Annotated in this window: 53 protein-coding genes; 24 read left to right on the plus strand and 29 right to left on the minus strand. The window is 68.5% G+C overall.

What is annotated here, in order from left to right:
• Nucleotides 1-49 precede the first annotated feature (49 nt).
• Entirely contained in the window at nt 50-1,525 is a 1,476-nt protein-coding gene (locus tag VHC63_03470; GenBank protein HVV35636.1) for a hypothetical protein, read from the minus strand.
• Between the two features lie 2 nt (nt 1,526-1,527).
• On the minus strand, nt 1,528-2,340 hold the full coding sequence (locus tag VHC63_03475) for an enoyl-CoA hydratase-related protein (protein ID HVV35637.1): 813 nt from the start codon (nt 2,338-2,340) through the stop codon (nt 1,528-1,530).
• Between the two features lie 123 nt (nt 2,341-2,463).
• On the opposite strand from VHC63_03475, the gene VHC63_03480 reads away from it, so the two are divergent.
• Together VHC63_03480 and VHC63_03485 are read left to right on the plus strand one after the other, a co-directional pair.
• Nucleotides 2,464-4,551, plus strand: coding sequence for an acyl-CoA dehydrogenase (locus VHC63_03480; GenBank protein ID HVV35638.1), 2,088 nt, complete (start codon nt 2,464-2,466; stop codon nt 4,549-4,551).
• Nucleotides 4,552-4,553: 2 nt separating this feature from the next.
• On the plus strand, nt 4,554-5,972 hold the full coding sequence (locus VHC63_03485; protein ID HVV35639.1) for an AMP-binding protein: 1,419 nt from the start codon (nt 4,554-4,556) through the stop codon (nt 5,970-5,972).
• A gap of 522 nt (nt 5,973-6,494) precedes the next feature.
• Here the strand turns inward: VHC63_03485 and VHC63_03490 are convergent.
• The 3 genes from VHC63_03490 to VHC63_03500 are packed head-to-tail and all read right to left on the minus strand — an operon-like array spanning nt 6,495 to nt 9,018.
• Nucleotides 6,495-7,229 carry a DinB family protein gene (locus tag VHC63_03490; GenBank protein HVV35640.1) on the minus strand — a complete coding sequence of 245 codons (735 nt, stop codon included), beginning with the start codon at nt 7,227-7,229 and terminating at the stop codon, nt 6,495-6,497.
• A 2-nt stretch (nt 7,230-7,231) separates the two neighbouring features.
• Nucleotides 7,232-8,350, minus strand: coding sequence for an acyl-CoA dehydrogenase family protein (locus tag VHC63_03495; GenBank protein HVV35641.1), 1,119 nt, complete (start codon nt 8,348-8,350; stop codon nt 7,232-7,234).
• Between the two features lie 11 nt (nt 8,351-8,361).
• Complete coding sequence (locus tag VHC63_03500; GenBank protein HVV35642.1) at nt 8,362-9,018, minus strand: hypothetical protein; 657 nt, start codon at nt 9,016-9,018, stop codon at nt 8,362-8,364.
• A 92-nt stretch (nt 9,019-9,110) separates the two neighbouring features.
• Between VHC63_03500 and VHC63_03505 the strand changes: the two genes are divergently transcribed.
• Genes VHC63_03505 through VHC63_03515 form a run of 3 tightly spaced genes read left to right on the plus strand, consistent with a single transcriptional unit; the run spans nt 9,111 to nt 12,213 of the window.
• Nucleotides 9,111-10,196 carry a hypothetical protein gene (locus tag VHC63_03505; GenBank protein ID HVV35643.1) on the plus strand — a complete coding sequence of 362 codons (1,086 nt, stop codon included), beginning with the start codon at nt 9,111-9,113 and terminating at the stop codon, nt 10,194-10,196.
• Nucleotides 10,197-10,216: 20 nt separating this feature from the next.
• Nucleotides 10,217-11,419, plus strand: coding sequence for an acyl-CoA dehydrogenase family protein (locus VHC63_03510; GenBank protein ID HVV35644.1), 1,203 nt, complete (start codon nt 10,217-10,219; stop codon nt 11,417-11,419).
• Nucleotides 11,419-12,213, plus strand: coding sequence for an SDR family oxidoreductase (locus VHC63_03515; protein ID HVV35645.1), 795 nt, complete (start codon nt 11,419-11,421; stop codon nt 12,211-12,213). Before VHC63_03510 ends, VHC63_03515 begins: the two co-directional genes overlap by 1 nt.
• Here VHC63_03515 and VHC63_03520 read toward each other — a convergent pair whose 3' ends face one another.
• Nucleotides 12,214-13,602, minus strand: a complete 1,389-nt coding sequence (locus tag VHC63_03520) for a wax ester/triacylglycerol synthase family O-acyltransferase (protein ID HVV35646.1) — start codon at nt 13,600-13,602, stop codon at nt 12,214-12,216.
• The gene (locus VHC63_03525; protein ID HVV35647.1) at nt 13,599-14,894 is read right to left on the minus strand and encodes a wax ester/triacylglycerol synthase domain-containing protein; all 1,296 of its coding nucleotides are present in this window, start codon (nt 14,892-14,894) and stop codon (nt 13,599-13,601) included. Before VHC63_03525 ends, VHC63_03520 begins: the two co-directional genes overlap by 4 nt.
• A gap of 107 nt (nt 14,895-15,001) precedes the next feature.
• Here VHC63_03525 and VHC63_03530 point away from each other — a divergent pair, with 107 nt between their 5' ends.
• Nucleotides 15,002-16,159 carry a porin PorA family protein gene (locus VHC63_03530; GenBank protein HVV35648.1) on the plus strand — a complete coding sequence of 386 codons (1,158 nt, stop codon included), beginning with the start codon at nt 15,002-15,004 and terminating at the stop codon, nt 16,157-16,159.
• A 4-nt stretch (nt 16,160-16,163) separates the two neighbouring features.
• Here the strand turns inward: VHC63_03530 and VHC63_03535 are convergent, their stop codons facing one another.
• The gene (locus VHC63_03535) at nt 16,164-16,598 is read right to left on the minus strand and encodes a VOC family protein (GenBank protein ID HVV35649.1); all 435 of its coding nucleotides are present in this window, start codon (nt 16,596-16,598) and stop codon (nt 16,164-16,166) included.
• 12 nt (nt 16,599-16,610) lie between these two features.
• On the opposite strand from VHC63_03535, the gene VHC63_03540 reads away from it, so the two are divergent.
• Nucleotides 16,611-17,336, plus strand: a complete 726-nt coding sequence (locus VHC63_03540) for a class II aldolase/adducin family protein (protein ID HVV35650.1) — start codon at nt 16,611-16,613, stop codon at nt 17,334-17,336.
• Complete coding sequence (locus tag VHC63_03545) at nt 17,314-18,516, plus strand: amidohydrolase family protein (protein ID HVV35651.1); 1,203 nt, start codon at nt 17,314-17,316, stop codon at nt 18,514-18,516. The genes VHC63_03540 and VHC63_03545 overlap by 23 nt, the downstream gene beginning before the upstream one ends.
• Here VHC63_03545 and VHC63_03550 read toward each other — a convergent pair.
• Both VHC63_03550 and VHC63_03555 read right to left on the minus strand, forming a co-directional pair.
• Entirely contained in the window at nt 18,483-18,887 is a 405-nt protein-coding gene (locus VHC63_03550) for a hypothetical protein (GenBank protein ID HVV35652.1), read from the minus strand. The genes VHC63_03545 and VHC63_03550 overlap by 34 nt on opposite strands.
• The gene (locus VHC63_03555) at nt 18,875-19,852 is read right to left on the minus strand and encodes an NAD-dependent epimerase/dehydratase family protein (protein HVV35653.1); all 978 of its coding nucleotides are present in this window, start codon (nt 19,850-19,852) and stop codon (nt 18,875-18,877) included. The genes VHC63_03550 and VHC63_03555 overlap by 13 nt, the downstream gene beginning before the upstream one ends.
• Nucleotides 19,853-19,876: 24 nt before the next feature.
• Here VHC63_03555 and VHC63_03560 point away from each other — a divergent pair, with 24 nt between their 5' ends.
• The gene (locus VHC63_03560; GenBank protein ID HVV35654.1) at nt 19,877-21,808 is read left to right on the plus strand and encodes a dehydrogenase E1 component subunit alpha/beta; all 1,932 of its coding nucleotides are present in this window, start codon (nt 19,877-19,879) and stop codon (nt 21,806-21,808) included.
• A gap of 63 nt (nt 21,809-21,871) precedes the next feature.
• Here VHC63_03560 and menC read toward each other — a convergent pair whose 3' ends face one another.
• From menC to VHC63_03610, 10 genes are read right to left on the minus strand one after another with little or no spacing between them, the layout of a single operon-like run.
• Nucleotides 21,872-22,978 (minus strand): o-succinylbenzoate synthase, encoded by a 1,107-nt coding sequence (gene menC, locus VHC63_03565; GenBank protein HVV35655.1) that lies wholly within the window; start codon nt 22,976-22,978, stop codon nt 21,872-21,874.
• 12 nt (nt 22,979-22,990) lie between these two features.
• Complete coding sequence (locus VHC63_03570) at nt 22,991-24,442, minus strand: aldehyde dehydrogenase family protein (protein HVV35656.1); 1,452 nt, start codon at nt 24,440-24,442, stop codon at nt 22,991-22,993.
• Entirely contained in the window at nt 24,426-26,666 is a 2,241-nt protein-coding gene (locus VHC63_03575) for an arylsulfatase (protein HVV35657.1), read from the minus strand. Before VHC63_03575 ends, VHC63_03570 begins: the two co-directional genes overlap by 17 nt.
• 23 nt (nt 26,667-26,689) lie before the next feature.
• Nucleotides 26,690-27,925, minus strand: coding sequence for an MFS transporter (locus tag VHC63_03580; GenBank protein HVV35658.1), 1,236 nt, complete (start codon nt 27,923-27,925; stop codon nt 26,690-26,692).
• Nucleotides 27,926-27,932: 7 nt separating this feature from the next.
• Complete coding sequence (locus tag VHC63_03585; protein HVV35659.1) at nt 27,933-28,742, minus strand: SDR family oxidoreductase; 810 nt, start codon at nt 28,740-28,742, stop codon at nt 27,933-27,935.
• The gene (locus VHC63_03590) at nt 28,739-29,653 is read right to left on the minus strand and encodes an LLM class F420-dependent oxidoreductase (protein ID HVV35660.1); all 915 of its coding nucleotides are present in this window, start codon (nt 29,651-29,653) and stop codon (nt 28,739-28,741) included. Before VHC63_03590 ends, VHC63_03585 begins: the two co-directional genes overlap by 4 nt.
• Nucleotides 29,650-31,188: an AMP-binding protein gene (locus tag VHC63_03595; protein ID HVV35661.1), complete on the minus strand. Its 1,539-nt coding sequence runs from the start codon at nt 31,186-31,188 to the stop codon at nt 29,650-29,652. The genes VHC63_03590 and VHC63_03595 overlap by 4 nt, the downstream gene beginning before the upstream one ends.
• On the minus strand, nt 31,181-32,392 hold the full coding sequence (locus tag VHC63_03600; protein HVV35662.1) for an acyl-CoA dehydrogenase family protein: 1,212 nt from the start codon (nt 32,390-32,392) through the stop codon (nt 31,181-31,183). Before VHC63_03600 ends, VHC63_03595 begins: the two co-directional genes overlap by 8 nt.
• Entirely contained in the window at nt 32,389-33,453 is a 1,065-nt protein-coding gene (locus VHC63_03605; GenBank protein ID HVV35663.1) for an acyl-CoA dehydrogenase family protein, read from the minus strand. The genes VHC63_03600 and VHC63_03605 overlap by 4 nt, the downstream gene beginning before the upstream one ends.
• The gene (locus VHC63_03610) at nt 33,454-34,710 is read right to left on the minus strand and encodes a TetR/AcrR family transcriptional regulator (GenBank protein HVV35664.1); all 1,257 of its coding nucleotides are present in this window, start codon (nt 34,708-34,710) and stop codon (nt 33,454-33,456) included.
• A 53-nt stretch (nt 34,711-34,763) separates the two neighbouring features.
• Between VHC63_03610 and VHC63_03615 the strand changes: the two genes are divergently transcribed.
• From VHC63_03615 to VHC63_03625, 3 genes are read left to right on the plus strand one after another with little or no spacing between them, the layout of a single operon-like run.
• A complete protein-coding gene (locus VHC63_03615; GenBank protein ID HVV35665.1) occupies nt 34,764-36,062 on the plus strand; it encodes an amidohydrolase family protein in 1,299 nt (432 codons plus the stop codon).
• Nucleotides 36,059-36,469: an OB-fold domain-containing protein gene (locus VHC63_03620; protein ID HVV35666.1), complete on the plus strand. Its 411-nt coding sequence runs from the start codon at nt 36,059-36,061 to the stop codon at nt 36,467-36,469. Before VHC63_03615 ends, VHC63_03620 begins: the two co-directional genes overlap by 4 nt.
• A gap of 3 nt (nt 36,470-36,472) precedes the next feature.
• Nucleotides 36,473-37,675 carry a thiolase family protein gene (locus tag VHC63_03625; GenBank protein ID HVV35667.1) on the plus strand — a complete coding sequence of 401 codons (1,203 nt, stop codon included), beginning with the start codon at nt 36,473-36,475 and terminating at the stop codon, nt 37,673-37,675.
• A gap of 54 nt (nt 37,676-37,729) precedes the next feature.
• Here VHC63_03625 and VHC63_03630 read toward each other — a convergent pair whose 3' ends face one another.
• Nucleotides 37,730-39,205 (minus strand): DEAD/DEAH box helicase, encoded by a 1,476-nt coding sequence (locus VHC63_03630; protein HVV35668.1) that lies wholly within the window; start codon nt 39,203-39,205, stop codon nt 37,730-37,732.
• A 109-nt stretch (nt 39,206-39,314) separates the two neighbouring features.
• Nucleotides 39,315-39,959, minus strand: a complete 645-nt coding sequence (locus tag VHC63_03635) for a helix-turn-helix domain-containing protein (protein HVV35669.1) — start codon at nt 39,957-39,959, stop codon at nt 39,315-39,317.
• Nucleotides 39,960-40,021: 62 nt separating this feature from the next.
• Here VHC63_03635 and VHC63_03640 point away from each other — a divergent pair, with 62 nt between their 5' ends.
• Both VHC63_03640 and VHC63_03645 read left to right on the plus strand, forming a co-directional pair.
• Entirely contained in the window at nt 40,022-40,609 is a 588-nt protein-coding gene (locus VHC63_03640; protein HVV35670.1) for a hypothetical protein, read from the plus strand.
• Nucleotides 40,610-40,661: 52 nt separating this feature from the next.
• Nucleotides 40,662-41,300: a DUF998 domain-containing protein gene (locus tag VHC63_03645; GenBank protein HVV35671.1), complete on the plus strand. Its 639-nt coding sequence runs from the start codon at nt 40,662-40,664 to the stop codon at nt 41,298-41,300.
• On the opposite strand, the gene VHC63_03650 is transcribed toward VHC63_03645, so the two are convergent.
• Nucleotides 41,274-42,659: an acyl-CoA dehydrogenase family protein gene (locus tag VHC63_03650; GenBank protein HVV35672.1), complete on the minus strand. Its 1,386-nt coding sequence runs from the start codon at nt 42,657-42,659 to the stop codon at nt 41,274-41,276. The two genes, VHC63_03645 and VHC63_03650, sit on opposite strands and share 27 nt — an antisense overlap.
• 10 nt (nt 42,660-42,669) lie before the next feature.
• On the minus strand, nt 42,670-43,830 hold the full coding sequence (locus tag VHC63_03655; protein ID HVV35673.1) for an adenylate/guanylate cyclase domain-containing protein: 1,161 nt from the start codon (nt 43,828-43,830) through the stop codon (nt 42,670-42,672).
• Nucleotides 43,831-43,853: 23 nt separating this feature from the next.
• Between VHC63_03655 and VHC63_03660 the strand changes: the two genes are divergently transcribed.
• Nucleotides 43,854-44,648, plus strand: coding sequence for an acyl-CoA thioesterase domain-containing protein (locus VHC63_03660; GenBank protein ID HVV35674.1), 795 nt, complete (start codon nt 43,854-43,856; stop codon nt 44,646-44,648).
• On the opposite strand, the gene VHC63_03665 is transcribed toward VHC63_03660, so the two are convergent.
• Nucleotides 44,578-45,852, minus strand: a complete 1,275-nt coding sequence (locus VHC63_03665; GenBank protein HVV35675.1) for an acyltransferase family protein — start codon at nt 45,850-45,852, stop codon at nt 44,578-44,580. The genes VHC63_03660 and VHC63_03665 overlap by 71 nt on opposite strands.
• A gap of 69 nt (nt 45,853-45,921) precedes the next feature.
• Here VHC63_03665 and VHC63_03670 point away from each other — a divergent pair, with 69 nt between their 5' ends.
• The 5 genes from VHC63_03670 to VHC63_03690 are packed head-to-tail and all read left to right on the plus strand — an operon-like array spanning nt 45,922 to nt 51,340.
• The gene (locus tag VHC63_03670) at nt 45,922-46,500 is read left to right on the plus strand and encodes an RNA polymerase sigma factor (GenBank protein HVV35676.1); all 579 of its coding nucleotides are present in this window, start codon (nt 45,922-45,924) and stop codon (nt 46,498-46,500) included.
• The gene (locus tag VHC63_03675) at nt 46,497-46,763 is read left to right on the plus strand and encodes a zf-HC2 domain-containing protein (GenBank protein ID HVV35677.1); all 267 of its coding nucleotides are present in this window, start codon (nt 46,497-46,499) and stop codon (nt 46,761-46,763) included. Before VHC63_03670 ends, VHC63_03675 begins: the two co-directional genes overlap by 4 nt.
• 43 nt (nt 46,764-46,806) lie before the next feature.
• On the plus strand, nt 46,807-47,553 hold the full coding sequence (locus VHC63_03680) for a flavodoxin family protein (protein HVV35678.1): 747 nt from the start codon (nt 46,807-46,809) through the stop codon (nt 47,551-47,553).
• Between the two features lie 16 nt (nt 47,554-47,569).
• Entirely contained in the window at nt 47,570-48,163 is a 594-nt protein-coding gene (locus tag VHC63_03685) for a hypothetical protein (GenBank protein HVV35679.1), read from the plus strand.
• 51 nt (nt 48,164-48,214) lie between these two features.
• Nucleotides 48,215-51,340: an AAA family ATPase gene (locus tag VHC63_03690; protein ID HVV35680.1), complete on the plus strand. Its 3,126-nt coding sequence runs from the start codon at nt 48,215-48,217 to the stop codon at nt 51,338-51,340.
• On the opposite strand, the gene VHC63_03695 is transcribed toward VHC63_03690, so the two are convergent.
• The 3 genes from VHC63_03695 to VHC63_03705 all read right to left on the minus strand — a co-directional run bounded on the left by VHC63_03695 (nt 51,327) and on the right by VHC63_03705 (nt 55,857).
• Complete coding sequence (locus tag VHC63_03695) at nt 51,327-52,973, minus strand: class I adenylate-forming enzyme family protein (GenBank protein ID HVV35681.1); 1,647 nt, start codon at nt 52,971-52,973, stop codon at nt 51,327-51,329. The two genes, VHC63_03690 and VHC63_03695, sit on opposite strands and share 14 nt — an antisense overlap.
• Nucleotides 52,974-53,113: 140 nt before the next feature.
• Nucleotides 53,114-54,643, minus strand: coding sequence for an acyl-CoA synthetase (locus tag VHC63_03700; GenBank protein HVV35682.1), 1,530 nt, complete (start codon nt 54,641-54,643; stop codon nt 53,114-53,116).
• A 23-nt stretch (nt 54,644-54,666) separates the two neighbouring features.
• The gene (locus tag VHC63_03705) at nt 54,667-55,857 is read right to left on the minus strand and encodes an amidohydrolase family protein (GenBank protein ID HVV35683.1); all 1,191 of its coding nucleotides are present in this window, start codon (nt 55,855-55,857) and stop codon (nt 54,667-54,669) included.
• Between the two features lie 97 nt (nt 55,858-55,954).
• Here VHC63_03705 and VHC63_03710 point away from each other — a divergent pair, with 97 nt between their 5' ends.
• The 3 genes from VHC63_03710 to VHC63_03720 are packed head-to-tail and all read left to right on the plus strand — an operon-like array spanning nt 55,955 to nt 57,001.
• Nucleotides 55,955-56,524 carry a hypothetical protein gene (locus VHC63_03710; protein HVV35684.1) on the plus strand — a complete coding sequence of 190 codons (570 nt, stop codon included), beginning with the start codon at nt 55,955-55,957 and terminating at the stop codon, nt 56,522-56,524.
• Nucleotides 56,521-56,646 carry a hypothetical protein gene (locus VHC63_03715; GenBank protein ID HVV35685.1) on the plus strand — a complete coding sequence of 42 codons (126 nt, stop codon included), beginning with the start codon at nt 56,521-56,523 and terminating at the stop codon, nt 56,644-56,646. Before VHC63_03710 ends, VHC63_03715 begins: the two co-directional genes overlap by 4 nt.
• A 43-nt stretch (nt 56,647-56,689) precedes the next feature.
• Nucleotides 56,690-57,001 carry a transcriptional regulator gene (locus VHC63_03720; GenBank protein ID HVV35686.1) on the plus strand — a complete coding sequence of 104 codons (312 nt, stop codon included), beginning with the start codon at nt 56,690-56,692 and terminating at the stop codon, nt 56,999-57,001.
• Here VHC63_03720 and VHC63_03725 read toward each other — a convergent pair.
• A complete protein-coding gene (locus VHC63_03725) occupies nt 56,994-57,272 on the minus strand; it encodes a hypothetical protein (protein HVV35687.1) in 279 nt (92 codons plus the stop codon). The two genes, VHC63_03720 and VHC63_03725, sit on opposite strands and share 8 nt — an antisense overlap.
• 22 nt (nt 57,273-57,294) lie before the next feature.
• Here VHC63_03725 and VHC63_03730 point away from each other — a divergent pair, with 22 nt between their 5' ends.
• Nucleotides 57,295-57,663, plus strand: coding sequence for a limonene-1,2-epoxide hydrolase family protein (locus VHC63_03730; GenBank protein HVV35688.1), 369 nt, complete (start codon nt 57,295-57,297; stop codon nt 57,661-57,663).
• Nucleotides 57,664-57,671 lie beyond the last annotated feature (8 nt).

Genomic DNA, 57,671 nt, shown 5'->3' on the forward strand with positions numbered 1-57,671 from the left:
CGCACGACGTCGACGATGACTGCTTCACGAACTTCCATGGCGGTGTCCTTTACTGGGCCTTCACGAGGTTGACGCCACCGTCGGCGGGAACCAGTGCGACTGTTTCGCCCACGAACTCGCGGGCTTCCATCTCGGCGAGCAACGCCGCATCTTCGACCTTGCCGTAGGCGCGCGAGCCGTCGCCGACGTCACCGATGACGAGGCCCCACTCCGGCGCGCCGTCGCGGCCGTGGGCGACGGTGTAGCTCGCCACGGTGACCGGCCCGGCGTGCACGTCGGTGATGGGAACGGTGGCGGGCGCGGGCGGTGCCGTCGGCGACACGACGTCGCCGGGATCCGTCGAATACACCGCGTAGCAGTGCTTCGTCATGTGCATCCCGACGCCGGTCACCAGACCGTTCGAACCCGGATCGGCGCGCAGGACGTCGACCATCGCCGCGATCGAGTGGAGCATGTAGTTGCTGCCGGCGCCGCCGGCGAAGGGCAGGCCACCGGTGACGGTCAGGCCCCGCGGGTCGTCGGGGGCGATGCCGAGGGCATCGCAGGCGAGGTGCACCGACGACGCGAAGCACGAGTACAGGTCGAGGTGGGCGACGTCGTCGACACCGATGCCGGCACCGCGCAGCGCTTCGGCGGCCGCCGCTCGCATCGCCGGCGACGCCGAAAGATCCTCATGCTCGGCGACGTAGACCGGGTCGGTGGCGTAACACCAGCCGCGCAGGTAGACGCGCCGATCCACCGGCACGCCGAGTTCGTCGGCCTTCGCGTGCGAGGCCACGATGACGGTCGACGCCATGTCGACGTCCATCACCGAGATCTCGTACTTGGTGTAGGGGTAGCCGACGAAGCGGTTCTCCGGCGTGGCGTCGCGCAACTCGTCGACGGTGCGCGCCTTGGGGAACCAGGCATACGGGTTGGTCGCCGCCACCTCGGACATCGGCGCCAGCAACTCGGCGATCTGCTGGCGGTAGGCGTCGGGTGCCGTGCCGAGCCGGGCGCGGCGGGCCACGTCGAAGACCGGGAACGTCAGCCACGCCTGGAACACGTTGTGCGCGGTCTCGGCGGGATGGAACGGCGCTTCGAACGGAAAGGGTGGCGGCTTCTCCGCCTTGAACGACCACGGCAGGCGCTCGCCCGCCTTCTTGGCCTGGCGCTTGGTCTCGAGCGCTTCGGCGCCGGTGATGACGGCGAGGTCCATGTCGCCTCGGATGATCGCTTCGGCGGCGTCGTCGACGAGCACCTGCGGCGTGGTGCCGCCGATGCCCGAATAGAAGCGGTGCTTGGGCGCGATCCCGAGCGAGTCGGCCAGCCGGTCGACGGGCGCGTCGTAGGACCACGCCATGCAGTAGACGATCTGCAACGAGTCGGCCGCCGCGAGCACGTCGCCTTTGGCCTGCGCGTCGGCCGCGGCGCGCCGGCACACGTCGTCCCACAGCGCCAGCGGTTCGGGCGACGGGCCCTCTCCGGGGTGCACCGTGCGCTGGGCGACGCCGATGATGCAGGGACTCCGCGGGTCAACGGCCATCGTCACGTACCGCTCCAGTTCGGTTCGCGCTTCTCGGCGAACGCCTTGGGGCCTTCCTTGGCGTCGTTGCTCGAGAAGATCTTGCCGGCAAGTTCGGACTCGATGGCGAAGGCTTCCTTCTGCGTCCCCGCGGCCATGCCGCGCAGCACCGACTCCTTCGTCGCCTGCACGGCGAGCGGCGCGTTGGCGTTGATGCGCGTGGCCCAGTCGACGGCGCGCTCGGCGAGTTCGTCGACCTCGACGATCTCGTTGAGGAGGCCGAGTTCGAGGCAGCGCCGCGCCGGGAACGCCTCGGCAGTCAGCAGGAACTCCATCGCGGCGGGAAACGGGATCTGCGCCGGGAGGCGGACCGTCGTGCCGCCGCCGGCGAACAGCCCGCGCTTGGGTTCCATCACGCCGAAGACGGCGCGTTCGGTGGCGATGCGGATGTCCACGCCGCCGAGCATCTCCATGCCGCCGGCCACGCACGGCCCGTCGACCGCCGCAATGATCGGCTTGTAGATCTTGAGGCTGCGCAGCACGGCGTCGGTGCCGTCGCGCAGCTTGCAGCCGTCGATCTCGTCGACGCCGCCCTTCTGGATCTCGGCCTGGAGTTCCGTGATCTGGGGTATATAGGTCTTGAGGTCGGCACCGGACATGAAGTGGCCCTCGACGCCGGTCACGATCGCCACCCAGTCGTCGGGGTCGTCGCGGAAGCGGCGCCACGCGTTGGCGAGGTCGCGGAAGTGGTACAGGTCCATCGAGTTGCGCGCCTCGGGACGGTCGATGGTGATGCGAGCGACGTGCCCCCCGAGCTGTTCGTAGTGAATCGGCATCGCCTCGGATCGTAATGTGACGCCCGTGTTAGATGATCTTCGGTTCCCCGGGCGGGGCCCCACCCCCGCCCTCCTCCGTCAGCGTGGGGGCCCCTCGCTCCGCTCGCCCCACGCACGGCCGTGATGTCGATCGCCATTGGCGAGGACCACGTGGCCCTGGCCGAAACGGTCCGCCGGTTCGCCGACGCCAATATCGGCTCGACGGTCGTGCGCACGTACGTGACGGCGCCGCCGGGCACCCTGCCGCCGTACTGGAACGACATCGGCGAGCTGGGTTGGCTGGGGCTGCACCTGCCCGAGAGCGTGGGCGGCTCGGGCTTCGGGTTTCTGGAAGCGGCGATCGTGCTCGAAGAATTCGGGCGCGCCTGTGCGCCCGGTCCGATGCTGGCCACGATTTGGGCGAGCGCCGTGCTCCACGCCGCGGGCGGTCACGACGACGTCGTGCGCGAACTCGCCACCGGCCAAGAGTGGGCGACGGTTTCGCTCGACGGCCAGTTCGCGCTGTGCGGCCACGGCGCCCGCTACATCGTCGTGCCGTGGCAAGACGGGTTCGGGTTCGCCCGCATCCACGGCACCAAAGACGTCGAGTCGCTCGACTTCACCCAGCCCCTCGCCACGATCACCTTCGACGACGTCGTGCCGCTCGCGGTCCACCGCGGCTGGGTGAAGGCGCTCACGGCCACTCTGTTTGCCGCCGACCTCGCCGGCGTCGCCGGCTGGTGCGTCAACACCGCCGCCGAATACGCCGCGGTGCGCAAGCAGTTCGGCCGCCCGATCGGCCAGTTCCAGGGCGTCAAGCATCGATGCGCCAACATGCTGGCGGCGACCGAACAGATCCGCGCCGGGGCGTGGGACGCGGCGATCGCGCTCGACACCGCCAGCGACGACGAGCAGCGCTTGTCGACCGCGGCCGCTGCCGCCGTCGGGCTCGACAACGCCGTGCAGGTCACGAAGGACTGCATCCAGGTTCTCGGCGGTATCGGCTTCACGTGGGAGCACGACGCCCACTTCTATCTCCGCCGCGCCGTCGCCACCCGCCAGTTGCTCGGTGGCGCCGAACCGTGGCAACGCGTCGTTGCCGACGCCGCGCTCAAGGGCGCGCGCCGGCACCTCAGCGTCGACCTGCCGGACGAAGCCGAGCGCGTCCGCCCCGCGATCGCCGCATTCGCCGACGAGGTCGCGGCGCTGCCCCGCGACGAGCAACGGGCCAAGGTCGTCGACGGCGGCTACTTCGTGCCGCACTGGGACGAGCCGTGGGGGCGCAACGCGCAGGCCGTCGAGCAACTCGTGATCGACGAAGAGTTCGCGGCCCGCAAGATCCGCCGGCCCAACCTCCAGATCGGCGCGTGGGCGGCGCCGACGATCGCGGCGCACGGCACGCCGGCGCAGCAGGAACGCTGGGTGCGCCCGACACTGCTCGGCGAGATCAACTGGTGTCAGCTGTTCAGCGAACCCGAAGCCGGCAGCGACCTCGCCGCGCTCAAGACGACCGCCACCAAGACCGACGGCGGCTGGTTGCTCAACGGCCAGAAGGTGTGGACGTCGTTCGCCCGCGAGGCCGACTGGGGTATGTGCCTGGCGCGCACGAACCCCAACGCGGCGAAGCATCTCGGCATCACGTACTTCATCGTCGACATGAAGTCGCCCGGTCTCGATATCCGCCCGCTCAAGGAGATGACGGGCCTCGAGATGTTCAACGAGGTGTTCATGAACGACGTGTTCGTGCCCGACGACGCAGTCATCGGCGAGGTCGACGGCGGCTGGCCGCTGGCGCGCACCACCCTCGCCAACGAGCGCGTCGCCATGGGCAGCGGTTCGTCGTTCGGCGGCGGCATCGAAGCGCTGCTGATGCTGTGCGCGGACATCAACATGAGCGGCCACGAGGCCGACCTCGGCGCCCTCGTCGCCGAGTCACACACCGTCGCCCTGCTCGGCCTGCGCTCGACCCACCGCAGCGTGAGCGGCGCCAAGCCGGGCCCCGAAGCGTCGGTGCGCAAGCTGCTCGGCGTCGAGCACGACCAGCGCACGCAGGAGTTCGGGCTCGGCTTGCTCGGCCCCGAAGGGGCGACAACCGTGGGCCGGGCGCAACAGTGGACCTTCGGCTTCCTCGGCAACCGCTGCCTCACCATCGCCGGTGGTACGAGCGAGATCCAGCGCAACGTCATCGGCGAGCGCCTGCTCGGCCTGCCCCGCGATCCCGAAGCGAACTAGCCGTGGCCGAACTGCTCACCGACCAGCTGCGCGCCATGGCCGAGAACTTCGCCGAGCGCGCCGCGGCCATCAACGTCACCACCAACGAAGAGATGACGTTTCAGCAGTGGAACGGGCGCTCGAACCAGCTGGCGCGCTGGATCAGCGCGCAGGGCGTCGACAAGGGCGACCGCGTCGCCATCGTGATCGGACCCGAGGCGCCCTTCGACTTCCTGGTGGCGTACTCGGCGGTGCACAAGGCGGGTGCGGTGGCGGTGCCGCTCAACACTCGCCTCGTCGAGCGCGAGCGCGACGCGTTGCTCGAACACTCCGGCGCCAAAGTCGTGCTGCGCGCCGGTGCGCTGATCTGCGACGGCGACGACTCCGACTACCAGGTGCCGCTGGAGAGCACCGACATGGCGGACGTGATGTACACGTCGGGCACGACCGGCCGGCCCAAAGGCGTTGTGGTGCGCCACGGCAACATCGCCATGGTGCCCAACGGCATGCCGGCGCGCTACACGACGAAGGGTTGGCTGCACGCGTCGCCGATGTTCACCTTCGCCGGCATCGCCTCGACCTACAACCCGATGAAGCTGGGCATGGCGTTGCTGTACATGCCCAAGTTCGACGTCGACGCCTGGTTCGACGTCGTCGAGCAACGCAAGCCGCGCGCCACCTTCATCGTGCCGGCGATGGCCGAGTTGTTGATCGCGTCGCCCCGCTTCGAGGGCGCCGACTTGTCGTCGCTCACCATTTGCTCGCTGGGCAGCGCGCCCGTCGCCCCCGGCACCGTGAAGATCCTCCAGGACAAGCTGCCCCAGGCGATGGTGTCCAACGCCTGGGGCATGACCGAGGCCGGCCCCGCGTTCTGCTTCATGCCCGAGGAGGAACGCGACAAGCGCGTCGGTTCCGTGGGCAAGCCGATGCCGCCGACGGAGTTCCGCATCGTCGACGAGGTGACCGGCGACGAACTGCCGGCGCGCGCCATCGGTGAACTCGTGGTGCGCAACCCCGGGCGCGAGCGCGAATACTTCAACGACGCCGACGCGACCGCCGCCACGTGGCGCGACGGCTGGCTGCACTCGGGCGACCTCGCCTACCTCGACGAGGACGGCTTCCTCTACATCGTCGGGCGCGCCAAGGACGTCATCATCCGCGGCGGCAACAACATCCACGCCACCGACGTCGAAGCCGTCCTGTACGAGCATCCGGCGGTGCAAGAAGCCGCCGTCGCGTCGATCCCCCACGACGTGCTGGGTGAAGACGTGGGCGCCTGGATCGTGCTCGTCGACGGCGCCGCTGCGAGCGAGGACGACATCAAGGCCTTCGCCGCCGAGCACCTCGCCGACTACAAGGTTCCCCGCCGCATCACCTTCGTCGACGAACTCCCCCGCAACGCCACCGGCAAAGTCGTCAAGAAAGACCTACCCGGCCGCTAACGCGTCGAGGTCGCGCGTCGCATAGGTCAAGAGCGCGAGATCCGGCATTCGTGCGTGGGTTGCCGCTCGGGGCTTCGACGTGCAGTTAGGGACGTGAGAGCCTTCGGTGAAGTGCCTCCAGCGTCCCCAACTGCACGCGAAAGTCGAGAGCGCCTAAGTGCCGCGATGTGCGGTTGATGCAGACCAGGAAAGCGTCCCCGCGGGGACGTCGCGACCCCAAAGCGGTTCCGCGGAACCGCCTTTTTCGCAACAGCAGGTGCCGGTCTCGCGCTCGCGGCTTACACGACCCGCGTACGAGTCTCGGCGAGAGACTCGTCCACAGGCGTGAGCGAGTGGCGCGAACTGCGGTAGTGCGGAGCATCCGACGAGGTTTCGTAACACAGAAGCGATCCCGCGACAGTCTGCATTGCAGACTCCTCTACACCGCACGTTGTGGACGAGTGTCCCGCGGACACTCACAACTCATGACGGCGAATCGGGAACCGCGTTCTCGCTATGGCGTCGTGGGACGGCGCTGACTCGCTAGCCCGCCGTTAACGCGTCGAGGTCGCGGGTGGCGTACGTCGAGTGCCAGTACAGCTCGTTGTTGACGACCCAGAAGACGGTGCGGACGCTGTGGTCGCCATAGGGGTGACCCGGTGACGCCTTGGCTTCGTAACGCGTCGCCAGGTCGTCGTCGGTGAGCGTCGCCGCGAAGGCGCGTAGCTCGTCCTGGTTGGCGCGCCATACCGCGACCACCTCGGCGAGCGACGGTGACGCGTCGAGGTCGATGCCCGGGTCGTGGCCCCGCGCCTCGGTGTGCGACAGCGCCAGCGCGTGATACGGCTCGGGCAGGTCGAGGACGACGTGGCGGAACCACGCGTCGGTGGCGTAGACGAGGTGGCGCAGCGTCTCGACGAAGGACCACTCGAGATCGACGTGGGCATGCACGGTCACTTCGTCGAGCGCCGACGCCCGCTCGATGAGCGCGTCCCAGAGGCCGAAGGCGACCTCGAGGTTGGCCCGCAACTCGTCGGCGGTGCGCAGCGTGCGCAACTGCTTGAGCACGGGGTGCTGGCGTTCGATCTCGGCCTCGATCAGCGGAGCCACCAGCACGCCGTTCATCGTCACGCCCTCGAAGTCGCCCTCGATCGACGCGTTCACGAGATAGGCGCTGGTGATCTTGGCGTTGGGGGCGAACACGTTGCGCAAGCGCGCCCCCGACGCGTTCAGGCCGGTGACGTCCTTACCGGCGAGGTTCGGCCCGGGCTCCGGCACGGCTATACCGCGCCGCTGAGCACCAGGTCGGCGAGGCGCTGGCGCTGCCAGCCCTGGCGCCCGAACAGCACGTCGTTGGCCTTGACGCGCCGGAAGAGCAGGTGGGCATCGACGTCCCACGTGAACCCGACGCCGCCGTGGACCTGGATGTTCTCGCCGGTGATCATGGCGGCGGCTTCACCGACGAAGCCCTTCGCCGATGCGGCGGCGGCTTCACGCGCCGCCGCGTTGACGTCGGTGCCTTCAGCGTCGCTCGCCCACGCGGCGTAATGCGTCGCCACGCGCGCCAGTTCGAGTTGGTGGAGCATGTCGACGATCTTGTGACGGATCGCCTGGAACGTGCCGATCGGGCGGTCGAACTGCACGCGCAGGCCGGCGTAGTTCGTCGCCATCTCGACGGCGCGGTCACACGCGCCCACCGTCTCGGCGCACAGCACGATGGCGATGTCGTCGATGACGCGGGCCAGCAGCGCCGTCTGGTCACCGGCGGGACCGACGTGGCGCGCCACGCGCCCGTCGAGGGTGAGGCGCGCCATCTTGCGGGTGACGTCGAGCGTCGGCACGAGCGTGCCGTTGGGATTGTCGACGGCGAAGGTCGCCAAGCGCCCGTCGTCGTCTGTACGGGCGACGACGTAGGCGAAATCGGCGCTGTGACCGTCGAGCACGAGCGGCTTCACGCCGTCGAGGACCCAGCCCTCGGCCGATTGCCGCGCCGTCACATGGATCGACTCGAGCGGGTTGCGCTCGCCGGACTCCTCGACGGCGAGCGTGCCGCGCACGCGCCCGGCGGCGAGATCGTCGAGCACGGCGGTGTCGCCGAGGCGCAGCGCGGTCAGCGTGGCGGCCACCGACGACGACAACCACGGCGACGGCAGCGGCAGCTTGCCCATCTCTTCGGCCACGACGACGGCTTCGAGCATGCCGAGCCCCGACCCGCCGTTCGCCTCGGGGACGAAGAGGCCAGCCCAACCGAGGTCGACGAGCTTGGACCAGAAGGCGTCGGTGAACCCGCGCTCGTCGTCCATCATCGCCCGCACGTAGGTGCCGGGCGCTTCGGCGGCCAGGAACGAACGGGCGACGTCGCGCAGCGCGTCCTGCTCAGCGGAGAAAGTGAAGTCCACGGCGGCGCAATCTAACTGTCGAGGGCGTGCAGGTTCTGGCCCATGAGCGAGGCAACGCCGCGCACGGTCACGTTGTCGATCGGCGCGTTGGTGAAGATGACGATGCGAGACACCACGTTGCCGTCCCGCACGTCGATCTGCGTCGCCGCCCGCACGCTCTTGCCGATCTTGATGGCGTTGACGACGGCCAGCGCCTGCTCGAACTCCTTGTGCAGCCGCACGATGCGCACCAGCAGGACGCGCTGATGCACGCCCTGATGCGTGACCGTCTCGAACTCGGGGCACCCGGCCGTACTGTCGGCCATGCGGGCGTCGAGGATCTTCTTGGCCGTGCCCTCGGGGAGCCGCGTGACGATCTGAGCCGCCTGGAGCGCATCGGCCTTGATGGCGACGCCCGCCGCGTCCTTTACCGACAGCGCGGGAACCTTGGCCCCGCACGGACCGCGTGGATCGGGGTCGGCGAAGTAGGTCGTCTGTGTGAGCGACGTGACCACCGCCGTCGACAGACCCGGCACCTGCCGCAGCTGCGTTTGCGTGAGCAGCGCGGGCGCCAGCGGTCCGGTCTCACCCGCCGTGATGGCCGCGGCGTTCGACTTCTTCGCGCCGTTACCGCCGCCGCACGCGCCCACGAGCACCGCCACCAGCAGGATCCCGACCGCGCGCCGCACGGGGCGACGCTATAGCGTTGACCGCGAAAGTGACGTAACTGTCACAAACCGAGTTGGGGGAATTCACGTTGCGGAAGAGCATCAGTCGGGTCGTGGTCGCGCAGGTACTGGCGGTGATCGGCATCCTCGCCATGAGCGGGGTCGCGGTCGCCGTCAGCGGCGGCGAGTACGCACCCCACGAAATGGACTGCACGCCCGGTGCCGACGCCTACGACCAGCCGGCGGCGCAGCCGGGGTGCCACACCCTCAAGGTCAACGTCGAGAGCGGCGGGACCCGCTACGCCGAGGTGGGCGTCGACCAGATGCCGAGCGGCTCCAACATCAACCCGGGGCTGTTCGGCGAAGGCTCGCCCGGGTCGGACAACTTCCCGCACGCCTTCTGCGCGGCGGTCAACACCAACGGCACGGGCGGTGGGACGGGGAACGACTGCGGCACCGACGCCGCCAACCCGCACGGCACAGGCGCGCACATCCGCGGCGATCTCAACAAGAAGAAGGTCACCGAGGAACTCGAGCAGAACGTGCCGCACCGCCCGGGCACGATCGCCAACGTGGCGGCGAACGGCGTCGACGTTCGCCTTGGCGCGGATGACAACCTCGACGGCGGCGAGCACGACGGCGCCGACGGCAAGGACAGCACGGGCACCAAGGGCGTGCAGAACGGTCCCTCCGACGGCGGCGCCGTGCGCGTGTTCGTGCACCCGCAGAACGCCACCAAGCCGCCGACCGCGTACAACCCCATCCCGGTCGCCGGCGCCAGCTTCGGCTCGTGCGCCGACGGCATCTGCGAAGACGCCACGACGTACCGCCACACCGTCTACCGCGGCGACGGCAGTGGGTCGCGCAGCGTCGCCGATTACGACGGCAAGCAGTGGGACCCCTTCGGGTGCTCGGGTGCCGACCTGAAGTCCGAGCAGGCGTGCGACGCCGGGCCGGGCAAGCCGCGCAACCTGTCGGACTGGAAGGCCACCGAAGGCGAGACCCACGCCGACCCGGGCGTCCAGATCTACGAAGACCCCGACGCCCAGGGCTCACCCATCGATCCCATTTCCGAGCTCCGCAAGGGCCTCGGGATCGACGACGGCACCACGCCGCTGTATCCCCTGCCGGGCATGTACCTCGGCACGTGCGGGGTCATCGTGAAGGGGGCCCGCAAAGGCCCCAACGTCTGCGGCTGACGCCTAAGTAGGGTCGCGACGTGGACTTTGCCCTGGAGCCCGAAGACGAAGCGTTTCGCGACGAGCTGAACGCGTGGCTCGACGCCAACCTGCCCGAGTTCCTCGAACAGGGCGAGATCGGCACCGAGTCCGAGGACGGCGTGCGCCGCACCATGGCGCGTCGCCAGGCGTGGCAGGTGCGACTCAACGAAGGCAAGTGGGTCGCCATCAACTGGCCGATCGAGTGGGGCGGCCGCGAGGCCACCACGATGCAGAACGTCATCTATTCCGAGGTGATGGCGCGGCGCAAGGCGCCGGGCATCTACAGCCCCAACGGCATCTGGCAGATCGGCCCGATGATCATCCGCTGGGGCACCGACGAGCAGAAGCAGCGCTGGCTCCCGCACATCCTCGACGCCACCGAGCACTGGTGCCAGGGCTTTAGCGAGCCCGAGGCCGGTTCCGATCTCGCCAACCTGCGCACCACCGCGGTGCGCGACGGCGACGAGTACATCGTCAACGGCACGAAGATCTGGACCTCCACCGCGCAGTTCGCCAAGTGGGGCCTGTTCCTCGTGCGCACGGATCCCGAAGCCATCGCCCGTGGCGAGAAGCACGTCGGGATCACCGCGCTCATCGTCGACATGGAACTGCCGGGGGTGCAGGTCAACCCCATCCGTGAAATCACCGGCGACGCCATGTTCTGCGAAGTCGTGTTCACCGACGCGCGGGTGCCGGCCAAATATCTGCTCGGCGCCGAGGGCGACGGCTGGAACGTCGCCATGGGCACGCTCACGCACGAACGCGCCGGCACCGGTTCGATCGCTATCGGTTTGCGGGCGGAGCTCGACGAGATGATCGCGGCGGCGCGGGAGCACAACCCGGACGCCCTCGACGACCCCGGCATCCGCGATCGCGTCGCGCGCATGTACACCCAGATCGAATTGACGCGCCTCCTCAACGCCCGGGCGCTGTCGAAGACGCTCAAGGGCGAGCGCACGTTCCCCGAGAATCAGATCGCCAAGCTGCAGTGGTCGCACCTCAGCCAGGCGCTCGCCGAGTTGAACATCGACATCCTCGGGCCGATGGGCATCCTCGCCAAGGGCGGGCCCGACGCGCTCCAGCACGGCCACGCGGCGCACAACTACCCGTGGATGCGCTTCACCTCGATCGGCGCGGGCGCCACCGAGGTGCAGAAGAACATCATCGCCGATCGCGCCATCAAGCTCCCGAAGCGGCAGTAATGGCCTTCGACTGGAAGGACAAGCGCGTACTCGTCACGGGTGCGTCCTCGGGAATCGGCAAGGGCCTCGCTCTGCGGTTGGCATCGCTCGGCGCACGCGTCGGCATCTGCGCCCGTCGTGAAGCCGAACTCAGCGCCGTGCTGAAGGCGTGTCAGGCGACGTCGCCCGGCTCGGCGATGTGGTTGTGCGACATGGCGATCCCCGAAGAGGTCGACCTCCTCGTCAACGGCGTGAACGAGTCGTTCGGCGGTCTTGACGTGCTGGTGAACAACGCCGGCATCCCGAAGCGCAAGCACATCCTGCAGACCGATCAGGCGATGGTCGAGTACGTGATGCGCGTCAACTTCCTCGCGCCGACGCAGCTCACCTTCGGGCTCCTGCCCGGCATGCTGGAGCGCAACGAAGGGCGCATCATCAACGTGTCGTCGGTCGCGGCGACGCTGTCGTCGCCGGGCGAGGCGGCCTACGACGCGTCGAAAGCGGCGCTCGCCGTGTTCTCCGAAGCGATGGCGGTCGACCTGTGGGACCGTGGCATCAAAGTGATGGTCGTGTACCCAGGGGTCGTCGACACGCCGCTGTTCGACCTGCCGGACAACAACCCGCTGCCGGCCTCGGCGCCGGCGAAGATCACCGTCGACGAGATGGTCGACGCCATCCTTGCGGGCGTCGACGAGGACGCCGTCGAGGTCTACGCGCCGCAGTGGTTCAAGGACATCGCCGTCGGCAAGGCGCAGAACACCAAGGGATTCATCGAAGGCGCGGCGGCCTGGCTGCGCGACACGCAGCAGACCTAGTCAGGCCAGCGCGTCGACCGCGGCGTCGAGAGCGCGCACGAACACGTCGGCGTCGGGCCACACGTCGGGATCAACCGTCACGCCGAAATTCAGCGCACCGTTGTACGACAGCACGGCGACGCCGAGGGTGAGGTTGCCGGCGAGGGGCACGATGGGGAACGCGTCGAGCATCTTGGCGCCGTGGACGTACAGCGGCACGGGTGGACCGGGCACGTTCGTCACCACCAGGTTCACCAGCGGCTGATGATCCATCAGCAAGTGCGCACCGTGCAGCATCAGCGGCGGCAGGAGGTCGGCGAGCTCGAGCAGCACCATGCTGGCGCCCGCTTCCCCCGACGCCTTCACCGCCTGCATGGTCTCGGTGATCGTGGCCAAGCGCCTGAGCGGGTCGCCGATACCGATCGGCAGCGGCACGACGAATCCCGCCACCTCGTTGCCGAGCGCGGTCGACTGATCGGCACGTCGGAACGAGACGGGTACGAGAATCTTCACGATCGCGTCGGCGTCGAGGCGCTCGCCCCGTTCGAGTAGGAGCGCACGGGCCGCGGCGGTGACGACCGCGAGCACGACGTCGTTGACCGTGGCGCCGTGGGAATCACCGATCTTCTTGAACTCGTCGAGACGCTGACCGGCGAACAGCAGGCGGCGGTGGTCGCCCAGCGGCGCGTTGAAGGCGGCGGGGGGCGCGAACACGCCATGACCGTCGCCGCTGAGGGCACCGAGCGTCTCGTTCACGCGCCGCGCCATGTGCAGCGGATGGTGCAGGGCTGTGCTCGCCCCGGCGCCGATCGTGATGGCCGCGTCGCGCGTGCGGTCGACGATGGCGGCGCGCACGCGGTCGATCGATCCGGGCGCGGGCGCCGCGTCGGGCAACGGTGGGTACGCCACCGGTGCCGGGGTGGGCTCGAGGTCGAGCAGCAGCGACGCCAGACCGACGCCGCCGACCCCGTCGGCAACCGCGTGGTGCACGCGCTCGAGCAGGACGACGCGCCCGTCCGCCTCGCCGGTCAGGAACAGCATGTGCCACAGCGGATGCGCGTGGTCCAACAACTCGGAGTAGCGCTGCGTGAGGAGGTCCATCACCGTTGCGTGATCGCCTGGCGCGGGCACGGCTTCGACGGCGACGTGGTTGGCGATGTCGAAGGCGTCGTCGTCGACCCAGATCGGCCGGCCAAGCTCCAGGGGAACTTCGGCGAGGCGCTGGCGCAGCTTGGGGGCAAGACCCATGCGCGCCATGACGGCGGCGCGCAGTTCCTCGAGCTTGAACACACCTTCTTCGTCGAAGAACGGCGCCGCTTCGAAGAAACCGACGGACGCGACATGTAGTGGCGCGTTCGGTCGCTCGATGCGGATATACGCGGTTTCGAGGGCGTCGAGGCGGTTGTTCATGCTGGGGCTCCACACGCCACGACCTCGTCGAACGCGTCGGCCAGGCATTTACGGAGCAACGCCGGATCGGAAACGGGCTTGGTGTCGCACAGCACCGCCACGCAGCACGTGTCGAGGTGCGAGAGCAGCGTGATGCTCAGCGCCGCGCCCGTCGGTGGAGCGAAGGCGTACATCGCACTCACCGAGGCGCCGCCGAGGTACGCCGGCTTGGTGAGCCCGGGGACGTCGACCACGTCGACGTCGATGTTGCGCAGCATGTCGCCGAACACGCGCGTCACCATCGGCGTGGGCAGGCGGGCCAGCAGGGCCGCGATGATGTCGGTCAGCTTGAGCGCCGGCTCGCCCCGCTCCTGGCGCACGATGCCGCGGGCGATCTGGGCGCGGGCATGCACGTCAGGATCGTCGATCGGCATGACGAAGCGAGCGGGGGCGAAGCGGTTGCCGCCCGAGGCGTCGCCTTCCTCACGCAGGCTGATCGGCATGGTGAAACGCAGCGCCGGCACCGGCGCTCCCAGGTGCACGTGATACGCGCGCAGGCCGCCGGCGACGCCCGCGAGGAACGCCTCGTTGAGCGTCACTTCGAGCGCGGCCGCGGCTCGGCGCAATTCGGAGAGTGGGACGTCGATCGTCTCCATACGACGGTCGAGGCTGCGGCCGGTGAGAACGGGCGACAGCGGCGCCGCCACCGGCGCCAGCATGCGCCCGACCGAACTGATCAGGTCGGCCACCTGATGGACAGGATTGCCAACACGATGGGCGGCGGCGACGGGCGGCTTGGGCGGCACGACGGCGGCGACGGCGTCCGTGTCGTCGTGGTCGAACAGCAACGACGCCCATTCGACCCCACCGACGCCGTCGGTCATCGAATGGTGGAACTTGAAGACGAACGCGGCGTGCTTCTCGTGCAGGCCGGCGAGCACGGTGCACGCCCACGGCGGGCGAGCCATGTCGAACGCCGTCGTGGCATCGGCCTCGGCGATGTCGAGCACGTCGCGCAGGCGACCGTTGGGACGGGTGTGACGGAAGTGCACGTGGTGATCGAGAGAAAAGTCCGGATCGTCCTCCCAGTGCATGGCACCGGCGAAGCCCGAGACGATGCGCTGCCGCAGCCGGGGGATGAGTCCGACGGCACGCGCAAAGTTCGCCATTACCCCGTCATGGTCGGGCACCTCGTCGAGCCACCCCACGACGACGACCGGTGAGCGCAGCACCGGATCCGTTTCGATACGCCACATCAACGCGTCGGAACTCGAAAGCTTCGGCGCGACGTTCGCATTCGCATTCGCAACCATGGATCGCACCTTCTGCCCGCGCGGCGCGCGACAACAGGGCCGGAAGTCCACGCGGACGGGGCTTGCGGCCCTACTTGACGCATACCTCGCGGGCTTACGGTCGCCTGATGATGCGAAGGAATGTCTTGATCTGGACGTCGGTCGTCGTGCTGCTCGCCGCCACGGCTTGGATCGTCGTGGCACCGTGGCAGCTCATCCGGTATCCCACGAACCTCGACGAGACGCTGCACTACACCGGCACCGTCGCCATACCGGTGACCCCCGGCGCGTCGTCGGAGGTGCGCCAGCCGCTGTCGATCACGCGTCACATCCGCGTCGTCAAGTCGACCTTCGACAAGGTGTGGATCCGCGAAACGATCACCAACCACCTCGGCAGCGACGTGCGGGTGCAAGAGAACGGCTACATCCTCGACCGCCGCACCATGAAGCCGGTCGCCGGCGACGGGAACTTCGCCTTCACGCCCAGCAACAAGGTCACGCGCTCGGGTGCGTACGCGCAGCCGCAGTTCCCGATGCACGTGGCGTCGTCGGGGGCCTACAAGGTCTGGAGCGACGACACCGCCTCGGTGTTCGACGCGTTGTCGAGCGGCGACCACGCCAAGTCGGGCAAGCTCGATCTCATCGTGCTGCGGGCGCACGCCGCGCCGCATCCCGTCACGGCGGCCTACCGTGAGTTCCTCGGCCTGCCGGCGACCACGACGCTGGCCGACGCCGCCAAGCTCGCCAACGTCGATCTGAACACCGTCATGCAGTCACTGGCCGGCGTGCTGCCGGCGTCCGCCATGGCGCAGCTGGTGTCCCTGACCACCGAACCGCTACCGCTCGCCTACCAGCTCGAGTCGACGGGAACCGTCGGCGTCGAGCCGCTGACGGGCGGCGTCGTGCAGGTGAACGACATCGGCAACCGCCTCACGGTGTCGCCCGAGCTCGCCGAGCTCCACTTGCGCACGGTGTTGGCCGACTACGCCCTCGACCCGACGGTGCGCACGGTGCTCGACAAGTTCGACGAACTGGCGACGCGTCCGCCGGTCACTGCGATGGCGCTGTCGTACTCGGAGACACCGGCGTCGGAGCGCGCCGCCGCCCACGCCGCCGCTGACCTGCGCAACAAGGCCCGGCTCGTCACCATCTGGGTTCCGGCGTGGGCGTCGATGGGAGCGCTCGTGTTGATCGGCGCAGCAATCGCCCTGTCGCGGCGCAACGAAGCCGTGCCCGCCGACGCCCATCCGGCGACACACCACTGGTGGCAACACCGAGCGGCGTAAACCGCTACAACGTGTCGCGATAGGTCATCGGCAACAGTTCGATGAGTTGCCCGTCGGGGTCGCGGACGAGCGAGACCATCCCCTTGAAGCTGCGATCGGCGAGCACCTCGCCGCCGTAGGCCGCCGCCTTCGATTCGGTGTCTTCGACATCGTCGACGCAGATCGAAAGGTGCGTGAGCCCCGGCTCGTTGAACGGCCGCTCGCGGGCCTCGGCGACACCACCGCGCTCGAAGGCCATCAACTCGAGCACGACGCCGTCGATCGTCAGGTAGGCGGCGCGCATGCCGATGGGTGCGTCCAAACCGAACATGTGGCTGACCGCGCCGTCGGGCACGGTGATCTCGTTGCGGAAGGCGAAGCCGAGCACCTCCTCGTAGAACCGCCGCGACCGATCGAGGTCTGACACTGCCAGGCCGACGTGATTCACGATGGCGCTCATAAGCTTGAGCCTATGGACAACCCCATGGCGCCTGCGATCCCGGAGTTGACGCCGCACCAGGAGGTCGCACTGCTGGCGCGGCTGCTGTACGCCGAGGGCTACGACGACCATCTCGCCGGCCACATCACGCAACGCCAACCCGACGGCACGATCCTCGTTACGCCGTGGGGCCTGACGTGGGACGAGATCCGCGCGTCCGACATCATGCGCATCGACATCGACGGCAACGTCCTCGAAGGCAAGTGGACGGTCACGCCGGCCATCCCGCTGCACCTCGAGTTCCACAAGGCGCGGGCGGATGCCGACGTCGTCGTGCACAACCACCCGCGGTGGGGAACCATCTGGGCCGACCTGCACCGCGCCCCGCCCGTCTACGACCAGACGTCGGCGCAGGTGGCCGACGATCCGCTGGTGTACGACGACTTCAACGGACCGGTGAACAGCACGGAGAACGCCAAGGCGTGCGTCGAGGCGCTGGGTGACGGGCGCATGGCGCTGCTGGGCAACCACGGCGTACTCGTCGTCGGCAAGGACATTCAGCAGGCGCACCACCGCTGCGTGTTCCTCGAGTGGCGCTGCCGCCAGGCATGGCACGTCGAGGCGATCGGCCAGGGCGTGCCGGTGAAAGCCGACGTGTGGAAGCGCTTCGGCACGGCGTTCGACCACATCTCGTTCCCCGGCTTGTGGGACGCAATGGTGCGACGGGAGTTGCGGCGTGACCCAGACGTCCTCGCTTAACGACGAACTCTTCCTGCCCGAGCCGTCACCCCGCGACGTGTTCGCCACGATCATTTCGGTCGACGACCACCTCGTCGAACCGGCCGGCATGTTCGAAGGCCGCCTGCCGCGCGCGCTGCAGGACCGGGCGCCCAAGATCGTCGTCAACAAATTCGGCCACGAGGTGTGGGAGTTCGACGGCAAGACGTTCAGCCAGGTCGGCCAGAACGCGGTCGCCGGTCGCCGGCCGGAGACGGTGAAAGTCGAGCCGTTCCGCTTCGACCAGATGCGGCCCGGTTGTTACGACATCGACGCCCGGGTCCGCGACATGGACATCAACGGCGTGTGGGCGTCGCTCAACTTCCCCTCGATGATCACCGGCTTCTGCGGGCGCGTGTACTCGCAGTGCTCGGACCCCGAGCTCGGGTTCGCGGTCACGCAGGCGTTCAACGACTGGATGCACGACGAGTGGTGGCAGCCGCATCCCGATCGCATCATCCCGATGGGCATCACGTGGCTCGCCGATCCCGAACTCGGCGCCCAGGAGATCCGGCGCAACGCCGCGCGCGGCTTTGTCGCCGTCACGCTTCCCGAGCGGCCCCACGAGATCGGACTGCCGTCGATCTTCAGCGACTACTGGGAGCCGATCCTGCGCGCCTGCGCCGAAACCGACACCGTCGTGTGCCTGCACGTCGGGTCGTCCGGCCTCGGCACCGCGCCGCCCGACGTCGGCATGGCGATCCTGCCACTAAGCGCCACGCTGTTCGGTCAGCAGTCGCTCACGGCGTGCGCCGAGTGGCTGTGGTCGGGGTGGGCGGTGAAGATCCCGGCGCTGAAAATCGCGATGTCAGAGGGCGGCGTGGGTTGGGTGGCGATGCTGCTCGACCGCCTCGAGAACATCGTCGACCGCTCGCGCTACGGCCTCGGATGGGACGAGCGTCCCGCCGACGTGCTGCGGCGCAACTTCTGGTTCTGCACGATCGACGACCCGTCGACCATCGACACGCGCCACACGATCGGCGTCGACCACATCATGGTGGAGGTCGACTACCCGCACGGCGACTCCACGTGGCCCGACACGCAGCAGGTCATCAAGGAAGCGTGGGGTCACATCGATGCCAAGGAACTGCGGATGATGTGCTGCGAGAACGCAGCGACGCTGTTCCGTCACCCGTTGCCGGAGACGGTGCTGCCGCGCTGAGCGGCCTGGAACCACTCCTCGATGCGGGCGCGGCGGCCGAGGCCCGGGTTGAGGCGGAACCGCTTGCCGCCGGCGCGCAGCACGCGCACCCCGAGGCCGTTCTTGACCGAGAAGCCGTTGCGCAGGTCGACCTTGCGCAGGCCCAGCAGCGAGTGCGCCTCGATCCGCCCGTCCTCCCGCAGCGACACGCGGTAGGCGGCGGTCCCGAGGAGGTAGACGCACAGGGCCCACACCGCGTAAGCGATGGAGCAGCGGCCCCACTGGTTGTTGTCGGCGAACACGATGCCCGCCATGGCGAGGCCGGCGAGCAGGATGGCGTTGGTCCAACCCGTCACCCGGCGAGCTGTCCGCGGCAACCTCAGGTCTTGCACGCCGCCAGTATTTCCTCGTCGCGGGAAAAGTCGTAATCGAAGGCGGCGCGGCCTTCCTTGTCGAACCAGGCGTAGCTGTCGGCGTAGGCCTCGGCGAGGGTGAACGACGGCGTCCAGTCGAGGTCCGCGAGCGCCTTGTCGATCGCATACACGGTGCCGCCGAGGATGCCCTCGCCCCAGTGGATGAGCGGCGGGTGCTGGCGGCGGGCGACCTCGAGGGGCACGTGCACGATGTTCGGTTCGACGCCGACGGCGTCGGCCATGCACCGCATCGACCCGAGCACCGACGTGTACTCGCTCCCCGCGACGTTGTACGCCTGCCCGATCGCGGTCGTATTGCCTGCGAGGCTGACCATGAGGCGAGCGACGTCCTGCACGTGCACGAGGTGGACGAAGGGGAACCCGTCGGCCGGGATGAAGATCGGCCGCCCCTCCTCAAGACGCTTGAAGAAGATCGGCTCGCGGGTGACCAGCGGCGTGTGCGGTCCGATGGTGTGGGTGACGCGCAGCGCCGTCGCCGGCAACCCCGACTCCTCGAACAGCGCCTGGAGGTGATCTTCGCACTGCACCTTGCCGACGCCGTAGGCCTTACCCGGATGCGGGTCGTCGGGAGCGTGGCGCGGGAAGTCCTCGCGCACCGGTTGGATCCAACTGCGCTTGTAAGCGGCGACCGACGACGTGAACACGAGTTGCTGCGCGCGGCCCGCGAAGGTCGCGACGACCGGTTCGAGGTCGGCCACGCGGTAGGACGCGTTGTCGTAGACAATGTCGAAGTCGTCGCGCACCGGCGCCAGCGCGTCGGCCAGCGCTCCGGGAACCTGCCGGTCGACGTGGATGCGGCGCGCCCCGTCGGGCAGCGCGGCAGCGTGGCTGTTGGCCACCGTCACCTCGTGGCCTTGGCGCGCCAGCTCGAACACGAGGTGGAGACCGATGTAGCGGTTACCGCCGAGAACCAGAGCGCGCACGCCGCGACGGTATCTTCGACTGCAGTGACGGATTTGGTCGAGGTCTACCGGGCGCTGTTGGTGCCACGACTGATCGAAGAACGCATGCTGGCGCTCCTGCGCCAGGGGCGACTGTCGAAATGGTTCAGCGGCATCGGCCAGGAGGCGATCGCCGTCGGCGTGGCGTTGGCACTCGAGGACGACGACTGGATCCTGCCGATGCACCGCAACCTCGGGGTCTTCACCGCCCGCGGCGTCGACCTCGACGAGCTGTTCCGCCAGATCCTGGGACGCGACAACGCCTTCACCCACGGCCGCGACCGCAGCTTCCACTTCGGCACGCTCCACGAGCACATCGTCGGCATGATCAGCCACCTCGGCGCAATGCTGCCCGTCGCCGACGGTCTGGCGCTGGCGGCCCAACTCCGCGGCGAGCAACGCGTCGCCGCCGCGTTCACCGGCGACGGCGCCACCAGCGAAGGCGACTTCCACGAAGCGCTCAACCTCGCGGCGGTGTGGAAGCTGCCGGTGATCTTCGTCGTCGAGAACAACGGATGGGGCATGTCCACGCCCACCGACGAGCAGTACGCCTGCGCCGACCTCGCCGATCGCGGCGTCGGCTACGGCATGCCGGCCGAGATCGTCGACGGCAACGACGTGCTCGAGATGATCGTGGCGGTGTCACGCGCCGCGGTGCGCGCCCGGCGCGGTGAGGGACCAACGCTGCTCGAGTGCAAGACGTTTCGTATGCGGGGCCACGAAGAGGCCTCGGGCACCGACTACGTGCCTGAGGCACTCGTCGCCGAGTGGGCGGCGCGCGATCCGATCGCCCGTTTCGAAGCCGTCCTCGACCTGGACCCCGCCACGCGCGAGGAACTGAAGGCGAACCTGCGCGCCGACATCAACGAGCGGGTGAAACTAGCGCTCGACGCGCCCGCCCCGTCGTCGACCGCAGACGCCGAAACCGCCGCCGTCTTCGCACCTTGTGTTCTGTCGCACACGAAACGTGCGCCACAGAACACAGGCTCGCGGGAGGTGCGGTATGTCGACGCCATTACCGACGCGTTGCGCACCGCGATGCGGGAGGACGAGCGGGTAGTGCTGCTCGGCCAGGACATCGCCGAGTACGGCGGGGCGTTCAAGGCGACGGCCGGGCTGGTCGACGAATTCGGCCGCGCCCGGGTGCGCAACACGCCCATCGTGGAATCGGCGGCGGTCGGCGCCGCCCTCGGCCTCGCCCTCGACGGGTTCGTGCCCGTCGTCGAGATGCAGTTCGCCGACTTCATCTCGTGCGGGTTCAACCAGATCGTGAACAACCTCGCCAAGACGCACTACCGGTGGGGCGCCGGCGTGCCCGTCGTCATCCGCGCCCCCGTCGGCGGCGGCATGGGCGCGGGCCCGTTCCACTCGCAGAACCCCGAGGCGTGGTTCACCCACGTCGCCGGCATCAAGGTGGTCGCGCCGGCGACGCCCGCGGACGCCAAGGGCTTGCTGCTCAGCGCAATCGACGACGGCAACCCCGTCCTCTTCTGTGAGCACAAACTCCTGTACCGATCGGTGACCGGTGAGATTGCCGACGGGTGGGCGGCCGTGCCGATCGGCGAGGCGCGCGTGACGCGGTCGGGCGGCGCGGCCACCATCGTCGCCTACGGCGCCGCGCTGCAGTGGGCCGTGGACCTCGACGCCGACGTCGACGTCATCGACCTGCGCACCCTCGTGCCCTGGGACAAAGAAACGGTGATCGATTCCGTCCGCCGCACGGGCCGCTGCCTCGTGGTGCACGAGGCGCCACGCACCAGCGGTTTCGGCGCCGAGGTCGCGGCCACCATCGCCGAGGAATGCTTCGACGCCCTCGACGCCCCCGTCATGCGGATCGGCGGCCTGGACACTCCGATCCCCTTCGACCCGGCGCTCGAGGCGATCTTCTCCGCCCGCGACCGCCTCGCCCCCGCTCTGGAGAACTTGCTCGGTTATTAAGCGACCCCGCGGGCCATGCGGCGCATCACCGCGAACCCGTTGACGCTCGAAGGCGCTCGTTCGCTAAGCGGTGATCGTTTCCACCGACGTCGTCAGTTCGGCGAGCACGTCGGGCAGCGGGGTGACACCGATACCGGCGCCGGTCGGGACGCGCAGCTGACCGTCCACGAGTTGGAACGGCGTCGTGAGATCCTGGTGGAAGTAGCGGTCCGACGCCGACGTGTCGCCGGGGAGCGTGAAACCGGGCAGCGACGCCAGCGCCACGTTGGCGGCGCGCCCGATGCCGGTTTCGAGCATGCCGCCGCACCACACCGGCACGCCGTGAGCGACGCACACATCGTGGATGCGGCGAGCTTCGAGGTAGCCGCCGACGCGTCCGGGCTTGATGTTGACGATCGCGGCGGCGCCCAACTGGATCGCGGCCGCTGCGTCCCGCGCCGACTCGATCGACTCGTCGAGGCACACCGGCGTCTTGATCAGGCCGGCCAGCTCGGCGTGACCGAGGATGTCGTCTTCGGGCAGCGGTTGCTCGATCAGCAGCAGGTCGAAGGGATCGAGTTCGGCGAGGTGGCGGGCGTCGGCGAGGGTATACGCCGTGTTGGCGTCGACCTGTAGCAGGAGGTCGTCGCCGAAGCGCTCGCGCACGGCGCGCACGCGGTCGACATCGGCACCCGGCTCGATCTTGAGCTTGATGCGCATGTAGCCCTCGGCCAGGTAACCCTCCACCGTGTCGAGCAGTTCGGCGACCGAATCCATGATGCCGACCGAGACCCCCGAGTCGACCGCGGGGCGCACGCCGCCGAGGTACGAAGCCAATGACACGCCCGCGTTTCGCAACTGGGCATCCAGCACCGCAGTCTCCACCGCGGCCTTCGCCATGCGATGACCCTTCACCGGCGCGAGCACGGCACCGACGTCTTCGGCGGCCACGTCTCCGCGGGCGAACAGCCGCGGCACGAGATGGACGCGGATCACGTGCTGCGCCGCCTCGACGTACTCGGAGGAGTACAGCGGTGCGTCCATGGCCACACACTCGCCCCAACCCTCACTGCCGGGACCTATCACCCGCACGAGCAGCGTGTCCTTGCGCGTCTCCACGCCGAACGACGTCCGGAACGGCGCCACCAGCGGCAAGCTGACGCGGCGTAACTCGACGGCTTCGAGCCTCATACGGCCAGTCTGCTAGTTATGCGTGTCGATCTGGGCCTTCTGTAGCCGGCCCGAGTAGTCGACGTACACAGTCTTCACCTGACTGAACTGCTCGATGCCCCGCGTGCCCGCTTCGCGGAAACCGTTGCCGGTGTGCTTCGTGCCTCCGAACGGCAGCGGGATCTCGGCGCCGATCGTCGGCGCGTTCACGTAGACGATGCCGGTGTCGATGGCCTCGACGGCGCGCAGCGCGGTGTTGATGTCGCGGGTGTACACGGCGGCGGACAAGCCGTATTCGACGCTGTTGACCACGTCGACGGCGGTGTCGAGGTCGTCGACCTCCAGCACCGACAGCACCGGGCCGAACACTTCGTCGCGCGCCACCACGTGATTCGGCTGCACGCCGACGAGGACGGTTGGCTCGACGAAGGTGCCGCCGTCACAACCGGCGACGTCGTCGCGCAGCTTGCCGCCGCACGCCACCGTCGCGTCTTCGGCCACCGCCGCCTCGACCATGCCGATAATGCGCGCCGCCGCGGCCGCGTTGACGACCGGACCGACGTCGGTGTCGGGCAGCGTCGGGTCGCCGAGCTTGAGCCGCGCCGCGCCGGCGAGGATGCGGGCGACCAACTCTTCGGCGACGTCGGGATGCACGATGAGCCGCGACGTCGACGTGCACCGCTGGCCGGCGGTTCCGAACGCACCGAACAACGCGCCCTCGGTCGCCAGGTCGAGGTCGGCGTCGCGCCACACGACCATGGCGTTCTTGCCGCCGAGTTCGAGCGAGACGACGCGGGGACCATTGGCCATCGCGGCGGCCGCCACCTTGCGGCCGGTCGGCACCGAACCGGTGAAGCTCACGGCGCCGACACCCGCGTGCGTCGCCAGCGCGGCCGCGGGCTCGGCTTCGCCGTGGACGAGTTGCAGCAAGGGACGCGGGATCCCAGCCTCGACGCAGCAGTCGACGAACGCTTCGGCGCATGCGGGCGCGAACTCCGACGGCTTGAGCACGATGCCGTTGCCGGCGAGCAACGCCGGGAAGCACTTCCACGACGGGATGGCGATCGGAAAGTTCCAGGGCGTGATCATCCCGACGACGCCGATCGGGATGCGCGTCGTCCACGCCATCTTCTGGCTCAGCTCCGACGGCACGGTGTCGCCCCACGCGCCGCGGCCCTGCCCGGCGACGAAGTTCGCCATGTCGACGGCTTCCTGCACGTCGCCGCCGGCTTCGACCGCGATCTTGCCAACTTCACGCGACACGAGACTGGCGATCTCGGCCTTGCGCGCCGCGATCACGGCGCCCGCCGCAGCGATGAGATCGGCGCGGCGCGGGACGGGCACCTTCGCCCAGGACGCCTGAGCTTCCGCCGCCGCCTCCACCGCCCGGTCGACGTCACCCGCATCGTGTCGCGGGTAGGTCCCGATCACTTCGGCGGGCCGCGCAGGGTTGACCGAATCGAAATGGCTATTGCGAAGCGACAATGTCGTTCACCTCGGCTTCCTTGTCGACGACGGGATCCCCGGGCACCGCGACGTCCACGTAGTGCAGCGTCGCGCCGCGGAAGGGGAAGTGGCCGCGGTACTCGAGGTCGGCGGGCGAGTAGTCCGGCGCCCACCCGGCGGTGACACCGGCGCCGGTGAGCGAGAAGCGCGACCACAGCGTGCGCTTCACCGCGCCACCACCGATGACGGCGTCGTCGACCAGCAACGTGACTTCCGGCGCGGCGAACCGCATCGCCAGCGTGTGGTCGCCCGGCGACAGGGCCGGCAACGCGGCGTCGACGCGATACAGCCGCCAGCCGGCCAGGTTGTGCACGTACACGAGCGCACCGTCGACGACGTGGAACGACCAGCCGCCGAGCACCGAGCCCTGCGCGATCAGGACACCCTCCACCGGCGCGTCGCCGGCTGCGTCGACCGTGACGTGCGCCGTGACTCCGAATGGCCGGTTGCGCACATTGGCCGCCACCGACTCGGGCACCGGTGCGCGCCCCGGGTAGTAGCGGTAGAGGTTGCGCGGCGCCACCGACGACGGCCGGTTGAACACCATCTCGCTGAAGGGACGGTTGTCGACGGGCAGCACGTTGTTGCGCGCCGCTTCGTCCCACCACGTGGCGATCATCCGCTCGAGCCGTTCGGGTTCGCGCGTTGCCAAGTCGTTCGTCTCCGACGGATCAGCGCGCAGGTCGTACAGCTCCCACGGCGCGTTGTCCAAGCCGGGCTCGTCGAACTGGACCTCGTGGTAGGTGACGGCCTTCCACCCGTCCTGGTACAGCGCGCGGCAACCGAGCATCTCGTAGTACTGCGTCGTGTGCACCTCGGCGGCGTCGGCGGTGGCGAAGGTCGACGCGAACGACACGCCGTCGATCTCGTTTGCCGGCGCAACACCGATGGCGTCGAGCACGGTCGGCAGGATGTCGACGGCGTGCACGTACTGCGGGCGCACGTCGCCGCGCGCCGAAATGCCGCGGGGCCACGCCACGATCAACGGATCGGCGACGCCGCCCTCGTGCGTCTCGCGCTTCCAGCGGCGGAACGGCGTGTTGCCCGCCACCGTCCAGCCCCACGGGTAGTTGTTGTGGATGCGGGGCCCGCCGATCTCGGCGAGGCGCTCGTCGGCTTCCTCGACGGTGCGCGGCAGCGCGTTCCACACGCGACCGTCGTTGAGCGAACCGGTCGGTCCGCCTTCGGACGAGGCGCCGTTGTCGGACAGCACGATCACCAGCGTGTTGTCGAGGTCACCGATGGCGTCGAGACGGGCGAGGAACCGCCCGAGTTCAGCGTCGGTATGCGACAGGTAGGCGGCGAAGGCCTCCATGTAACGGGCATAGACGCGCCGCTCCTGCTCGCTCAGCGAATCCCACGCCGGCACCCAGTCGGGCCGCGCCGACAACTCGGTATGCGACGGCACGACGCCCATCGCCTTCTGGCGCGCCAGCGTCTGCTCGCGCCACGCGTCCCAGCCGGCGTCGAAGTGACCGGCGTAGCGCTCGATCCAACCGGGCGGCGTCTGGTGCGGCGAGTGACACGCACCCGTGGCGAGATACATGAGCCATGGCTTGTCGACGTCGACGTTGCGCAGGTCCTCGACGAATTCGATCGCCTTGTCGACGAGGTCGGCGGTGAGGTGGTAGCCCTCCTCGTACGTACCCGGCGGATCCGCCGCGTGGTTGTCGTACATCAGTGCCGGCACGAACTGATGCGTCTCGCCGGGGAAGAAGCCGTACCAGCGCTCGAAGCCCTTGCCCAGCGGCCAGCGCACGCGCGTGGCGCCGAGGTGCTCTTCGTCCTCAGGCGTAAGGTGCCACTTGCCGACGGCGTAGGCGGCGTAGCCGTGCGCCGTCAGCATCTTCGGCAGCATCGCCTTGTCGTCGGGGATGCGCGCCGTATAACCGGGGAAGCCCATCGCCAGATCGACGATGCGTCCCATGCCGACGCGATGGTGGTTGCAGCCCGTCAGCACGCTGGCGCGCGTCGGCGAGCACAGCGCCGTCGTGTGAAACGACGAGTAGCGCAGACCGCCCGCCGCCAGCGCGTCGATGGTCGGCGTCGCGATATCGGACCCGAAGCAACCGATCTGGGCGAAGCCGACGTCGTCGAGCACCACGAGCAACACGTTGGGCGCGCCCGCGGGCGGCCGCGGGTCCTCGGGCCACGCCGGTTCCGACTCCCAGTAGTACCGACCGATTCTCGCCGCACGCGCCACGGTCGCAGCCTAGGAAAGCGCGCTCAGGCTCGACGTGCCGCGAGCGCACCGAAGCCAGCGGCGGCGATGGCACAGCCCGCCCCGACCACCATCGGGACGCGTGCGTTCGTGGCGTCGGCAAGGGCGCCGGCGAGCGGGCCGCCCACGGGCGTCGTGCCGATCAACACGACGGTCTGCAGCGCCAGTACCCGTCCCAGCATCGACGGCTTCGTGCGCAGCTGTACGACGGAGGTCACCGCCGTCATGAACGCCACGCCGGCGGCGCCGACGACGAGCGACACGACGATCGCGAAGGCAACCGACGGCACGACTGCGATCAGCAGCAGCGACCCACCGAGCGCCGCCGAGCTGCGCAGCACGGCGACGACCCCGACGTCCTCCCGTCGGGCCACGACCAAGGCGCCGACGAGCGCACCCACGCTGAAGGCCGAGTACACGATCGTGTACGCGCCGTCCGAGCCGTGCAGGCCGCGCTCGACGAGCAACGGCAACGTCACGGTGAAGTTGTACGAGCCGAGCCCGACGGCCAGCGACACCGCGAAGGTGATCCACAGTTCCGGGACGGAGAGGATGTAGCGCACGCCGGCGCGGACCTGGCCCTTGGCGCGCGCCGTCGCTTCGGTGACGCGCAACTCGGCGGGCCGCATCATGGCGAGGGCGATCAACACCGCGACATAGGAGAAGGCGTCGACGGTGAAGGCCCAGCCATAGCCGACCGTCACGATGAGCACGCCGGCGAGCGCCGGCCCGCCGATGCGCGAAATGTTCACCATGGCGCTGTAGACGGTCACGGCGTTGGCCACGTCCTTCTGGGGCACCATCTCGTTGACGAACGAGCGGCGCACCGGATTGTCGACGGCGAGCAGGCATCCGCCGACGATGGCGACGCCGAAGAACGCGCCGAGCGGCGCGTCGCGCGCGAACGCCAGCGCCGCCAAGGCGAAGGACTGCAGCATCTCGCCGACCTGCGTGAACAGCAGCAGGCGCTTCTTGTTCGAACGGTCGACGACCGCGCCCGCCCACGCGGAGACCAGGAGGATGGGCCCGAACTGGCACGCCGCCACCGCACCCACGGCCACGCCGCTGTTGGTCCGGTGCAGGACGAGCAGCGTGAGGGCGACCATCGTCAGCCAGTTGCCGGTATTCGAGATGGTCTGGCCGATGAAGAACAGCCGGAAGTTGCGCGAGCGCAACGACGCCAGCGTCCGGGTCCAGAAGCCGGCGACGGGTTCGAGTTCGAGTGGTTCCGCGGCTGCCACGAACTGCTTAGGCAGGCGGACCGAGGATGTAATTGCCGGTGTCGGGGTGCGGGTACCAACCGCCCGCCGCGAACGTCCCGCCGTCGACGTGGATCGTGTGGCCGGTGATGTAGGACGACAGATTGCTGGCGAGGAACACCGCGGCGCCGGCCATCTCGTCGACGTGACCGACGCGGCGCATCGGCACCATGCGACCGAGGTGCGGAATGCCGGCTGGCGGCACGAGCGTCTCCATGCCTTCGGTCAGCGTCACGTCGGGCGCCAGCGCGTTGACGCGGATGTCGTAGGGCGCAAGCTCGAGGGCGGTCGTCATCGTCAAGTTGATGACGCCTGCCTTCGCCGCCGCGTACGCGGCGTAGCCTGGTGCCGCGCGCGAGCCCTCGATCGAGGTGACGTTGATGATCGAGCCGCCGACCTTGTTGTCGCGCATGACGCGGGCGACACGCTGCGAGCAGAGCATCACGTGCTTGAGGTTGGCCCGGTAGAGCGCGTCCCACCCGTTCTCGGTGCCGTCGAGGAAGTTGACGGCGAACACGCCACCGGCGTTGTTCACGAGAATGCTCGGGACGCCCAACTCGTCGATCGTGTGGGCGAGCGCCTCGTCGACGTGACGCGAGTCGCGCACGTCGACATGGATGCCCAGGCCACCGATGCTCTCGGCGACCGTCTTGCACCGGTCGCCGTTGTGCTCCCACACCGCCACCCGGGCGCCATAGGCGACGAAACCCTCGGCGATGCCGCGGCCGATACCGCTGCCGCCGCCGGTGACGATGGCGACGCGGCCGTCGAGGCGCGCCGCGTTCGGATCGAGCGTCACAACTGAGAAATTACGAGATCGCCGTACCGGGCCGCGACGTCGAGCGTTCGATTGATGTCCTGACCTGGGAGTCCGACCTGCACCCAGGTAACGCCGATCGCCGCCAGCGCCGCCAATCCGTCCAGGTGGGCCGCGGCGTCGAAGGTGTCCGACGCGGGGTCGCCGCCGGCATGGCAGGCGAAGGACACGTCGAGTTCGGACGCGTCACGGCCGACGGCGTCGCAGCGCCGCGTGAGATCGTCGAGGGCGCGGGCGAGGTCGTCGGCGGTGCGCAGCTCGGCGGTGCGCGACGTCTGGGCGACGCCGGGCGACGTCGGAAACGGCGCCCAGCCGTCGCCGCGCGCGGCGGCGCGCTGGCGCGCCCCCACCGAGTTGCCGCCGATCCAGATCGGCGGGCATTGCGCCGGACGCGGGTGGGCCGTCACGCCGCGCGCGCTGAAGTGCTTGCCCTCGAAGTGCACGTCGTCGCCGCTCCACACCGAACGCAGCACGTCGATCGACTCGTCGAAGATCTCGTTGCGGGCCGCGTGGTCGACACCGAGGGCGGCGAACTCCGACTTGAGATACCCGGCGCCGGCGCTGAGCGTGAAGCGGCCGCCGCTCAACACGTCAAGGGTCGCGCCGGCCTTGGCGACGATGAACGGGGTGCGGTAGGGCAACACCACGACGTTGGGAATGAGACGCAGGCGCGTCGTCGCCGCCGCGCAGAACGCCATGGCCACGAACGGGTCGTAGGCGTCGTGACCCCCGTTTTCGACCCATCGCTGCGACGGCGCCGGATGATCGGTGAAGCCGATGCCGTCGAACCCGGCGGCCTCGACCGCGCGCGCCACGCGCATGACGCCGTCGGCCGTCAGGAACGCCGGATCGTAGGGCCCGCCCACCATCGGGAAGGTGGTCGCGAACTTCACGCGAAGAACTCCTCCCTCCCAGCCTCCACGAACTGGGCGCGCCAGATCTGGTTATCCGAGTCCTGGTACGCCCGGAACGGTGTCTTGGGCTCCGGCCGCCACCACAGCGGGTCGCCGGTGTGCCACTTCTGCTTGCGCAGCGGATTGCGGTCGACCTTGCCCGTGGCGGTGACGGGAATCGAGTCGACGACGCGCACGAACCGCGGCGACCACTTGGTCCCCAGGTCGGACTGCGCGTCGAGGAACGCGTCGAACGCGTCGGGGTCGAACGTGCCGTCGTATTCGATCGCGGCCATCACCTGGTCACCGGTGCGCGGGTCGGGCACGGGATACACCACGACGGCGCGCACGCCGGGATAGCGGGCGATGACGTTCTCGACGGGACCGGCGGCGAAGTTCTCGCCGTCGACCCGCAACCAGTCGGAGGAACGCCCGGCGAAGAAGAACGTGCCGTCGTCGCTGCGGTACCCGAGGTCACCGGTCCAGTACCACCCGTTGCGACCGCGCTCGGCCGTCGCCTCCGGGTTGTTGTAGTAGCCCTCGAAGTTGCGTAAGCCGTCACGCCCGACGATCTCACCCACGGCAGCCTCGGCGTTCACCAAGTGGCCGGCGTCGTCGAAGACCGCACGCGGGCACTCCTCGCCCGTTGCAGGATCGAGCACGACGACGTCGACGCCCTCAGCGGGCTTGCCGAGTGCGCCCTTGGGCATGCCCGAGTACGGCGTGATGACCACTCCGCCCTCGCTCGACGAGTAGCCCTCGACGACGAAGCAGCCGAAGCGCTCACGAAAGGCGCGTCGATCGGCGGGCGACGCCTCCGAACCGAGGCAGTACTTGAGGCGGTTGTCGGCGTCGAGCGGCGATGGCGGCTGGGCGAGGATGTAGCTCAGCGCCCGTCCGACGTAGTTGAAGTACGTGGCGTTGTAGCGGCGCACGTCGGCCATGAATTCCGACGCGCTGAACTTGCGCCGCAGAGCGACCGCCGCGCCGCTGAGCAACGCCGGGAACAGGTTCGCCAGCAGCGCGTTGCCGTGGAACAGCGGCATCGAGCAGTACAGGACGTCGTCGGGCCCGAACGCCACCGCACTCTGCGACGACGTGCGCGCCGCCCTCCCCTGCGTCATCTGCACCGCCTTGGGCGCCCCGGTCGACCCCGACGTGAAGATCAGGCAATACAGCGAATCGGGCGGCGGAATGCGCCCCGGAGGGGCGCATTCCGCGTACCGGTTCGACTCGGTGTCGATGACCACTGAGCAGTCGGTGTGGGCGATGTCGCGCTCCAACTCGACGGAACTGTGCGTCGGGTTGAGGCCGACGACGACCGCGCCGGCGAGCGCAGCGCCGAACAACGTGAAGACGTACTCCGGGACGTTGTCGAGCAGCACTCCGATGTGTTGCCCGTACGACATCGACGCCGCCCGCGCCGCCGATTCCGCCACGACCTCCCGCCACGTCCACGACTGGTCTTCGAACAGCAGACCGGTGTTGGCGTCCTCGGCGCGGGCGAGAACGCCCTCCGCGATCGTCTCAGGCACGAGGCAGACCGAGCACGCGCTCGGCGATGATGTTGCGCTGGATCTCCGACGCGCCCGCCGAGATCGTGTTGGCGAACGAATGGAAGTACTGCTCGAGCCAACTGCCTTGCGGGTCGTCGACCGACTGGGTCCCGTCGGCAACGATCTCCCCCATCCGCACCGCGTCGACGCCCTCGAGCTCAGCGGCGACCAGCGCGATGTTCTGGCGCAGCTCGGTGGCGAACCACTTCATCAACGCCTGCTCGGGTGCGTCCCCGCCGCGCACCAACTTGGCGAAGCCGCGGTACCCAAGGCAACGCGCCGCCACCACGTCGATCTGCGCTCGCACAATGGCGTCGGTCATCGCGGCGCGCTCCACGTCGCTCGCCCGCGCGCCCAACTTCTCAGGCGCCTGCGCCACCAACTCGGCCATCGCCATCTCGTCGGACAGCACGTTGTTGAGCCACACCATGCCGCGCTCGTGCGCCAGCGAACCGTTGGCCATGACCCACCCGTTGTTCAGCTCACCCACGAGGTTGCGCGCCGGCACGACCACGTCGTCGAAAAACACCTCGTTGAGATCGGGATGCTCCGGGTGGATGATCTCGGGCAGCGGCCGCACCGTGATGCCGGGCGTGTTCATGTCGACGAGCACGATCGAAATGCCCTTGTGCTTCGGCGCGTCGGGATCGGTGCGGCAGAAGAGGAAGCAGAAGTCGGCGTAGTTGGCGCCCGACGTCCACACCTTCTGACCGTTGATCACGAAGTGGTCGCCGTCGAGCACGGCGCGGCACTTCAGCCCCGCGAGGTCGCTGCCGGCGTCGGGCTCACTCATACCGAGGCACGCCGTCTTCTCGCCGCGCAGGATCGGCATGGCGTATTCCTCGACTTGGTCTGGCCGGCCGTAGTCGAGGATGGACGGGGCGACGATGCCGAGGCCCTGCACGTTGGTCGTGCGCGGCACGCGCGCCTTGTACAGCTCTTCCATGTAGATGATCGTCTCGACGGGTCCGGCGTTGCGCCCACCGCGTTCGGGCGGCCAGCCGGGGACGAGCCAGCCGTTGTCGAACATCTTGCGTGTCCAGTCGCGCGCCCACTGCGGCGCGTGCCCCGTGCTGACCGACGGCTCCGCCGCCATGTCGGCGGGCGACGGGCGATTGGCCGCCAGCCACTCACGGAACTCGAGTCGGAACGCTTCGGCCGAATCGTCGAACCGCAGTCTCATGACGCGAGCCCCGTGAGCTGGGCGACACGCGCCCGATGGAAGGCACCGCCGCCGAGCAGGAAGTCGGCCGACTTCGCCCGCTTCAGCCAGAAGTGCAGGTCGTTCTCCCACGTGAAGCCGATGCCGCCGTGCAGCTGCAACCCGTCGGTGACGATGAGGCGTTGACACTCGCTCGCCGCCGCCTTGGCCATCGAGGCCGCCAGCGCGCGCCGATCGTCGTCCTCCGCGATCGTCAACGCAGCGAAGTACGCCAGCGATGACGCCTTCTCCAACTCCAGGTACATCGTGGCGAAGCGGTGCTTGAGCGCTTGGAACGAACCGATCGGCCTGCCGAACTGCTCGCGCACCTTCGCGTATTCCAGCGTCGTCTCGAAGATCACGCGGCACGTGCCGACGACCGATAGCGCCATCGCGGTGACGGCTTCGTCCTGCGCCCGCGCCGCGCCCGCCCCGACGTCACTCAACGCACGCTCGCCGCTCACTTCGACACCGTCGAAGGCCACGTTGCCCAGCGGCAGTGTCGGATCGATAACGCGTACCGGCGTTACCCGCGCCGACGCCAGCGGCACCACGAAGACGTGGTCACCGCTCACGACCGCGATCTCGTCGGCGCTGGCTGCGTCCATGACCATTTGCGCCTCGCCTTCGAGTCGCCAGCCGTTGCCCGCCCGCGTCGCCTGCACGTTGCCGTCGAAGGCCGCCGTCGCCGTGATCGCGCCTTCGGCGACCCGCGCCAGCCAGTCGCCGTCGCCGCCGCACTCGCGCACGAGCGGGGCGAACTGCGTGACGGTGGCGACGAACGGCGACGGCGCCACGACACGTGCCAACTCTTCGACGACGAGGCCGGTCTCGACGAAGGTCAATCCAAGCCCGCCGTCGGCTTCGGGCACGCCGATCGCCGGCCACCCCAGCTCTACCAGCGTGGCCCACAGCTTGTCGGCGGCGCCACCATCTTCGTCTTCGAATACAGCACGCACGAGCGACACAGGGCACGCACCGGCGAGCACCGCGCGCGCGTTGTCGCGTAGTTCGATTTGGTCAGGAGTGAATTCGAGATCCATCTAGTTCTGTAGCCCCAAGAATCCTTTGCGCATCATGGTCACCATGGCGTCGACCGCCTCGTCGCGTTCGGAGAACCGCAGCGTGAACACGCCGTAGGGCATGCGCTCGGTCAGCGCCAGGAACGCCAGCGCGTCGATCGACGGATCACCGAAGCCGCGGCTCTGGAGGATCCGACCGAGGCGGCCGATCACCGCCACGGCCACGTCGAGTGAGAACGCGGCCAGCGCCGTCTCACCGACGAGCATCTCCTGCCACACGCTGATCACGCCGCCGTTGCCCTCGTAAGCGCTGAACCATTCTTCGGTCCAGGCGCGCAGTGCGGCGCGATCGTCGGGCGACGGGAAGCGGTCGAGCATGTCGATCATGCGCGACGACGCATCCTCGGCCAGCACGCGGAAGAAATCGTCCTTGTTCTGGAAGTACCGGTAGAACGAGCCGTGCGACACGCCCGCCACCTCGGCGATGTCGTCCACCCGCGCCGCCTGGTAACCGTGCGACGGCAACACCTTGGCGCCGGCGTCGAGCAACCTGCGCCGCGTCTTTTCACCGCGCGGACGAACCTCGCGCTGGCGCTGCACCCGTGGCGCGGCGGGGACGTCGACCTTGACGGGCTTGGCCCGCCGGTCGACGTTCACGCCTTCGATCGGCCCAGCGAAGAGCCGGTGCACGAACAACGCGACGGCGTGCACGAACGAGCGGCGCGACGCGACGGTCTGCATGTTCTCCCAGTAGAACGAGCAGCGGATGACGACGGCGACGACGCCTTCGCCGAGCACCAGGTTTTCGCGCTTCGACGCGTCGAGCCCGAAGGCGCGCAGCAGCGCGGTGGCCGTCTGCTCGCTGATCGACACCGACGAGCGGCTGGTTTGTGGTTGCTCGCGCGACGCCGCCTGGAACGAGGCGAACACCGCCGAGTAGCGCTCGTGCATCGTGGCGAAGTCGTCGATCCACTTCTCCAGCGCCCCGAGCCCACGGGCGTCGCGGGTCACCTTCGGCAGCCGCTGGGCCAGCCCCACCATTTCCTGGCCCAGACGCGCCGCCAGCTTCCAGAACACGTCGTCCTTCGACGAGAAGTACTGGTAGAACGCCGGGCGTGAGCAGCCGGCCCGCTCGGTGATCAGTTCGACGCGCGCCGCGTCGAAGCCGACGTCGGCGAACACTTCCAGCCCGGCGGCCAGGATCTTGTTCTGGGTTTCCGCGCCGCGCTCGCCCACGGTGGGGTTGGCCCCGAAGGGCCGTCGGCGGGCGATTTCCACGGGTGATTAATCTAACAGCGCCGTCACTTTTCGAGCCTTGAGGGAGATCTGGAATGCAGCTCGACGACATGATCCTGGTGAGCGTCGACGACCACGTGGTCGAGCCACCCGACCTCTTCGAGGGCCGTCTCTCAAAGAAGGCCGCCGAAAAGGCGCCGCGCGTCGAGAAGCTGGACGACGGCCTGGAAACGTGGGTCTTCGAAGGCGCGCCGATGCCCAACGTCGGACTCAACGCGGTCGCCGGCCGCGACCCGCTGGAGTACGGGCTTGACCCCACGTCGTTCGACCAGATGCGCAAGGGGTGCTTCGACATCCACGAACGCATCCGCGACATGAACGTGAACGGCGTGCTCGGCTCGCTCAACTTCCCGTCGCTCGTCGGCTTCGCCGGGACGCTCTTCTACACAATGGAAGACAAGGACATCGCGCTCGAGTTGCTGCGCGCCTACAACGACTGGCACATCGAAGAGTGGTGCGGCACGTACTCCGGCCGCATGATTCCCCTCGCCATTCCGCCGATCTGGGACCCGAAGCTGATGGCCGACGAAGTGCTGCGCGTGGCGGAGAAGGGCTGCCACGCGTTCACCTTCAGCGAGAACCCGTCGAAGATCAACAACCTGCCGAGCTACCACTCCGACCACTGGGACCCGTTCCTCGCCGCGATGCAGGAAACCGAATCGGTGCTGTGCCTGCACATCGGTTCGTCGAGTCAGATGTCGATCACGTCGATGGACGCGCCCATGGACACGATGATCACCCTGCAGCCGATGAACATCGTGCAGTGCGCGGCGGACCTCGTGTGGTCGCCGATGTTCCGCAAGTTTCCCAGCCTCAAGGTGGCCCTCAGCGAGGGCGGCATCGGCTGGATTCCGTACTTCCTCGAGCGCCTCGACTACGTCTACAACCACCATCACCAGTGGACCAACCAGGACTTCGGTGGCAAGTTGCCGAGCCAGGTGTTCAACGAGAACATCCTCACCTGCTTCATCGACGACGCCGTCGGCATCGAAATCCGTCACCACCTGAACATGGACTCGATCATGTGGGAGTGCGACTACCCGCACTCCGACTCGACGTGGCCCAACGCGCCCGAGATGGCGATGAAGTACCTCGACGGCCTGCCCGACGACGAGATCAACAAGATCACGCACCTCAACGCCATGAACCACTTCAAGTTCGACGCGTTCAAGCACATCCCGCGTGAGCAGTGCACAGTCGGCGCGCTGCGAGCCCAAGCCACCGACGTCGACACCACGCCCAAGTCCTACGGCACCGGCGCCTTCAAGGAGGACGGCGGCATCGTCACCGCCATGACGCTCGCCGAGCGCATCGCGGCGCGCGCCGGTAGGTGAGCGACCACCCGTTTCGGGTTCTCCCCCGACTCGACGACCACAACCGGTTCTTCTGGACGTCGGGCGCCGACGGCAAGCTGCGCTTCCTGCGCTGTAACGACTGCGGCTACTACATCCACCCGCCGCTGCCGCAGTGCCCGCGCTGCGCGTCGAAGGACATCACGCCGTCGGTCGTCACCGGGCGCGGCGTGGTGCACAGCTTCACCATCAACCATCAGCCGTGGGACGGGTCGACCGAGCCGTGGTCGATCGTGCTCGTCGAACTCGACGAGCAGGAAGGTCTGCGCCTGACCTCCAACATGGTCAATTGCGCCAACGAGAACGTGCGCATCGGCATGCCCGTCCACGTCGTCTTCCAGCAGTACGACGACGTCTTCATTCCCGTGTTCGAGCCCGCCAATGAGTAGCCGATGAGTGACTTCGAGAATCGTTCGATCATCAGCGGCGTCGGTCAGTCCGAGATCGGACGCAAGCTCGGTCGCGACGAGCTCGACATGACGCTCGACGCCGCGCGCGCCGCCATCGCCGATGCCGGGCTTACCGTCGACGACATCGACGGCATCGCCGCCTACCCCGGCGAGATGGCCGGCTCGCCCGGCGGCTTTGCCGGGCCCGGCACGCCCGCGGTCCAGGACGCGCTGCGCCTCAAGGTCAACTGGCACTCCGGTGGACGCGAAGGGCCGGCACAGATCCAGGCCGTCATCAACGCCGTGATGGCCGTCGGCGCCGGCCTGGCCCGCCACGTGCTCGTGTACCGCACGGTCAACGAGTCGACCGCGCAAGGCGAGGGCGGCCGCTCCGGAATCGGCCTCGACTCGGGCGGTGGCGGCGGTGGCGCGCCGCGCATGAGCGGCGACTTCCAGTGGCTCATCCCGATGCGCGCCTACTCCGCCGCGTGCTGGCTGGCGATGTGCGCCAACCGCCACATGCACGAGTTCGGCACGACGCCCGAGCAGCTGGCCCAGATCACACTCAACGCTCGCCGCCACGCGGGGCGCAACCCCAAGGCCATCTTCCGCGACCCGCTCACGCTCGACGACTACTTCGCCTCGCGCATGATCACCACGCCGTTCCATCTCTACGACTGCGACGTACCGTGCGACGGGTCAACGGCGGTGATCGTCAGCGCCGTCGACCACGCTCCCAACGTCGACCACCCCGTCGCCCGCGTCGAAGCCATGGGCACAGCGCTGCGCGGCCGCCCGTCCTGGGATCAGTGGGAGGACATGACCACGATGTGTGCCCGCGACGCCGGCGCGCAGATGTGGACGCGCACCGATCTGCGCCCGTCCGATGTCGACGTCGCCGAGCTGTACGACGGCTTCTCGTTCCTGACGATGACGTGGCTCGAAGCGCTCGGCTTCTGCGGCAAGGGCGAGTCCGGTCCGTTCGTCGAGGGCGGCACCCGACTCGACCTCGACGGCGAGCTCCCGCTCAACACCCACGGCGGCCAGCTCAGCGCCGGTCGCCTCCACGGCTTCGGGTTCATCCACGAAGCCGTGATGCAGTTGAGCGGCCGCGCCGGCGACCGTCAGGTCAAGAACGCCGAAGTCGCGGCGGTCGCCAACGGGGGCGGCCCCATCGGCGGCTGCATGCTGCTCACGAAGCTCTAAGCGTTCTGTGAAGGCTCTTCCGTGCAGGGCACGGAAAAGTCTTCACAGAAGCGACTAGCCGCGGCGGTGGCGGGCCTTGGGCGCCGCCTGCTTGCGGCCGCGGCTGGTGTCGCCCGGCTTGTGCCCGCGGGGCGGGCGCGCCTTGGGCGTGAAACCGGCCTTCGGCGCGCTGGCGCGCTTGGGCTTCTCGCCCACCGTCGTCTTGGCGACGCTGCGCGCCTTGTCGGGCTTGCGCAGCCGCTTCGGCTTCTCCGACGCCGGCGCGGCGGCCTCGTCGCGGCTCCACTTGGCCCGCGTGGGCGGTGCCCAGTCCCCCGGCTGCTTGCGTTCGCCGCGGGGCTTCCACTCCTTCTTCGGACGGGTCGGCGTCGCGGTCGGTGCCGGGTCGGGTTCAGGCGTGAACGTGGTGACGATGCCGTCGTACTCGCCCTCGACGGGACGATCGACGACCGGATCGAGCCCGATGCGCTTCTGCATCGCCAGCGACAACTTCACCTGGTCGGGCATCAGCAACGAGATGACGGTGCCACTCGTGCCGGCGCGGCCGGTGCGACCGCTGCGGTGGACGTAGTCCTTGTCGTCACCCGGCGGGTCGAAGTGCACGACGCAGCCGACATTGTCGACGTGGATGCCGCGCGCCGCGATATCGGTGGCGACGAGACACTGCACCTTGCCGTTGGTGAACGCCGCGAGGGCGCGCTCGCGCTGACGTTGCGTGCGGTCGCCGTGGATGGCCGCCGCCGTCACCCCGAGGCCCTCGAGTTGGGTGGCGAGGCGATCGGCGCCGTGCTTGGTGCGGCAGAACACGATCGCCGAATACGCCTTGGACACGATGGCGGCCGCCAGCTTCACCCGCTCGTTGCGGTTCGTCTTCCAGAAGTGGTGCTCGTTCTCCACGTGGTCGTCGGCGCGGTCGACCTCGTGGCGCACCGGGTCGTTCTGGTAGCGCTCGATGAGCGTGCTGATGTCGCCGTCGAGCGTGGCCGAGAACAGCAGCGTCTGGCGGTCGGCGCGCACCATGTCGAGCAGGCGGCGCACCTCGGGCAGGAAGCCCATGTCGGCCATGCGGTCGGCCTCGTCGATGACGACGAAGGACACCTCGTCGAGACGGCACTCGTTGCGCTGCACGAGGTCCTTCAGCCGGCCGGGGCAGGCAACGAGGATGTCGGCGCCGCGACGCAAGGCGCGCAACTGCTCGCCGTAGGAGACGCCGCCGAACACTGTGGCGATGCGCACCTTGGGCCCGCCGAGTGAGACCAACTCGGTCGCAACCTGGTTGGCGAGCTCACGCGTCGGCACGAGGACGAGGCCACGGGGCGCCCGCGGCGCCGCCTTGCCGACACCGCTGACGAGCGGGATGCCGAAGGCGATCGTCTTGCCGGAACCGGTGGGCGCACGGCCGCACACGTCGCGGCCGGCGAGGGCGTCGGCGATGGTCGCCGCTTGAATCGGGAACGGCTCGACCACGTTGCGCGCGGTGAGACGGGTCACGATGTCCTTACGGACACCGAGGTCGGTGAAGCTGGGCATGAACTATTCGCTTTCGGGTGAGAGACAACTCAAGGACCCGGCGAACCGTTCAACGAGCAGTCAGTGTCACGGCAGAAGTGCACGTGAGGACGACCAGTGTACGACAGATTCACAACAACGCCGCGATCAGCTGCGCGCCGACGAACTTTCCGTACCTCTCGTTCGACCAACCGCGGCCGTTCACGAGGAGATCCCAGACCTCCACGGAGTTGTGCACCCACAACACGTCGCGCGCCTCTTCGACGGAAACACCTTTTCGCAACGCCTTGATCTCCTTGAGGCTCGTCGCCAGCATCGTCATGCCGCGCAATCGCTCCTCCTGCAACTGCGCCCACACGTCCCGGGCGCCGGCGTCGGTCGCCGCCGCGGCTCTGACCGCGAGCAGGATCGCCCCGACGCGCTGCATCGTTCCGGTCATGTGCTCGCCGTACAGGCGCAGTTTCTCCCGCGGATCCGTGGTGCTGCGGACGCGGAGTAACGACTCGCGCTCCTGGATGGGCAAGTCTTCGTCGTCTCCGGCGATCGCGACGTCAAAGCACGCTTTTACCAGCGCGGGCTTCTTCCCGATCGTCTTGTAGATCGTCTCGACCGACACCCCCGCCGCCTCGGCGACGGCATTCATCGTCGTCGCCGCGTACCCCTGGTCCAGAAACATCCGCGTGGCCACCGCCAGCACCGCGCGCCGCGTGGCGCGCGCCTGCTCCTGGCGCCGGCTGGCGTCGTACTTCCGTGCGGGGTTGACAGTCGGCGACATTCAGTACATAGTCCTATATCGGATACAGACGATTGTATTGGATTAGTTGCAAGGAGCCAACCATGCCTTATGCCTTCCTCCAGTACGTCCCGGCGAACGCCGAGATGTACGGCCAGATTCGGGCCAAGCTGGGCGACCGGCCCGAGGGTCTCATCACCCACATCGCCCACGTCGTCGACGGCGGTCTCCGTTACACCGACGTGTGGGACAGCGAGGAGGCGTGGGAACAGTGGCGCTGGAACACCCTCGAGCCCGCAGTCGGCGAGGTGCTGGCGAGCTACGGCCTCCCCCACTCCCACGACCTGGTGCGACTCGATCCGATCGACGTCGTCTCGACTTGGTTCGGCACGGGCAGCACCGCCAATGCGTACAGCTTCACGCTGCGGGTGCCCTCGACCCCGGAGATGTACGCGGAGATCGAGGGCAAGCTCGGCGACGAACCGCCGCAAGGACTCGTCGCCCACATCGTGCGCGTGGTCGACGGCGGCCTCGAGTACATCGACGTGTGGGAGAGCCACGACCTGTGGCTCAAGTTCAAGAACGTCACCCTGGTCCCGACCGTGACCGAGGTGCTCGCCGGTCACGGCATCACCCACACCGACGAGGGCGTGACCTACGAGCCGATGGAGGTGCTCGACGTGTGGGCTTAGAACCCGTGGTGGCACGGATGCGGCGAGCGCGGGGCCGGCGCACGCTGCGTTCATGACCACTCGCAGGGCACTCGCAACCGCCGTGATGGCCGGACAGGCCGTGTTCGTACTCGGATGGATCGTCGGAGGTGCGATCGAGCGCCACGGATACTCGTTCGCCCGCCACGACGTCAGCGACCTCGGTGCAATGACGGCGCATCACCCCGGCCTCTATCTGGCGATCTGCGCCATCGGCGGGTTCAGCGCGGTTGCCTTCGGCCTCGGAGCCCTCTTCCCGACGTTCGGAGTCGGCGGCGTGCTGGCGGCGCTGTCACTGCCGGCGCTCGACTCGGCCAGCGACACCCTCTTCCGGCTCGACTGCCGCGCCGCCGACCACAGTTGCTCGATGAGCGACGCCGCCTCTTCGTGGCACGGCAAGGCGCACATCATCACGTTCCTGATCGCCGCGCTGGCCACCATCGCCACGCCGTTCGTGCTGGCGAGGGCGATGAAGGCGCGAGATGCCTGGCGCGACCTGGCACGCCCGACGCGCATCTTCGGCGTCGTGTTCATCGCCGGCCTCGTCGTCAACGGGGTGACGACCGACACGGCGGTCGCCGGGCTCACCCAGCGCGCCCTGATCGTCTATGTGTGCGCCGGTCTGTGCTTGCTCGCTCGCCGGGTGCTACAGGTTGCCGATGGTGGCGTCTAAGTACGCCTCCATCGCGTTGATCGTCGCGTCGTCACCCCGCGACTTCTGCAAGATGTCGGTGAACGCGTCGATCGAGAGGCCCATCTTGTCGACGTTCGACGCGAAGTTGCGCCGGGCGTTGACGAGCTTGCGGGGCACGAACTCCGTCGGCCACATGTCGGGCGCCGCCTGGTAGTCCTTCAGCACCTGCCGGGCGATGGTCACCTTGTGGACCTCGGAGGGTCCGTCCATGATCCCCATCATCATTCCGTAGCCCGTCCCGAGTTCCATCAGGTTCGACGTGCCGAGCGCACCGTGAAGGTGGAGGCACTTCTCCGACAGGTCGGTCAGTACTTCGGCGGCGAGGACCTTGCAGGCGCCGATGTACTGGCGGGTCTGTCCCGTCGAGGACTGGTCGATGAGCCACGCCGTGTGCAGCACCATGAGCCGGAACTGCTGCACCTTGATCCAGCTATCGGCGATCATCTCCTGCACCATCTGCTTCTTGGCGAGCAACTCGCCCTGCGTGGTGCGCGACAGGGCGCGCTCGCACATCATGTCGAACTGCTTCTGGGCCGCCGCCACGCCGCGCATGGCGTGGTGGATGCGCCCGCCGCCGAGACGACGCTGCGCCACCTCGAACGCTTGGCCTTCGCCGCCGAGCAGGTTGTCGAGCGGCACGCGCACGTTGTCGTAGCGCACGTGGGCGTGGCCGCCTTCGTTGAACGGCTCGCCGCCAATGCCGATATTGGCGAGCACGTTGATCCCGGGCGTGTCGGCGGGGACGAGGAACATCGACATGCCGCGATACGCGCTCACGTCGGGATTGGTCACCGCCATCACGATCAGGAACGACGCCGCTTGCAGGTTCGACGAGAAGAACTTCTCGCCGTTGATGACCCATTCGTCGCCGTCGCGCACGGCACGCGTCGTGAACATCGTCGGGTCGGAACCACCCTGAGGCTCGGTCATCGAGTAGCACGAGAACGCCTCGCCGTTGAGCAGCGGCTGGAGGTACTTGGCCTTCTGCTCGTCGGTGCCATAGTGGGCGATGATCTCGGCGTTGCCGGTGTCCGGTGCCTGGCAGCCGAAGATGATCGGGGCGAACGGCGAGCGCCCGAGGATCTCGTTCATGAGCGCCAGCTTCAACTGGCCGTAACCCTCACCACCGAGATCAGGACCGAGGTGGCACGCCCACAGCTTGCGGTCCTTCACTTCCTGCTTCAGGCGTTCGACGACGCCCTTGAGCGGTTCTTCGAGAGGCTGATACGCGAACTCGCGAAACAGGATGTCGAGCGGCTCGATCTCGGTGCGAACGAACTCGTCCATCCAGTCGAGCTGCGCCTGGAACTCATCGTCGGTCTTGAAGTCCCACGCCATGGGATCGACGTTATCGCCGGAGTTCGTACAGCTGGACGGGATCGCTCACGCCGCGGAGGGCGGCCTGTCCCAATGGTACGAAGGTGAACGCGTCGGCGCTGGCGTGCGCCACGACCGAATCTGTCGCGACAACCGAACCGGGCGCCGCGGCCTTGCCGGCGCGGGCAGCAACGATCACGGTCGGACCGAAGTAGTCACCATCGCGCGGGAACACCGTCCCGAAAGCAACGCCGCCGCGAGCCTGCGGCAGTCGGGATTCCGCGGCGACGGCCTCACAGAGTTCGACGGCGACCGTCGCCACGGCGGTCGGTTCGAACCCGACGAACATCGCGTCGTCACCGTTGGTCTTCACCAACCGACAGCCGTGTTCGGTGGCAAGCGTGTTGGCCAACCGCTCGAACTCGTTCAGCGCGCCGCGCAGTTCGCCACGCGTTGCCTGCTCCGTCCACGCCGTCGAGGCGACGAGGTCGACGAACGCGACGGCGACGTCGAGGCTCGCAATGTCAAGGCGCTGCGGATCGGTCGGCACCATGACGTCGGCAAGGCGGTTCACGTGCTCGAAAAACGCGCGCGTGAACGCGGCCGGAATCAGCGGCAGGGCGCCGGTGGCCTGTTGGTTCGTGCGCAACATCGCCAACTCGCCGCCCGGCGTGTCCATGAGGCTCGCCGCCAAATCCGTGAACACGACCGCCCGGGATGCTTCGGCGAGGCGAATGGCGGTTGATCCGACAACCCGCACCAGACCCAGGATCGCTTCCTCGCCGAAGAGCGCGGCGCCGAACGCAACCCCGACCATGTCGTCGACGAACGGGCCGGGAATCACGCGGGCATCGGGATCGTCGTCGCGGAAACCGAGTTCGGCGCGCACCCGCATGACCAGGTCGACGGGTACGCCGGCGCGCGCCGCGATCTCGGTGGCCGACAGACGGTCCCGCGAGATGAGGACGTCGACGATGGAACCGCGCGGAGATCCTTCGGGCGCCGCCTGCAGTTGCTCGATAAGCCCGTTGAGTCCTTGGGCGGCGAACGTCGCTTCGATCTGGGCCTGCGACGAGCCATGTTCGAAGAGATACGTGACCAACTCGAGGCGGTCGGCGGCGCGCGGTGATGCGGGGTCGTAAACGCCGGAGGCGATCAACCGGTCGACGTCGAGCGACGGTTCGCCGGCCATGCGCGAACAGTAGATTGCCGAGCGTGTTCGGGCTGCCAGAGCTGATCAAGTGCCTCGAGACCGGTGACAACCTCGACATCGGTTATCACCGCGTGTTCGGCGGCCAGATCCTCGCCCAGATGATCACCGCGGCGGCGAAGGCGTCACCCGACAAAGTGGTGAAGTCGATTCACGTGCTGTTCCCTCGCGAGGGCGATACGTCCAAGCGCATGGAATACGCCGTGGACAAGGTGCAGGACGGTCGCACGTTCGGCACGACGTCGATCACCGCCACGCAGGACGGCAAGGTCATCAGCGTGGCGACGGTCTCGCTGCACGCCGTCGAGGAGTCGCCGTTGCACCGCAGCGACTCGCCGCCGGCGGGTGTCGGCACTCCCACGCAGGCGATCGAGATCGAGAACAACATGATCCCGTGGGAGTTGCGCGTCGTGGGCGGCGTCGACCTCGCCGCCAAGGAGAAGGGGCCCGCCGAGTACCAGATGTGGATGCGGGCGACGGGCGCCGCTGGCCAGCCCCTCGCCGTGCAGCAGGCGCTGCTGGCTCACGCCACGGATCTCACCATCATCGGCACCGCGCTGCGTCCCTTCGAGGGCGTGTCGCAGGCCGACTCCACGGTGACGCTGCACACGGCCGTGACCTCCCACAGTGTGTGGTTCCACCAGTCGTTCTCGCTCGAAGACTGGGTGCTGCTGGCGCAGACGTCGCCGGTGGTCGCCGGCGGGCGCGCCTTCGGCCGCGGCGACGTGTTCAGCGCAAAGGGAGAGGTGGTTGCGTCGTTTGCGCAGGAGTCGATGGTCCGCCCGATTCCGGCGAGCTGACGCGCCGTCGCAGCAGTAGCCAACTCCCGACGAACAACGCCGCGCACCAGGCGGCCAACGGCAGCGACCGAGGACCGCGCAGCCCGACGGTTGCTCCCCCGGCCACCGCCAGCGCGACGCCGAGCGCAACCTGAAGCTGCGGCGGCGCCGTGTCCGCATGCGACCGGCGCCGCAGCTGCGCCCGCACACCCGACGTCGCCAGCACGAACAGCGTCGCCAGACCCAACACGGCCGCGTACCACAGCGGCCGCGTCAGCCACCACAGCGCCGTCAGGCGTGTCGGCGCCGGGAAGCCGGCCGCCAACACGGCGCCACACAGCGAAAGCGCTGTGAGGTGCCAGGCGTAGATGCCGAGCGACAACTCGCCGGCGCGGTCCCACACCCGCCGCCAGCGCGCGCCGATACCGTCGAGCCACGTTCCGAGCGCCATCAGCGCCCCGACCTGTCCGATAGCGGCGACGCACGTGTACAGACCCGGCGGCGTCGTGTTCGAACGCGCACGCGGGACCGCGTCGATCAGCGCGGGGGCGTACCCGAACCCAAGCACGAGCACGGTCCCGACAACCACGGCGCCGGCCATGAGCGCCAAGCCCACGCGGCGTTCGTCGAACCCACCCGCTTCGTGGCGCGCCCGCCACCACCCGCCGAGCAGCCACGGTGTACCCCACACCAGGTAAAAGCCGATCCAGCCGATCCACTCGGGCGCACCGAGAGTGATCCGCGCCACGTCGAGCGCCGCGAGCGTGGCGAGGGCGATCGTCACCGCCGCGAGGGCGTGGTCGCGGCCGAGACGGCCCAGCCGGGCGCCGAGCGGCACGAGCGGCGCGTAGCCGGCGACGAACCACAGCGGCTGGGTGGCGATGCGGGCACCGTCACCGAACACTCCGGCGTGCCCATTGAGGCCGACGGCGATCCCGACGCCCACCGACCACGTCGCCACCACGACCGCGCCGAGACCGAGCAGCGCCGAGAGCCGCGCCGACGCTGTCTCGAGCGACGACGTCACGTGCGCCCACCCCGCGGCGGCGAAGAACACCGGCATCGGCGCCAGCGCGGCGACGAACGCCCAAGCGGGGTGCAGCGCCAGGAGGTTGGCGCCGCGGATGTGACCGTGCGGGCGGTCGATCACCGCGAGCGTCAGATGGCCGAGCACGACGATGATCAGCGCACTGACGCGCGCCACGTCGATTGCGTTGCGCCTCACCGCCTCCATTTGTAACGAAGTCGGAGCGTCCCGGGACGGAATCGCGTGGTTGTTCTAGCGTTCGCGTTGGTGGATGCGGACGCCACTCTCGTGGAGAAGATGCGGGCGGGCGACGAGGCCGCGTTCCGTGAGATCGTCGCGCGCTATCAGGACCGGTTGCTGCGCCTGGCCCAAGCGACCGTCGGCAGCCGCGCCGTAGCCCAGGAGGTCACGCAGGACACGTGGCTGGCCGTGCTGCGCGGTGTCGACCGCTTCGAGGGCCGCAGCACGTTCAAGACGTGGCTGTTCAACATCTTGATGAACCGGGCGCGCACCGCGGCGCACAAGGAAACCCGCGCGGGCCGTCCGGACGAGACCGTCGGCGACGAACGGTTCGACCAGAACGGCGCATGGGTCAACCCGCCCGAACCGTGGTCCGATCGCGTCGACGACCGCCTGGTGGCCAACGACCTCGCCCATCGGTTGCGCGACTTGCTGCCGCAACTGCCCGACCAGCAACGCGCCGTCATCATCATGCGCGATGTGGAGGGCCTGTCCGCCGTCGCCGTGACCGAAATGCTCGGTGTGACCGAAGGCAACCAGCGCGTGCTCCTGCACCGGGGACGCGCGAAACTGCGCGCCCTGCTCAACGAGGAGTTCGCGTCGTGACGTCGCTCTTCCGCCGCCGCCGCCGTGATCTCGTCTGCCGCGAGGCCGTGGCGCTCATGACCGACTACCTCGATGGGCAGCTGTCGCCCGTCGACGCCGCCCGCCTCGAAGGGCATCTCGCCGCCTGCCCGCACTGCTCGGAGTACCTGGCGCAGATTCGGGTCACCGTCGACGCCCTCGGCTACGTGACGCCCGACGACTTGAGTGACGACGCGGTAAATGATCTCGTTGGCCTCTATCGCCGCTGGCAGTCCGAGGAGTAAACCGGCTTTGTAACGCGCGCTCGTCGGTCAAGGACGGTGCGACATGGCGCTTAACGCAAAGCAAGAAGAGTTGTGCTCACAGAGTCAGTGGGACTTCTCCGGCCTGTCCGCCCTCTTCATCAACTGCACACTCAAGAAGTCGCCCGAGGTCTCCAATACGCAGGGACTCATCGACATCGCCGGCGAGATCATGACGCGCCAGGGCGTCTCGGTCGAAGAAATCCGCGCGGTCGACCACGACATCGCGACCGGTGTCTGGCCCGACATGACCGAGCACGGTTGGGCCAAGGACGACTGGCCGATGATCCATGAACGCGTGATGGCCACCGACATCCTCGTGGTGTGCACGCCGATCTGGCTCGGTGAGAAGTCGTCGGTGTGCAACCGCGTCATCGAGCGCCTGTACGGCAACTCGTCGCTGCTGAACGAGAACGGTCAGTACGCGTACTACGGCCGCGTCGGCGGCTGCCTCATCACCGGCAACGAGGACGGCGTGAAGCACTGCGCCATGAACATCCTGTATTCGCTTCAGCACCTCGGCTACGTGATCCCGCCCCAGGCCGACGCCGGGTGGATCGGCGAGGCGGGCCCCGGCCCGTCGTATCTCGACCCGGGCAGCGGCGGGCCCGAGAACGACTTCACCAATCGCAACACCACGTTCATGGCCTGGAACCTGATGCACGTAGCCCGCATCCTCAAAGACGCCGGCGGCATTCCCGCCCACGGCAACCAGCGCGCCGCGTGGGACGCCGGGTGCCGCTTCGACTTCCCCAATCCCGAGTACCGCTAGCCAAGGAGGACCCCGCATGTTCGTGCAAGTCATCACCGGAGAGACCACGGATCCCGCCGCGGTGCGGGCGCTGGGCGAGAAGTGGCAGCGAGAACTGCGTCCCGGCGCGGTCGGTTACCTCGGCAGCACCATCGGTACCGCGGCCGACGGCACGTTCGTGGCCGCCATCCAGTTCACCGACGACGTCGCCGCCAAGGAGAACTCGGAGCGCCCCGAGCAGGACGCCTTCTTCAAGGAGATGTCGCAACTCTTCGACGGCCAGCCGACGTTCCGCGAGTCGAACGACACATCGCTGCTCTTCGACGGTCCGAGCGCCAAGGCTGGCTTCGTGCAGGTGATGCAGAGCACGTGCACCGACCGCGCCAAGGCCGAAGCCATGGAGTCGAACGAGTTACTCGACGCCCTGCGCGCCGCCCGCCCCGACCTGCTCGGCGGCCTGCGGTTGTGGGACGGGAACCAGTCGATCGAGATCGCGTACTTCACCAGCGAAGCCGACGCTCGCGCCGCCGAGAAGTCCGAGGCGTTCGACGCGCCGCAACAGGACTTCTCGTCGCTGTACGAGAACACGACCTACATCGACCTGCCCAACCCGCAGATCCACCTGGCCTAGCGACCGTCGCGTTCGGAGCCGTGACGGCTGAATAAGCCGTACGCTGCGGGCGTGACGGGGGGCCGGACTCTCACGGTGCTGGTGGCCGACATCGTCGAGTCCACCCGTCTCGCCACGAGTCTCGGTCCCGAGCGCGCCGACGACCTGCGCCGGTCGGTGTTCAGCCGCTTCGAGTTGGCGGCCGAGCAACACGACGGCACCCTCGTCAAGACGCTGGGCGACGGTTGTCTCGTCACCTACACGAGCGCGTCGAACGGCATCACGGCCGGCGTCGAGCTGGTGCAGTCGATCGATCGCTTGGCGCGCCAAGTCCCCGGCCTTCAGCTTCGCGTCGGAATCGCCGTGGGTGACCTCACCGAGGAAGACGGCGACGTGTTCGGCGAGGCCGTCGTGCTCGCCCGCCGCGTGTGCGACGCCGCCTCCCCCGGCCAGGTGCTCGTCACCGACGTCGCCCGCACGCTCGCCGGCGCACGCGGCGCGATCACGTGGCAGCGCGTCGGCGACATCTTCCTGAAGGGCCTCGACGAACCGGTTCCGTGCAGCTCAGCGCGGCCGTCGACCGATCTCGGGGCCGCCGCCACGCTGCCGCGCGCGCTGCGGCGTCGGCACGGCGAGTTCTTCGTGGGACGAGCGGCGGTGCTCGAGTCGTTGGTGCGCACGTGGAAGGAAGCCGAAGGGGGCGACGGCCGGTTCGTGGTGGTTTCGGGCGAACCCGGCGTCGGCAAGACGCGGCTGGTGGCGGCGGCGGCGCGGCGCGCCGACGACGACGGAGCGCGCGTGCTGTTCGGCCGCTGCGAAGAAGACCTGGCGCTGCCCTACCAACCGTTCGTCGACGCCCTCCGGCCGGCGATCGAGGCTGCGCCCCGCGACGTCGTTGCCGCCCATATGGAAGCCCACGGCGGCGAGATCCGCCGCCTGTTTCCGAAGCTGCCCGGCCCGGCACCCGTGGACGCCGCCCTCGAACTCGAAGAGGCACGCGTCAACGCCGCGCTCGCGGACCTCGCGGCCCGCCTGGCGCGCGAGCAGCCGATCGTGCTCGTGATCGACGACGTCCACTGGGCCGCACCCGCGACGGTGCACGCGCTGCGCCATCTGCTCGCCGCCGACGATCCGGCGCCGCTTCTCGTGCTCGCCACCTACCGCGACACCGAAGTCGTCGCCAGCGACGCCACCGCCGCGCTGCTCGCCGACATCCCGCGGTTCGACCACGCCCACCGGATCGCCCTGTCCGGCCTCACGCAGGACGAGGTCGAGGAACTCATCGAAGAGCTCTCCGCCGAACCGCTGAGCAGCGCCAGCACCCGTCTGGCGGCGGCCGTGTTCGCCCACACCGCCGGCAATGCGTTGTTCGTGAACCAGGTGTTGCGTCACCTCGCGGAGACCGGTTCGGTGGAGATGCGCGACGGGCGATGGGAACTCGCCGCCGAACTCACCGACATGCCGACGGCGGTCACCGACGTGGTCAACCGCCGCCTCGCCCTCCTCGCGCCGACCACCAACCAAGTCCTCGCCATCGCCGCCGTGGCCGGAGAGCGCTTCACGCACGCGCTCATCAGCCGCGTCGCCGCCGGCGTCGACATCGACGCCGCGCTCGCCGAAGCACTCCGGGCGCGGCTGCTCATCGACGACGGGCGCGGCGGCTACCGCTTCTTCCACGCCATCGTCCGCGACGCCCTGCTGGCGTCGCAGAGTGCGGCCACGCGCGCCGCCCATCACCGCGACATCGCCGCCGTCATGCGGACGATCTACGGCGACGGGCCGACCGCGCCGCTGCACGACCTCGCCTATCACGCCTGCGGCGCCGCCGGTCTCGGCACGACGGCCGACGCCGCCCGCTTCTCGCTGGCCGCCGCCGAAGCGTCGGTGCACCGCGCCGACGTCCGCGCCGCCATCGCCGTGCTCAACCGCTGCTGGCGCACCCTCGACGCCATCGATCCGGTCGACCACGTCGCCCGCTTCGACGTGTGCAACCGGCTTGCGGAACTGCACTACGCCATGCTCGACGGCGAGTACGACGCGCTCGAAGCCGCCGTCGAGTCGGCGCGGTTGCTTGGCTCGCCGGAGCGCCTCATCCGCGCATCGCTCTCGGCGTACCGCTGGGACCTCGGCACAGACGACGCCTTCGCCACCAAGCTGATCGAGGAGGGACTCGCCACGCTGCCCCCGGGGCCGTCGGCTCTGCGTGCCCTCGGCTTGGCCAGCGGCGCCAACTTCCTGAACGTACAGGCGACGGGTGATCCGCGCGCCTGGACGCGCCAGGCCTTCGAAATGATCGACGAACTCGGCGGCCCGACGACACTCGATCTGCGCCTCGCCTTCGAGTGCGCGGTTGCGGCGACGGCGGGGCATCCCGGCGTGCGAGCCGTCGTCGAGCGAATCGAAGCCAACGACGGGTCGCCGCTGTCGCCTCGCGGCGGATCGCTCCTCGCCGCGTACATGGGCACCAAAGCCGAGTCGTACCTCCGCGCCGGCAACCGCGATGCGAGCCTCGCCGTCATCCGCACGATGGAGGCGATCGCCAGCACCAGCGGCGACCCGAACGTCATGGGTTGGGCGCTGACGACCCAGGTCATCTGGGCCCTCGCCGAGGCGCGCTACGACGACGCCGCCGCATTCGCACAGCGCGCCGTGAGCCGGATCGGCGTGCACGTGCCCAATATCGCGGCGGTCGTGGCCGTCGGCACGATGTGGCGCGCCTACGAGGAGGGCAACTCCGCGATGGTCGTCGACGTCATCCGCATGATGGTGACTGCGACGCCTGAGTTCCACGGAATGCGCGCCGCCCTCGCCGTCCATCTGTGCGAACTCGGCGAGTTCGACGAGGCGCGCCAGCACGTGCAGTACATCGTCGACCTCCTTCCTACCCTGCCTCGCAACGTCGCCTTCGGGTGCGCGATCGGCCTCACCGCCGAGGCGGCGGCGCAGGCAGGTTGCGCCGAGTACGCACCCGCGCTCATCGCGGAACTCGAACCGTTCCGCGACGAGATCATCTCGTTGCCGGCCAACGTGATGCTCGGTGCGGCCACCCGCTACATCGGCGCCCTGCGCTCCCTGCTGGGCGAGCGCGACGCGGCCATCGCGGACCTCGAGGCTGCGATTGCGTTGGAAGCAGCGCTGGGCGCCGAAGCGTGGCTGGCTCGCAGCCGCCGCTGGCTCGAGCGCGTCAGTTCGAGCTGAAGCGCTCGACGAGCTGCGCCGTCAGGGCGCGGCGGTCGACCTTGCCGCTGTCGAGCCACGGCAGTTCGGTCTGCGACGCGAACACCGCGATGTGCTTGGGCACCTTGTACGACGCGATCTCGTTCTTCACGAACGCCTTCAACTCGTCCTCGGTGACCGACGCGCCCGGCGTGAGCGCGACGGCAGCGACGACCTTTTCCATGTTGTCCTCGACCGGCACGCCGCACACGAACGCCAGCGCCACGTCGTCGTGGAGTTCGAGCGCCAGCTCGACGTCGCGGGGCGTGATGTTCATGCCGTTCGCCTTGATGAGATCGCCGAGACGGCCGGTGAAGTAGAAGTGGCCGTCGGCGTCGAAGTAGCCGCCGTCGCCGCTGCGGTACCAGCCGTCGGGCGTGAACACGTCGGCGCGCTCACGCTTGTGCAAGCCCTGCATCAGCGAGTAGCCGCGGATCCACAGCTCACCGCTCTCGCCCACCGCACATTCTTCACCGGTGAGCGGGTCGACGATCTTGTGCTCGACCCCCGGCACGGTCGGCCCGAACGAACCCTCCTTGTCGGGCGGCAGCACGTTGTCGCGGTGATCGAAGGTGTGCGGGCCCAGCGTCTCGGTCATGCCGAGCGAGTTGGCCCGCGGCCGCATCGCTTCTGCCTGCTTGTCGGGCGGCAGCAGGTACGCGCCGGCGGCGGATGCCGTGCGCAGCGACGACACGTCGCGGGTCTGGAAGTCCGGATGATCCGCCAGTGCCTTGGCCATGTGCGGCCACCCGAGGACCTGCGTGATGCGCTCGCGCTCGATCAGGGCCAGGGTCTTGGGCGGATCGAATTGGTGCTCGAACACGAGCGTGGCGCCGGCGTGCAGCGCGGCGACCAGCGTGAAGCTCATGCCGCCGACCCAGAACAGCGGCATCGGCGTGTACAGCACGTCGTCGGCGTTGATGTCGCGCATCTGCCACAGGTTGTGGGCGTGGCGCACGGCCGGGCCGTGGGTGTGGATCGCACCCTTCGGGTCGGCCGTCGAACCCGACGAGTAGATGACGACCATCGGATCGGCGGGCGACACCTCGGACTCGACCGCGTCGAACACCGCCTCCGGCACGAGCGCGGCGCGGTTCTCCAGCTCGGACACCGGCGCGTTCCACGAGCGCTGCGGCATCGGACCCCACGTCCACACCGAGCGCAAGTAGGGCAGTTCCTCGATGAAGATCGACTCGTTCTCCTGGCCGACGATCGACGGCGCCACCTGCTCCATGCGCTCGAGGTAGTCGTGACCGAGGTGGCCGTCGACCATCAGCACCATCTGGGCGTCGCAGTGCCGCAGCGTGTAGCTCAGCTCCCGCGCCTTCGAGTACGTGTTGAGCAGCACGGCCACGCCGCCGATGCGCGTGATGGCCAACCAGCCGACGATCCAGTCCGGCCCGTTCGGCGCCAGCAGCGCCACCCGTGTGCCCTTGCCGGCGCCGCTCGCCAGCAGGCCCCGCGCCAGTGTGCGCGACGCCGCCTCGATGTCGTTGAACGAGAGGCGCAGGTCCTCGAGCACGACGAAGGTCTTGTCGCCGTACTTCTGCGCCGCATGCTTGATCAGTTCGCCGGAAGTCGGCGTGAACGACGGAAAAGACGGTTCGCGCTTCATTGACACGAACGTTAGATCGACGGAGTCCCGCGTCGAGACTCGTCCACACCCTGTGGACAAGTCGCCGCATCGCGGACTTCTGGTGTAACCACGGAAGGGTCTTTCTGCCACGGCGACACCAGAAGCAGCGGAGCGCCCGGTTAGACGATGCGGGAGGTCTTGTCGCCCCAGTAGCGGTCGCGCAGGATGCGCTTGTAGAGCTTGCCCGTCTCCTGGCGCGGCAGTTCCTCGATGAAGTCGATGGTGCGCGGGCACTTGTAGGCGGCGAGCTTGGAGCGACAGAACGCCAGTAACTCCTGCTCGAGTTCGGGCGAGCCGAGCGAGCCGTCGAGCAACTGGACGACACCCTTCACCTCTTCGCCCATTTCCTCGTTGGGCACGCCGAACACCGCGGCGTCGGCGACGGCGGGATGCATCACCAGAACGTTCTCCGCTTCCTGCGGATAGATGTTCACGCCGCCGCTGACGATGGTGAACGACACGCGATCGGTCAGGTACAGGTAGCCCTCGTCATCCACGTAGCCGACGTCGCCGAGGTTGTACCACCCCTCCTTGGACCGCGAGTTCGCCGTCTTCTCGGGATCGCCGTGGTACTCGAAGCGGGCGTGCGGCGTGTCGAACCAGACGCGACCGATCTCACCCGTCGGCAGTTCGTTGCCCTCGTCGTCGCAGATATGCACCGTGCACATGCGCGGCTGGCCGACCGAGCCCGGATGCGCCAGCCACTCCTCCGACGTGATGAGCGTCGAGCCCACGTTCTCCGAACCGGCGTAGTACTCCCACAGGATCGGCCCCCACCAGTCGATCATCTGGCGCTTCACGTCGACGGGGCACGGCGCCGCGGCGTGGATTGCCACCTCGAGCGACGACACGTCGTACTTGGCGCGCACGTCGTCGGGCAGCTTGAGCATGCGCACGAACATCGTCGGCACGAACTGTGCCTTGTTGACCCGGTAGTGCTCGATGAAACGCAGGCAGTCCTCCGGGTCCCACCGCTCCATGACGATCACCGTGGCGCCGTAGCGATGGCAGTTCGCACAGAACACGACAGGCGCGGTGTGGTACAGCGGCGCCGGCGACAGGTAAATCGTGTCCTCGGCGGGCGTCATCGGCGACTTGTAGGCGGCGAGCGGTGACTCGTCGGAGATCTTGGCGTCGCGCAGGGGGAACAGGATGCCCTTGGGCACGCCCGTCGTGCCCGACGAATAGAACATGCCGGCGCCTTCGGGTTCCTCGTCGAGGTTGGTCTCCGGGTACTCCGCGGTCGCGTCTTCGTACGACTCCCACCCGTCGGCGACGCCGCCGACCATCAACGGGATCTCGACGTCGATAATGGTCGCGGCGGCGTTACGCAGGGCGTAGGACGTCACCACGCTGCGCGCCCCGCAGTCCCGCACGATGTAGTCGACCTCGGGCGCCGTGAGGTGCCAGTTGATCGGCGTGTAGTACAGACCGCTGCGCAGCGCCGCCCATACCGCGTCGAAGTACTCGACCTGGTTGTGCAGCAGGATGGCGACGTGGTCGCCGCGGCGCAGGCCGCGGTCGAACCACAGTTGCGCGAGGCGGTTCGACCGCTCGTTCAACTCGCGATACGTGATCGTCTCGCCCGTGCCGGCCATGACGACCGCCGGATGGTCAGGACGGGTGTGTGCGAATCCCCCCGGATACATAGGGGGGAGCGTAAGCGAGCGAACTACGCGACGTTCATGAGACGGGCGAGGTTGCCACCCATCACTTTGGCCTGCTCTTCCTTCGACAGATCGGGCAGCGCGTCGACAAAGCTCAACGGATCGGCCAGACCCTCAGGGTGCGGGTAGTCGGAGCCGAACAGCACATTGTCGACACCGACCAGACGCACGAGGCCCTGCGGGTCGTCCTCGTGGAACGGGTGCACGAAGATGTTGCGCTTGAACACCTCGACGGGGTGCTCCTCGAAGAGGTGCGGGTTCATCTTGTACGCGCTCTCCATGTCTTCGAGCAGCGGCCGCACCCACGACGAACCGTTCTCGACGGGCGCGATCTTGAGCTTCGGGAAGCGCGTCGCGAGACCGTGGCCGACCACGCTTGCCATCGCGTCGACGATGGCACGGTGGTGGCTGCCGTTGATCGCGGCGAATGCGCCGCCGCCGGCGAACGGCGTCATCTCGTTGCGCACGCCCTCCCAGTCGTTGGCGTAGCGCTGGTAGCCGCTGTCGGACGCGTGCATGCCCACGACGATGCCGCTGTCCTCGACGAGCTTCCAGAACGGGTCGAACTCCGGTAGCGCGAACGAGCGCGGGCCGCGGAAGCCGGGCACCGGCGCCGGGCGGATGAGGATGATCTTGGCCCCGTTGTCGAGCAGGAACTCGAGCTCGGCGACGGCTTTGTCGACGATCGGCAGCGTGACCACCGGCGTCGGGAAGATGCGGCCGTCGTAGTTGAACGTCCACTGCTCGAGCATCCACTGGTTCAGCGCGTGGATGACGGCGTGGATGGCGTCGGGATCGTCACGCAGGCGCTCTTCGACCAGCGACGCCAGCGTCGGCCACATGATCGCCCGGTCGAGGCCGAGTTCGTCCATCAGCTCGATACGGGCCCCGGGCTCCCGGAAGGCCGGGATGCAGTCCATCGCCTGGCCCATGATCTCGCGCCGCGACTTGCCCTCCGGGTTGCCGATGCGGAAGTACTCCTCCTGGGCACCCGGACGCGCCACGCGATCGAACGTCGGGTTGGGGATGTACTCCGAGATCTGGTTGCGCACCGCGATCTTGGTCCGCCCGTTGACCTCGACGTACTTGATGAGGCCGTCGTATTCGGGCGGCAGGAACTTCGTCAGCGCGTCGCGGTCTTCGTACATGTGGTTGTCCACGTCGAAGACCGGAAAATCGAGCTTGCGAGACGGCATGTGAGGTTCTCCTACGAACGTGACACGACTGTTAGATCAGGATATCGCGAGCGATTGCCCCTTGACACGGTTAGCTTTGCAATACAAAGTTCATTACATGACAGAGAACCCTGCGGTTCCAACCGACGAGGCGCAATCGTTGCTGAACGTCGTGCGCGATGCGCAGGCGTCCACCAGCGCCCGCCTGCGCGCCCTGATGCCCGAGTTCCTGCTGCTGGCGGCGGCCACGTGCTTCGGCCTCGGGGTCGAGCGACCGGAGCATCCCGTCCACATCCTCTGGTTCTGCTTCCTCGGTGCGACGGCGTTGCTGGCCGCCCGCCACGATGTGATTCGGCGCCGCAACTTGGGCGGGGCGTTGCCGAAGCCGTCCGTGTGGGCGATCAGCGGCATGGTGCTCGTCGCCGATGTCACCGCCGCGCTCGCACTCCATGGCGACGCCCGCGACGCGGTGATCGGCATCGGCTTCGCCGGGGGCGCCGTCGCATTCGCCGCGATCCACCGCAACGTCGTGCTCCTGGTCCCGGCGCTGCTGATCGCTGTTCTCTTGCCCTTGCCATCGGGCCCGCTCAACACCGCGTTCAGCTTCGCCGCCGGGATGGGATCGGCACTTGTCGTCGGCGCCGTGGGGCGCAAACGCTCGCGGGCCAAGAAGGGAATCCGGTCATGATCAACGGACAGTTCATCCGCCAGGCATCCGCCTATCGCTCCGCTGCCGGCTCATCCAAGACGACCGTGCGTCACCAGAGCCGCACCCGCAAGCTCGTGCGCAAAGTGTTCCCGCAGCGATGACCGGCACCGGGCGCGACGCCGCCAGCGTGCGCCGCCAGCCAGCATGAGCGACGCGGAAGAACACCCTTCGCTCGGGCTCGACGACGTCGTCCACCAGCGGGTCCGGCTTGGCATCCTCGCGGTACTGGCCGAAGCGCCGCGCGCCGACTTCGGCGAGTTGCGCTCGATCCTGAAGCTGACCGACGGGAACCTCTCCCGACACCTCACGGTGTTGGAAGACGCGGGCTATGTCAGCCAGGAAAAGACGTTCGAAGGCAAGCGCCCCAAGACGTGGGTGGCGATAACCAAGACGGGGCGCAAGGCGTTCGACGACGAAGTGGCCGCGTTGCGCGCCCTGCTCGACGGCATTAGCTGACGAGCAGGCCGACCACCATCGACCCGAGCACGACGGCGCCGAGCATGCGGCGGAACGGGTTCACTCCCCAGCCGACCTCCATAACGGCCCAGACCGCGAGTCCGACGGCGCCGATCACGTGCACGACGGTGCCGGCGCCGCCGCGGGCAAAGCGACCGAGCACGGCCGCGACGATCCAGACCCACAGCGGGACGTTCGGCCACTGCCATACGACGAGGTGCCCGTCGTGCGTCGTGCGGTCCTCGAACAGCCAACGCAGTGCTCGTCGCATCGCCGCACCGTAGAGTCCGCGCATGGCCACTGACCCGATCGACGTCGTCACTCGTTTCTGTCAGGCGTGGGAGTCCGTCGACGTCGACGCTCTCATGGCGTTCTTCACCGACGACGCGGTGTACCACAACATTCCGATCGCGCCCGTCGCCGGCAAGGACGCCATCCGCACCACGATCGAAGGCTTCACCGGAGGCGTCGACCGCATCGAGTTCGACGTCCGCGCCATCGCGGCGAACGGCAACACCGTGCTGACCGAACGCGTCGACCGCTTCATCCGTCCGGACAAGACGATGGCGCTGCCGGTCATGGGCACGTTCGAAATCGTCGACGGCAAGATTGCCGCGTGGCGCGACTACTTCGACCTCCAGCAGTTCATGTCGCAGCTGTAGACGCCGCC

The organism is Acidimicrobiales bacterium (genome assembly GCA_035546775.1).
GTDB lineage: Bacteria > Actinomycetota > Acidimicrobiia > Acidimicrobiales > JACCXE01 > JACCXE01.

What these genes read in the sequence shown, in the direction of transcription:
- VHC63_03470 (HVV35636.1), bottom strand. Translation starts at nt 1,525, where the DNA reads ATGGCCGTTGACCCGCGGAGTCCCTGCATCATCGGCGTCGCCCAGCGC.
- VHC63_03475 (HVV35637.1), bottom strand. Translation starts at nt 2,340, where the DNA reads ATGCCGATTCACTACGAACAGCTCGGGGGGCACGTCGCTCGCATCACC.
- VHC63_03480 (HVV35638.1), top strand. Translation starts at nt 2,464, where the DNA reads ATGTCGATCGCCATTGGCGAGGACCACGTGGCCCTGGCCGAAACGGTC.
- VHC63_03515 (HVV35645.1), top strand. Translation starts at nt 11,419, where the DNA reads ATGGCCTTCGACTGGAAGGACAAGCGCGTACTCGTCACGGGTGCGTCC.
- VHC63_03520 (HVV35646.1), bottom strand. Translation starts at nt 13,602, where the DNA reads ATGAACAACCGCCTCGACGCCCTCGAAACCGCGTATATCCGCATCGAG.
- VHC63_03525 (HVV35647.1), bottom strand. Translation starts at nt 14,894, where the DNA reads ATGGTTGCGAATGCGAATGCGAACGTCGCGCCGAAGCTTTCGAGTTCC.
- VHC63_03530 (HVV35648.1), top strand. Translation starts at nt 15,002, where the DNA reads ATGATGCGAAGGAATGTCTTGATCTGGACGTCGGTCGTCGTGCTGCTC.
- VHC63_03535 (HVV35649.1), bottom strand. Translation starts at nt 16,598, where the DNA reads ATGAGCGCCATCGTGAATCACGTCGGCCTGGCAGTGTCAGACCTCGAT.
- VHC63_03540 (HVV35650.1), top strand. Translation starts at nt 16,611, where the DNA reads ATGGACAACCCCATGGCGCCTGCGATCCCGGAGTTGACGCCGCACCAG.
- menC (HVV35655.1), bottom strand. Translation starts at nt 22,978, where the DNA reads ATGAGGCTCGAAGCCGTCGAGTTACGCCGCGTCAGCTTGCCGCTGGTG.
- VHC63_03600 (HVV35662.1), bottom strand. Translation starts at nt 32,392, where the DNA reads ATGAGACTGCGGTTCGACGATTCGGCCGAAGCGTTCCGACTCGAGTTC.
- VHC63_03605 (HVV35663.1), bottom strand. Translation starts at nt 33,453, where the DNA reads ATGGATCTCGAATTCACTCCTGACCAAATCGAACTACGCGACAACGCG.
- VHC63_03615 (HVV35665.1), top strand. Translation starts at nt 34,764, where the DNA reads ATGCAGCTCGACGACATGATCCTGGTGAGCGTCGACGACCACGTGGTC.
- VHC63_03625 (HVV35667.1), top strand. Translation starts at nt 36,473, where the DNA reads ATGAGTGACTTCGAGAATCGTTCGATCATCAGCGGCGTCGGTCAGTCC.
- VHC63_03630 (HVV35668.1), bottom strand. Translation starts at nt 39,205, where the DNA reads ATGCCCAGCTTCACCGACCTCGGTGTCCGTAAGGACATCGTGACCCGT.
- VHC63_03635 (HVV35669.1), bottom strand. Translation starts at nt 39,959, where the DNA reads ATGTCGCCGACTGTCAACCCCGCACGGAAGTACGACGCCAGCCGGCGC.
- VHC63_03640 (HVV35670.1), top strand. Translation starts at nt 40,022, where the DNA reads ATGCCTTATGCCTTCCTCCAGTACGTCCCGGCGAACGCCGAGATGTAC.
- VHC63_03645 (HVV35671.1), top strand. Translation starts at nt 40,662, where the DNA reads ATGACCACTCGCAGGGCACTCGCAACCGCCGTGATGGCCGGACAGGCC.
- VHC63_03650 (HVV35672.1), bottom strand. Translation starts at nt 42,659, where the DNA reads ATGGCGTGGGACTTCAAGACCGACGATGAGTTCCAGGCGCAGCTCGAC.
- VHC63_03655 (HVV35673.1), bottom strand. Translation starts at nt 43,830, where the DNA reads ATGGCCGGCGAACCGTCGCTCGACGTCGACCGGTTGATCGCCTCCGGC.
- VHC63_03680 (HVV35678.1), top strand. Translation starts at nt 46,807, where the DNA reads ATGGCGCTTAACGCAAAGCAAGAAGAGTTGTGCTCACAGAGTCAGTGG.
- VHC63_03685 (HVV35679.1), top strand. Translation starts at nt 47,570, where the DNA reads ATGTTCGTGCAAGTCATCACCGGAGAGACCACGGATCCCGCCGCGGTG.
- VHC63_03695 (HVV35681.1), bottom strand. Translation starts at nt 52,973, where the DNA reads ATGAAGCGCGAACCGTCTTTTCCGTCGTTCACGCCGACTTCCGGCGAA.
- VHC63_03700 (HVV35682.1), bottom strand. Translation starts at nt 54,643, where the DNA reads ATGTATCCGGGGGGATTCGCACACACCCGTCCTGACCATCCGGCGGTC.
- VHC63_03705 (HVV35683.1), bottom strand. Translation starts at nt 55,857, where the DNA reads ATGCCGTCTCGCAAGCTCGATTTTCCGGTCTTCGACGTGGACAACCAC.
- VHC63_03710 (HVV35684.1), top strand. Translation starts at nt 55,955, where the DNA reads ATGACAGAGAACCCTGCGGTTCCAACCGACGAGGCGCAATCGTTGCTG.
- VHC63_03715 (HVV35685.1), top strand. Translation starts at nt 56,521, where the DNA reads ATGATCAACGGACAGTTCATCCGCCAGGCATCCGCCTATCGCTCCGCT.
- VHC63_03720 (HVV35686.1), top strand. Translation starts at nt 56,690, where the DNA reads ATGAGCGACGCGGAAGAACACCCTTCGCTCGGGCTCGACGACGTCGTC.
- VHC63_03725 (HVV35687.1), bottom strand. Translation starts at nt 57,272, where the DNA reads ATGCGACGAGCACTGCGTTGGCTGTTCGAGGACCGCACGACGCACGAC.
- VHC63_03730 (HVV35688.1), top strand. Translation starts at nt 57,295, where the DNA reads ATGGCCACTGACCCGATCGACGTCGTCACTCGTTTCTGTCAGGCGTGG.